Origin of the sequence: Nocardia cyriacigeorgica (assembly GCF_010868145.1) — a bacterium.
Classification (GTDB): domain Bacteria; phylum Actinomycetota; class Actinomycetes; order Mycobacteriales; family Mycobacteriaceae; genus Nocardia; species Nocardia cyriacigeorgica_D.
Genome location: NZ_JAAGUY010000002.1, coordinates 118211 through 175881 on the forward strand (window position 1 = coordinate 118211; position 57671 = coordinate 175881).

The following is a 57671-nucleotide window of genomic DNA, read 5'->3' on the forward strand; positions in this document are numbered from 1 at the left end:
TTGCGCCGGAACGTTCCGGCGCAACGCCCTTCTCGGATATCAGCTCAGCGCTGGGCGACCGCGGTCGGCGGGATGGGCGAAGGGAGAGCGGTCTCACCCTCCAGGAACGTGTCCACTGCCGAAGCGGCGGCGCGGCCCTCGGCGATGGCCCACACGATCAGCGACTGGCCACGGCCCATATCACCAGCAACGAAGACGCCGGGAATGTTGGTGGCCCAGTTCTTGTCACGCTGGACGTTGCCGCGCTGGTCGTAGCCGACGCCAAGGTCGGTCAGCAGGCCCGGCTTCTCGGGTCCGACGAAGCCCATCGCGAGCAGCACCAGATCGGCTTCGAGGGTGAAGTCGGTGCCTTCGACCTTCTCGAAGCGGCCGTTGACCATCGTGACCTCATGCGCGTCGAGGCCGGTGACCTTGCCGTTCTTACCGACGAAGCGTTCGGTGTTCACCGAGAACACGCGCTCGCCGCCCTCTTCGTGTGCCGAGGACACCCGGTACATGAGCGGGTAGGTCGGCCACGGGGTGGAGCTGGCACGCTCCTCCGGCGGACGCGGCATGATCTCGAACTGGTGGATGCTCTCGGCGCCCTGCCGGTGCGAGGTGCCGAGGCAGTCGGCGCCGGTGTCACCGCCACCGATGATGACGACCTTCTTGCCGCGTGCGTGCAGCGGCGGCAGGCCATCGGCGTCGGTGACCGGATCGCCGTGCTGGACCCGGTTGGCCCAGGGCAGGAACTCCATCGCCTGGTGGATGCCGTCCAGCTCACGACCTGGAATCGGCAGGTCGCGGGCCAGCGTGGCACCGCCGGCGAGCACCACCGCGTCGAACCGCTCACGCAGCTCGTCGGCGGTGATGTCGATGCCGACATTCACACCCGTCTTGAAGATGGTGCCTTCGGCCTCCATCTGCGCCAGACGACGGTCGATGAAGCGCTTCTCCATCTTGAATTCCGGGATGCCGTAGCGCAGCAGACCGCCGATGCGGTCGGCGCGCTCGAAGACGGTCACGGTGTGACCGGCACGGGTCAGCTGCTGCGCGGCGGCCAGACCGGCCGGGCCGGAACCGACGACGGCGACCTTCTTACCGGTGAGCCGGGTCGGGTACACCGGGGTGACCCAACCCTCGTCGAAGGCGTTCTCGATGATCTCGACCTCGACCTGCTTGATGGTCACCGGGTCCTGGTTGATCCCGAGCACGCAGGACGCCTCACACGGCGCCGGGCACAACCGCCCGGTGAACTCCGGGAAGTTGTTGGTCGCGTGCAGCCGGTCGATACCGTCGCGCCAGCGGTCCTTGTAGACGAGGTCGTTCCATTCCGGAATCAGGTTGCCCAGCGGACACCCGTTGTGACAGAACGGAATACCGCAGTCCATGCACCGGCTGGCCTGACGCTGGAGGGTCGGGTGGGAGAAGTTCTCCTCGTAGACCTCTTTCCAGTCCATCAAACGCAGCGGCACCGGACGCCGCTTGGGCAGCTCACGCGAGGTGTGCTTCAAAAATCCCTGCGCGTCACCCACGAGCAGCCTCCATAATTGCCTCGTCCACGTCCTTGCCGCTCTTCTCAGCCTCGGAGATAGCGAGCAGCACCTTCTTGTATTCGCGTGGCATAACCTTCACAAAGTGGTTCACCTGCTGCGACCAATCACCCAGGATGCGTTCGGCGACAGCCGAACCGGTCTGGTCGCGGTGCGCGGTGATGATGTCGCGCAGCCAGGTGAAGTCGTCACCGGACAGCGCTTCGATCGCCTCGGCCTGGTCGGGATTGACCTTGGCCTCGAAGGTGCCGTTCGGGTCGTAGACGAACGCCAGACCACCCGACATACCGGCACCGAAGTTGCGGCCGGTCTCACCGAGGATCACGACCTTGCCACCGGTCATGTACTCGCAGGCATGATCGCCGACGCCCTCGACCACCGCGGTGGCGCCCGAGTTACGCACGGCGAACCGCTCACCGACGATGCCGTTGATGAACGCCTGACCGCTGGTCGCACCGAACAGGATCACGTTGCCCGCGATGATGTTCTCCTCGGCGCGGAACTCCGGCGGCGCGGTGGGTGCCGGGCGGACCACCAGGTGGCCGCCGGACAGGCCCTTGCCGACGTAGTCGTTGGCATCGCCCTGCACCCGCAGGGTGATGCCCGCCGGGACGAACGCGCCGAAGCTGTTGCCCGCGGAACCGGTGAAGGTGATGTCGATGGTGTCATCGGGCAGGCCCGCGCCACCGTAGAGCTTGGTCACCTCATGGCCGAGCATGGTGCCGACGGTCCGGTTGACGTTGGTGATCTTGGTGTCGAACTTGACCGGCTTGCCACGCTCGAGCGCATCGGCGGACTGGGCGATCAGCTGCTGGTCCAGCGCCTTGTCGAGGCCGTGGTCCTGGGTCTTGGTGCAGCGACGGTCCTGGTACATGAACGCCGTCTCGACATCGTCGAGGATCGGCGACAGGTCCAGCTTGGCCGCCTTCCAGTGCTGCTTGGCCCTGGCCGTGTCGAGCAGGTCGACCCGGCCGATGGCCTCGTCCAGCGTGCGGAAGCCGAGCGAGGCCAGCAGTTCGCGCACCTCTTCGGCGATGAACATGAAGAAGTTCTCGACGAACTCCGGCTTACCGGTGAAGCGCTGGCGCAGGATCGGGTTCTGCGTGGCGACGCCGACCGGGCAGGTGTCCAGGTGGCAGACCCGCATCATGATGCAGCCCGAGACCACCAGCGGAGCGGTCGCGAAGCCGTACTCCTCGGCGCCGAGGAGCGCGGCGATCATCACATCGCGGCCGGTCTTCATCTGGCCGTCGACCTGGACAACGATGCGATCGCGCAGGCCGTTGAGCAGCAGCGTCTGCTGGGTCTCGGCCAGGCCGAGCTCCCAGGGACCACCCGCGTGCTTGAGCGAGGTCAGCGGCGAAGCACCGGTACCACCGTCGTGACCGGAGATCAGCACCACGTCGGCGTGCGCCTTCGACACACCGGCGGCGACGGTGCCGACACCGGGCTCCGCGACCAGTTTCACGTGAATCCGCGCCTGCGGGTTCGCGTTCTTCAGATCGTGGATGAGCTGGGCCAGGTCCTCGATCGAGTAGATGTCGTGATGCGGCGGCGGCGAGATCAGGCCGACGCCCGGCGTGGAGTGCCGCACCTCGGCGACCCACGGGTACACCTTGTGCGCGGGCAGCTGACCGCCTTCACCGGGCTTGGCGCCCTGGGCCATCTTGATCTGGATGTCGGTGCAGTTGCTCAGGTAGTGCGCGGTCACACCGAACCGGCCGGACGCGACCTGCTTGATCGCGCTGCGGCGCCAGTCGCCGTTCTCCTCGACCTCGAAGCGGGCCGGGTGCTCGCCGCCCTCACCGGAGTTCGAGCGGCCACCGAGCCGGTTCATCGCGATGGCGAGGGTCTCGTGCGATTCGGCGGAGATGGAGCCGTAGCTCATCGCACCGGTGGAGAACCGCTTGACGATCTCGCTGGCGGGCTCGACATCGTCGATCGAGATCGGCGCGCGCTCACCGGACTTGAACTTGAACAGACCACGCAGCGAGGCGAGCCGCTCGGACTGGTCGTCGACCAGCTTGGTGTACTCCTTGAAGATCGAGTACTGCCCGGTGCGGGTGGCGTGCTGCAGCTTGAACACGGTGTCCGGGTTGAACAGGTGGTATTCACCCTCACGCCGCCACTGGTATTCACCACCGACCTCGAGCTCGCGGTGCGCACGCTCGGTGCGGTTCTCCAGGAACCCGATCCGGTGCCGTGCGGCGACCTCGTCGGCGATGTCGTCGAGGCCGATACCGCCCAGGTGCGAACGCAGACCGGTGAAGTACTCGTCGACCAGTTCCTGATCCAGGCCGATGACCTGGAACAGCTGGGCACCGTTGTAGGAAGCCATGGTGGAGATGCCCATCTTGGACATCACCTTCAGCACACCCTTGCTCGCGGCCTTGTTGTAGTTGGCCACGGCCTTGCGGAAGTCGGCGGCATGGTCGCCCGTGCTGCCGGGAACCTCCAGCGCGTTGCGCTCGAGCATGTCCTCGATGGACTCGAAGGCCATGTACGGGTTGATGGCCGCCGCGCCGAAGCCGACGAGCATCGCCATGTGGTGCACCTCGCGGGCGTCACCGGCCTCGACGACCAGTCCGACCATGGTGCGGGTGCGTTCGCGAACCAGGTGGTGGTGCACCGAGGAGGTGAGCAGCAGCGACGGGATCGGCGCCAGCTTCTCGTTGGACTCGCGGTCCGACAGCACGACGATGCGCGCGCCGCCGTCGATCGCGGCCGAGACCTGGGTGTTGATGGCCGCCAATGCGTTGCGCAGACCCTTGCCGCCCTCGGCGACCGGGTACAGACCGCGCACGACCACCGAACGCAGGCCCGGGTGCGAGCCGTCGTCGTTGATGTGGACGAGCTTGGCCAGCTCGTCGTTGTCGAGGATCGGCTGCTCGATGGCGATCTGCTTACAGGAATCCGGACCCGGATGCAGCAGATCGGCCTCGGGACCGATATTGCGCTTGAGGCTGGTGACGACCTCTTCCCGAATCGCGTCCAGCGGCGGGTTGGTGACCTGCGCGAACAGCTGGGAGAAGTAGTCGAACAGCAGCCGCGACCGGCTCGACAGCACCGCGATCGGGGTGTCGGTGCCCATCGAACCGAGCGCCTCACCACCGGTCTTGGCCATCGGCGCGATCAGCAGGTTCAGTTCCTCGTTGGTGTAGCCGAAGATCTGCTGCCGGATCAGCACGCGGTCGTGCGACATGTGCACGTGCGGGCGATCGGGCAGATCGGCCAGCCGGAACACGCCGGCGTCCAGCCACTCCTGGTACGGGTGCTCGGCGGCGAGCTGACCCTTGAGCTCGTCGTCGCCGACGATGCGGCCCTGCGCGGTGTCGACAAGGAACATACGGCCGGGCTGCAGGCGGACCTTCTTGATCACCCGGGCCGGGTCGATGTCGAGCACGCCGACCTCGGAGGCCATGACGACGAGGCCGTCGTCGGTGACCCAGATGCGGCTCGGGCGCAGACCGTTGCGGTCGAGCACCGCACCGATGACCGTGCCGTCGGAGAAGCACACCGATGCCGGGCCGTCCCACGGCTCCATCAGCATCGAGTGGTACTCGTAGAACGCGCGGCGCTGCGCGTCCATGGTCTCGTTACGCTCCCAGGCCTCGGGAATCATCATCAGCACCGCGTGCGGCAGGCTGCGCCCGCCCAGGTGCAGCAGTTCCAGCACCTCGTCGAAACGAGCGGTGTCGCTGGCGCCGGGGGTGCAGACCGGGAAGATCTTCTCCAGCCGGTTCTTGCCCGCGGTATCGGTGCCGAACACGTCGGAGCGCAGCAGCGCCTCACGCGCGCGCATCCAGTTCTCGTTACCGCTGACGGTGTTGATCTCACCGTTGTGCGCGACCCGGCGGAACGGGTGGGCCAGCGGCCAGGACGGGAAGGTGTTCGTGGAGAAGCGCGAGTGGACGATGCCGAGGGCCGATTCCACCCGGTCGTCCTGCAGGTCGAGGTAGAAGGCACGCAGCTGCGGCGTGGTGAACATGCCCTTGTAGACGAAGGTCTGTCCGGACAGGCTCGGGAAGTACACCGACTCACGGCCGACCGCACCCTCACCGGCGCCCGCCTTGCCGAGCTCACGCTCGACCCGCTTACGCACGACGTAGGCGCGACGCTCCAGGTCCATGCCCGACAGCTGCTCGCCGCCGGCCGGGGAACCGATGAAGATCTGCCGGAAGGTCGGCATCGCGTCGCGCGAGAGCGCGCCGAGGGAGGACTCGTCGATCGGGACCTCACGCCAGCCGAGGACCGCGAGGCCCTCTTCCTTGACGATCTTGTCGACGCCGTAGGCGGCGACGGCGGCCTCGCGGCGGGCCTGCGGCAAGAAGGCGATACCGGTGGCGTAGGAGCCCTCTGGCGGCAGCTCGAAGTCGACCACGGCACGGAAGAACCGGTCCGGCACCTGGATCAGGATGCCCGCGCCGTCACCGCTGTTGGGCTCGGCGCCCGCGGCACCACGGTGCTCCAGATTCAACAAGGCGGTAATGGCCTTGTCGACGATGTCACGGCTGCGGCGGCCGTGCATGTCAACGACGAATGCGACGCCACACGCGTCGTGCTCGTTCGCCGGGTCGTAGAGACCGATGGGTCCAGGTGACCTGTGGCCAGGAAGTTGCGTCATGCCTCTGCCTTCAAGAAAGTCGGCCCTCGATTCGGGCGGCCATCGAAAAACGCCCTGTCGAACGCCTCCGTCAAGACTGCGTCCGTACGTTCGGAAAACCAGCCGCGCTGATGGTTCTCTGTACCGATATGCGGCGCTCGCAGGCTCTACGCGGTTGCGCAGGCTTTCACCTTTCGAGCCCGATGCTCACGCCACTGTGGTGCAGTCATGTCTCTAGTTGTCCACCCGCTCCTGTTATGAAGTAGGGGTGCTCGGCAGTAACGGAACGCTTACGTGTTCCTTACCGCCGCGCGGGGTTCGCCCGCTACGGTTGGCACCTGTTTCGGATGCCCGTGCGTGCGTTGGGCACCGAACATTCTGTGTTCGGCGTAAGAGCAAACGATAAGTCAGGACTTGAGCCCAACCAACTTAGGTTTCACTAATAACCAGGCCTAGCTGGGCTTCTTCATTCAGGCCCTCCACGTGTGCGCGTCGTCCAGTGTAAAGCAGCATCCGGGCACTGATCGATCCCGTTCCGCGCAGGTCGGAGGGGTTCTCAGGGGGCTTCCCGGTAGATGAGCGAACGCGCCGTTGCGCTCACACACCCGCTTTCACCTGCATCGAAGCAGATTTCCCCTCGTCGGAGCCGGGCAAACCAATCGTGGTGCGGCTAACTGTTGCGCGGGCCGGTGAGATATTTCCGACAGGGTTGTGACGAGCACAGAACATGATCCGACCGTTCGGCCTGTTTTGCCCGAAGTGCGCTTCAGCACACTTGCAGCAAATGAGACGAGAGTGGTCTTCGCCACACTTCCTGTGCCCGGGCACACGCATGGGTCGATCCGGATGTCGTTGCGCCACCGAGGTCTTCGGCGCGTAGGGCGCTACCTGCGCGATCGGCTCCGGCCGGCGCCGTGCACCGGTCACCGCGTCGATCCGGCGACGAGGATCCGGCCCGTTGTGAAGCTGACCACATCCCCGGCTCCACGCTCGGTGGATCGGCAGCTCGCCTGTCACGCTGTGACAACGAATCCGTGACACTTTCGCCAAGCGCGGGCACCTCGCCATCGCAGGCGGCGGACCGGCCCGGCGCGCGAGATGGGGCCGAGCGCGACAAGGACTCGGACGTAGAGGATGTGGGAATCCCATGACCGTCATCGGCATGCTCACCTGGCTCGGCGGTGCTCACTTCGACGCCCGCCCAGACGACGACAACACTGACAAGCGCCATGAGCGCGGTGGATACGCACTCACCGGTGCGGTGGTCGCGCTGTTCGCGATGGCCGCGGGAGCCGTCACCGCGGTGGCCGGTGCGGCAGCGCACTGGTCGCCGGTCGGTGTGGTGGCCGCAGCCTTGGTCGTAGCGCTCATCGCCGGGGCGGTCGGTAAGGCGCTCGCGACAATCGCCCCCGACTTCGTCCCGTATCGGGAAGGCGAGGCTGCCGACCGGCGTGGCTCGATCGGCCGCGTGGCCGTCGCCGTGCTCACCGGTGTCCTTGTCGCCGAACTCGCCTCGACTGTGTTGTTCGGCGGCACCGTCGACCGGATGCTCGACGAGCGCGCCGCAACGTCGACGGCATCGGTACCGGCAGTGCGTGATGCCCGTGCCGATCTGGACAGCGCCCGCGCCGACCGGACGAACCTGAGTCAGACGCTCACCCAGGCCCAGGCCGATATCGACAAGGCACTGGTCACCGCCCGCTGCGAGTACAACCCCACGCCCGACTGCCCGCAGACCAGGATCACCGGCGTGCCCGGCCGTGGGCCGGAATCACAGACCGCAAACGACATGCTCGACGACGCCCGCGCCCAGCTCACCGCCGCGCAGGCCCGGATCGCACCGCTGGACCAGCGCATCGCCGACGCGCAGACGCGAGTCGACGCCGCCGAGGCCGACGCCCGCGCCGACGCCGACCGTGGGCTCGGCGCGCGCTGGGTGGCCATGCACGACTACACCATCGCCCACGTCGGCGCACTGCTGCTGCGTCTGCTGTTGGTGATCGCGTTCTGCCTGCTCGCGCTGCTGCCGCTGATCCTGCGGCGCTGGCGCGGGGAGACCGCGCAGGACCGGCGACTGGCCGCCGACACCATCCGTGACCGGGCCGAAAGAACCGCCGACGCCGCGATCGCGGTGAAGCGGGCCGAGGTGCGTACCGAGGCCGAACTACTGCGCGCCGATCAGCAGCTCACCGCCGCCCGGCTGGCCGTCGAGGCCGATACCGCGATCGACCGGGAACGCCAGCGCACCCGCGTCATCGCGGCCATCGGCGGTCTCGAGATCGGGATCACCGAACCCTCGCGCCGGGCCCTCGGCGCGGATGCGACCGCCGAACTACCGGCCGGGACCCCGGCCGCCGACCGAAAGGACCCTTCCGTGTCGTACGACGGGATCGCCACGCCGAACCTGCCCGCCCCGGTCGGCGCGAATGCCATCACCCCGGCGCCGAATGCACTCGCACCTGCGGTGCCCGCCGCGGTTCCGGCCAAGGCCGAGCAGGCAGGCGATCGCGGCGGATTGGAGCTGCCGCTGATCGGCCAGGTGCCGTTCACCGATACCGCCGCCCGCTGGATCCGTCCGCTGGTCCCCTCTTTCGTCGCCAACGCCATCGACACCGCGACCCATCCGCTGCGCACCGCGCGTCAGGCGTTCGAAGAGGTAGAAGAGATCACCTTCACGCTGCGCCGCACCCGCAAGGTGACCGTCGATTCCGAGGATTCGGCCGCGCGGCCCACTCCGCAGGTCGGCTACCAGGTGCCCACCGGTTACCAGCTGACGCCCGGCTCGCCCGAGTACTGGCATGCCCAGCGCATTGCCGCCGCGACCGTCGACCCGAATGTGCCGCACTACTACCCCACCACCGACCCGCGCTACTCGACCGACCCGCGCTACTCGGCGCTGCCGCAGGCCTCGGCCACCGGCTACGGGCTGCCGTCGGGATCGCACGATGAACTGCCCGGCCGCCACACACCGGAGCTGCCCGGACCTTCGGGGCCGCGCGAACTTCCGCCTGGTCGCTGAGCGGCTACGCGAACCCCTATGTCCACGCCTGCTCGATCCATGCCCGACAGTCAGCTCACGCCCGCCGCCTTCGGCTCCAAACCGTGGGGTTCGCGGCTGCTCGGGCCGGCGGACGAGAAGTCGGGGATTCGCCGGGTCCGGATCCAGCTGCTGCTGACCATTCCGCTGCTCGGGGCCAACCTGATCGGGATCGCGGTGGCGATCGTGCTGATCGGGTTCGTGCTGCCGGGGCCGACGATCTTCACGCTGCGGCTGCTGCCGCTCAATGCGATCGCCGCCCCGTTGTATGCGGCGCTGGCATTGGTGATCGGCACGTTGTGGGGGACGGTGTCGGGGCTGCGCACGTTGCGCTGGGCAACCGATCCCAACCATGTGCCGACCGAGAGCGAACAGCGCGCGGCCGTGCGGGTGCCGCGGCGGCTGGTGCGGCAGCAGGCGTGGCTGTGGTTCGGCGGGGCGGCGGTGCTCAGCCTGCTGTACGGCCTCGCCGATCCGGCAATGATCCCGAAGATCGTGCTCGGCATCGGGTTCAGTGCGATCGTGGTGTGCGCCAACAGCTACCTGATCGCGGAGTTCGCGCTGCGGGCGGTGACGGCACGGGTGCTCGACGCCGCTCCGGGACGCGCTATCCACAGCATCGGGGTTTTCGGACGCACCATGCTGATGTGGCTCCTCGGTTCGGCGGTGCCGGTAGCGCTGTCGATGGTGGTCGCGCTGCTGTCACTGACCGGTTTCGAGGTCAGCACCGAGCGTATGGCCGTGTGCGTGCTGACCCTCGGCGGCGCCACCCTGGTGTTCGGAATGCTGTTGATGATGCAGGCCTCGGCCGCCACCGTGGCGCCGATTCGGGGAGTGCGCCGGGCGTTGCGTCAGGTGGAGGGTGGCGATCTGAATGTCGCGGTCACCGTCTACGACGGCACCGAATTGGGTGAGCTGCAAAGCGGTTTCAACCGAATGGTGCACGGATTACGCGAACGCGAACAGATACGTGACCTGTTCGGCAGACACGTCGGCCATGACGTCGCGGTCGCGGCGATCGGCAGCAACCCGCGGCTGGGTGGACAGGAATGCGAAGCGGCGGCACTGTTCATCGACATCATCGGCTCGACCACGATGACCGCGACTCGCGCGGCCACCGAGATCGTCGCCATCCTCAACGAGTTCTTCACCATTGTGGTGGACGAGGTCGAACGACAGGGCGGGCTCGTCAACAAGTTCGAAGGCGATGCGGCACTTGCGATATTCGGTGCCCCTGCACCGCTTGCCGACGCCGCGGGCGCTGCGCTGGCCTGCGCCCGCGCGATTCGCAGCAGGCTGGACGCGCACACCTCCGACTTCTCCGCCGCCATCGGTGTCGCCGCGGGACGGGTGGTCGCGGGCAATGTCGGTGCGCATCAGCGGTATGAGTTCACCGTCATCGGTGACGCCGTCAACGAGGCCGCACGACTGTGTGAACTGGCCAAACAGGATCCGGGACTGCTGCTGAGCTCGGCGAGCACCGTCGCCGCGGCCGACGCCGACGAGGCGACCCGATGGAAGCTCGGCGAGTCGGTGGCGCTGCGCGGCCGCACCCAGCGCACCGAACTCGCCCGTCCACGGACGAGTTGAGCGCACCGGGCCGACCGATCACTCAGCTCCGCGCAGCCCGCGAACGGAAGGCCACCACCGCCGCCACCAACAGAATGCCTGCGATACCGACCGAGGCCAGATGGATTCCAGTGACGAAGGATTCGTGCGCCGAGCCAAGCAACGACGCACCCGCCGCCGCCGGTAGCTGCCCGGCCAGATCCGCAACACCGCCCAGCGACTCGACGGCCGTACCGGCGGCATCGGCGGGAAGCGCGGAGACGTCGATGCCATTGCGGAATACCGCCATCACGATGCTGCCGAGCACGGCCACACCCAAGGCGATACCGGTCTCATAGGCGGTCTCCGAGATGGCCGCGGCCGCACCTGCCCGTTCGGCGGGGGCCGAGCTCACCACCAGATCGGACGACACCGTCAGCGCGATGCCGACGCCGGTGCCGATCAGCCCGAAGCCGAGCACGAATGGCGCCATGCCGGTCGCGGCGTCGGCTGTCAGCCACAGGAACAGCGCGGAGCCGAGCGCGGCCAGGGCCAGTGAACCACCGAGGACCGAGGTCGGACGCCACCACCGCACCAGCACGGCGGCCAACAGTGAGCCGACGACGCTGGCGACCATGCCCGGCAGCAGCAGCATGCCGGCCTGCAACGGCGAATGGCCGAGGACCAGCTGCAAGTACTGCGAACCGAAGAACAGCACCCCGGCGAGCGCGAAGACCGCGAGCAGGTTGGTCACCACGGCGGTGCGGAATTGCGGGACCGCGAACAGCCGCAGATCCAGCATCGGCCGCTCCAGTGTCCGCTGCCTGCGCACGAAGAGCACACCTGCGGACACGCCGACCACTGCCGCGACCAGGGTCGCCGGGCTCAGGCCGTGCGCTGCGATTTCCTTGACCGCGTACACGAACGGTACGAGAGCGAGCATCGATAGCACGGCGCTCGGAATATCGAAACGACCCGGATTCGGGTCCTTCGATTCCGGAATGAGCAGCGGCCCGAGCGCGATCAGCGCCAGCATGATCGGCATGTTCACCAGAAATACCGAGCCCCACCAGTAGTGCTCGAGCAGCCAGCCACCCAGCAGCGGACCCGCCGCCGCCCCGCCTCCCGCCATAGCGCCCCAGACTCCGATGGCGAAGGTGCGCTGGCGCGGATCGTGAAACATCGACCGGATCAAACCGAGGGTCGCGGGCATCAGGGTCGCGCCGGTAATGCCTTGCAGCACGCGGGCCGCGATCAGCATCTCCGGGCTGACGGCCCAGGCCGCGAGCAGGGAAGCGAGACCGAATCCGGCGGCGCCGATCAGCAGCAGTGTGCGCCTGCCGATTCGGTCGCCGAGGTTGCCCATGACCACGAGCAGACCGGCGAGCACGAACGAGTAGACGTCGATGATCCAGAGCAGCTGGGTGGTGCTCGGCGCCAGATCGGCGCTGATGGCGGGCACCGCGATATCGAGAACGGTGGCGTCGACCGCGAGTAGCAGCAGCGCCAGCGCCAGTACGGCCAGGCCGATCCAGTCCCGTGTGGTGGCGCGGGGTGGGGTGTCGCGCAGGTCGGGGCTGATCCCCGTGGTGATGTCCATGATCCTTCTCGACTTTCGTCGCGAGTCGTTAACCGTCCAGACGGTATAGTACTAAACATTACCGTCCAGCCGGTACAGTTATTCCCGTGACTGCCACCACCCGCGATCGCATCCTGGACGCCCTCGAGACCCTGCTGCTGGACAAAGGCATGTCCCAGGTGACGCTCGGGAACGTGGCCGCCGCTGCGGGCGTGTCCAAGGGCGGCCTGCTCTATCACTTCAAGAGCAAGGACGCGCTGCTCGCCGGTCTGGTCCGGCGGCTCACCGACCGCGCCCGCACCCAGCTCGACGATTCGGTCGCCGCGGGCGGTTCGGTGGCCGAGTGGTACCTGCAGATTCCGAATACCGACTCCGCGGACGAAGCGCTCGAACTCGAGCTGTATCGATCCATGCTTGCCACCATGCGCACCGTCGACGCCACAGCGGGCCCGGAGACAGACGCCGTCCAGCAAGCCCTTGCCGAGATGATGAACTCCTGGTCGGACGGCCTCGACGCCGAGATCGACGATCCGGTGCGCGCGGATCTGGTCCGGCTGGTCGGTGACGGGGTCTACCTGCGCGCATTGCTCGGCCTGCCCCCGATCGACCCCGAGCGGTACCGCCGGCTCGTCGAGCACCTGCTGCGCTGAGCACGTCATCACCCAGCTCCGAACTCACCGACCGGTTAGACTCGGCCGCGTGCCACCAGCCGAAACGGCCGGTGCCGTCGGGGCGGGGAACGATCCGGTGCCGGGGTCTCTCGGAACGACGGTGCCGATCCGTCCGATGACGTTCCGCGAACTGCTCGATACGCCGTTCGCGCTCATCCAATCGTCGATCCGCCCCCTTGCCGGGTTCGGCGCGACCCTGTTGCTCGCAGGCGAGCTCGTCATCGCCGGGGTGACGGCCGGAGTCTCGCAGCTCACCGGCAATGCCGACGCCGCAGTCGCCTGGGCGGTGGTGCTCAGCACCCTGGTCTGTGCCTGGCTCATTCGCTTCACGCTGCGCGGGATCACCACCGCGATCGGAACAGCCACGGTGGCGGGCGCACCGATCGGCTGGCGCACCGCATTACGACGATTCGGAGCGCGGCTTGGCCCGCAACTGCTGTTCGGATCGCTGTTCACCCTGGTCGGCGTCACGCTGCTCGGTGTCGGCGCCCTACTGATCATCACGTTCCCGTTCGCGGTGCTCTGGCTGGCCTGGCTGCGCGGCAAACGTTTCGTCGCCATGCCGGTGATATTCGCCGAGGGCGCGCGGCACCGGGATGCCGTGGCGCGATCGAAACTGCTGGTGGACGGGGCGAATTGGCCCACGGCCCTCCTGTGGCTCAGCGTCCGGGCGCTGCTGGTCCTGATGGCGCTGCCGCTGCTCGGCATCCCGTGGCTCATCTCGGATTTCTCCGGAACCCATCGTTGGGCGGTGATCATTCTGACGACCTCGGCGGTGCTGCTGATCGTCGCGTTCGGCGAGATCGTCGAATCCGCCACCCGCGTTGTCACGTATGTGGATCGCCGCTGCCGCCGCGAAGGTATGGACATCCGGCTCCCCGCCCCCACCCGGCAACCCGTGGTCGAGGGGGCATCGTGGCCGACATGAACAAGCCCGAGGACGGGCAGGCACCACAGCCGCCATTGCTCGGCTCTGCCGCAGATCACCGGGCCGCCGCCGAATCCGCGCTGCAACGCCGCGATTACGACCTGGCTCTGCGTGAGCGTTTCCGGGCCACACTCCGCGGGCTCGAACAGCGCGGCATGCTCGAGATCCGCCGATCCCGAACCGCGGCGGAGACCGCTGACGATGTGACCATCGCAGCCGTGCCGGTGGAGCACGCGGACGAGTTCCGGCCTGCCGCACACAGTTTCGACGAGGTCGTCTACGGCGGCAGGCGCGCGACCGAGGACGAGTACCGCAGGCTCGAATTCGTCGACCAGTTCTCTGCGGCCGCGCCACCACCGGTGGCCGGACCGCGCGAGGTCGAAGCCGCCGAGCGGAAAGTACGCACTCGCCGCACGCTGCCGCCGCTGCCGGATCTGCTGCGTGACCCGAAGTTCTGGGCCACGCTCGCCGCCATCGCGGCGCTCGTCCTGCTGCTGTGGGCGGTGCTGCAGTCGTGCGGTGCACCGGATGCTCCCCCGCCACCGGAGCTACCGCCGCCGGTTCGGCCCGAACCCGATCTTCCCGACGATGTCGACCCCGACTTCGGCACGGGCTCGGATTCGATCTTCGAACGTCTGCCCGCTCCGGTCGCGTTCGGCGGGCTGCAGTTCCTGATCGCCGGCGCCCTGCTGGTGTGGTGGCGAGCCCGCCGACGCGGTGCGCTGGTCGGCGAGCCGCGCCCGGTCGAGGTCACCGCCAATGAGCTGCTCGCCGGGCAGGCCGCACTGTACCGGCGCTCGGGCGACCACGAATACGTCGCGGCGAAGCTGCGCGCGGCCACGCTGCGCCGCGTCAGATCGGCGCTCGGGGTCACCGCCGACACCGCACCGGAACAGGTGGTTGCGGCGGTCACCGCACGGACCGGGGCGGACTCGAACTGGGTGCATGCCGCGCTGTACGGTCCGGTGCCCGATGAACCCACCTTGGAAATGGTTGCCGCGCAACTCGAATGGATCGAAGCGGAGGTCTCGTGACCAGCATTGACACCAGCAAAGCCCCGAGCGCCGAGCAGGCGGCGGCCGCGTTCGCGGCGCTGCGCACCGAGATCGGCAAGGCGGTGGTCGGCAACGACAACGCCATCATGTATCTCGTCCTCGCGCTGCTGTGCCGCGGGCATGTGCTGCTCGAAGGCGTGCCAGGCGTGGCGAAGACGCTGCTGGTGCGCGCGCTGGCCACCGCGCTGGACCTCGAACACTCGCGGGTGCAGTTCACCCCGGATCTCATGCCGGGTGATGTCACCGGATCGCAGATCTACGACCCGCATACCACCGAATTCACCTTCCGGTCCGGCCCAGTGTTCACCAATCTGCTGCTGGCCGACGAGATCAACCGCACCCCACCGAAAACCCAGTCCGCGCTACTGGAGTCGATGGAAGAACGCCAGGTCTCCGTCGACGGCACACCACGCCCGCTGCCCGACCCGTTCGTCGTGGTCGCGACCCAGAACCCGATCGAACAGGAGGGCACTTATCCGCTGCCCGAGGCGCAGCTGGACCGCTTCCTGTTCAAGGTCGATATCCATCTGCCCGAGCGCGAGGACGAGTTCCGCGTCCTGCAACGGCATGCGGGCGGTTTCGATCCACGCGACCTGGCAGCGGCGGGTCTGCGACCGGTCGCCGGTCCCGCGCATATCGCCGCGGCCAGAGCCGCGATCGGCACTGTCACGATCAGTCCGGAGGTGCTGGCCTACATCGTCGACCTTTGCCGGGCCACTCGCTCCGCACCGGCCGTGCAGCACGGCGCGTCCACCCGTGGTGCGACCGCGTTGATGGCGGCCGCGCGGGCGTTCGCTTGGTTGAACGGGCGCGGATTCACGACACCCGACGATGTGAAAACCGTTGCGGTGGCGGTGTTGCGGCATCGGCTGCATTTGCGTCCGGAGGCCGAGCTGGACGGCGTGACCGCCGAAGGGGTCATGCGGTCGCTGCTGCTCGCGGTCCCGGTTCCGGTGTAGGCCGTGGTCGTCACCGGCCGGTTGGCCGCCGCCGCCGCGGTGGCGGCGCTGTTGGTCACCTTCGTGCTGCCGTCCTGGCTCGGCGTCGCGGTGGTGAGCGCGCTGCTGCTGGTCGCGGTACTCGTCGACCTCGGTGCCGCGGGCAGCGCCGGATCGCTGACGATGACCAGGGACCCGTTGACGGTCGTGCGGCTCGGGCGCAGCACCGAGGTGGAACTCGTCGTGACCAACACCGGCGCGCGCACTGTGCGCGGTGTGCTGTGGGACGACTGGCCCGGCAGCGCGCACGCGGTCGGCCGCACCCACCGCATTGCACTCGACCCCGGCACGCTCTCTCGCTACCGCACCACCCTGACGCCCATCCATCGCGGTGACCGAGTCGCCGGTCCGATCACCGTCCGCGCGATCGGACCGCTCGGGCTGGCCGGGCGCCAGACCCGGCACACCGTATCCGCACGGGTACGCGCTTTGCCACCGTTCCGCAGCGAACGGCTGCTGAGCTCGAAAGTGAAACGGCTGCAACATCTCGAGGGCCGCAATGTGGCGAATATGCGGGGCCAGGGCACCGAATTCGATTCGTTCCGCGAGTACGTCGCCGGTGACGATGTCCGCACCATCGACTGGCGAGCCACCGCCCGTGCCACCGACGTCCTGGTGCGCACCTGGCGCCCCGAACGCAACCGGCACATGCTCATGCTGCTCGATACCGGCCGGGTCAGCGCCGGACGGGTCGGTACCGGCGGCGCCGACGGCACCCGCCTGGACGCGAGTATCGAGGCCGCGCTGCTCCTCGGCGGGCTCGCCGCCGCGGCAGGCGATTCGGTCGATCTGCTCGCCTTCGACCGTCAGGTACGCGCCGAGGTGCGCGGCATCGGCGGCAAACGTCTGCAACTGAAACTGATGCACGCGTTGGCCGGTGTGACCCCAGCCCTCGTCGATACCGATACCGCCGCTCTGGTGCGCGCGGCCATCGACCGCACCCGCCGACGCGGCCTGATCGTCTGGTTCACCACCCTCGACGGTGCCGCGGTCGAAGAGAACCTGCTTCCGGTATTGCCGGTGCTCGCCCACCGTCATCGCGTACTGATCGTCTCGGTCACCGACCCGGAGGTCGCCGCGGCCGCCACCCGCCGCGAGGCCCCCGGCGACCTCTACGGCGCGGCCGCCGCGGAATCGCTGCTCGCCGAGCGCGCGCTGGTCAAGGAGTCGCTGCGACGCAAAGGTATCGATGTGGTGGCCGCACCGCCGGATCGCTTGCCCGAGGCACTTGCGGATGAGTATCTGGAGCTGAAGCAGTCCGGCGGCATGTAGGTGCCGGTCCCTGGCGATGGGCGCCCAGTGGGACCGCGGCGGATGACACCGACCGCGCCGGCACGCGGACGGCTAGCGAACGGCCACCGAATTCGCCGCCCAGCCGATGGCGGGCGGTGCGGTGATCGGCGCCGTCAGCGCGCGACGCTGGCGTTCGGCCATGATGCTGCCGAGGATCTGCGGCGGCGGATAGTTCCCCGGTCGCGCGATGCCGAGGCGGGTGCAGACGGCGTCGGCGAGCGCATTCCCGAGTTCGACCTGGGCGGCCGGGGTGAGGGTGCGGATCCGGGTCAGGTACCGCCGGACCGCCAGTGCCAGATCATCGGGCAGGGCAGTCGGGTCCTGCCGGGTGGCCCAGTCGGCCAGCCAGGGTGGCGGTACGGCGAGCGCGGGTATCGGCAGCCGCTGCTGGCTGTAGACGACGACGGTGCCTGCCAGCACATCGCCGACGCGGCGCGCGTTGGGTGAGCACAGTGAGGTGATCATGGCGATGGCGCCGAATCCGCCGAGCATCCAGAAATCGACGATGGCGCCCGCAAGGCCACGGGTGAGCGCGTGCCGGAAGTCGGTGGGGCCGCCGTCGGCGCGTACCACCCGCAGCCCGAACATCAGTTTGCCGAGAGTACGGCCGCGGCCGATGGTCTCACTGGCGACGGGATAGCCGACGAGCACGATGATGACGGTGGACAGCACCGCGGTGGCCAGCCATGCCGAGTCCAGATCGCTGGGCAGCAGGACCGCGACGATGCCGAACATCAACATCCAGCCGATGATCAGCTGTAGCACCACATCGACGAGAAACGCCGCCGCCCTGGTGGGTATGCGCGCGATGGGCAGCTCCAGGGCCACTGCTTCGCCGGTGGTGAACTCAGCCATGTCGCCTAGCATTCTTCCCAGAGCGGGAGTGGGAGGCAACCGAATGGACGTGGACGCATACAGCTACGCGCATCGCGGGTCCTGGAACCGGCTGGATTTCTTGGCCCGTAAGGGCAAACTCACCGGTGCCGAAGCCGACGAGCTCGTCGCGCTATATCGGCGCACCTCCCAGCAGCTGGCCCGTTTGCAGACCCACAGCCCCGACCCGGAATTGGTCGCGGGCCTGAGCGCGGTGCTGGCCAGGGCCAGGGCGAAGGTGCTCGGCACCAGGGCCGACACCTGGTCGGAGATCGGGCGCTTCTTCACCCACCGCTTCCCGGTCGCGGTGTATCGCGCCTGGCCGTGGTGGGCGGCGGTGGCGGCGGTATTCATCGTGGTCTCCGCGGGTATCGGCGGATGGGTGGCCGAGTCCGATTCGGCGCGTTCGGTCCTCGGCATTCCGAAGAACACGGAGGCGGTCACGGCGCCGGGTGGCGCATTCGAGACCTACTACTCCGAACATGCGAACGAGGCGTTCGCGGCGCAGGTGTGGACCAATAACGCCTGGGTATCGGCGATCGCTTTGTTCACCGGTGTGCTGATCCTGCCCGCGGTGTATCTGCTGTTCATGAACGCGCTCAATCTCGGTGTCACCGCGGGCCTGATGGCCGAGGCCGGGCGTCTCGACTCGTTCTTCGGTTTCATCCTGCCGCATGGGACTCTGGAGCTCACCGCGGTTTTCGTCGCGGGTGGTGCGGGGCTGAAGCTCGGCTGGACCCTGGTCGATCCGGGTCGGCTGAGTCGACTGGAGGCGGTGGCGCGGCAGGGCCGGGCGACCGCGACGATTGCGCTCGGACTGGTCGGGGTGCTGCTGGTGGCGGGGCTGCTGGAGGGTTTTGTTACGCCGAGCGGGTTGCCTGCGCCGCTGCGGATCGCGATCGGGTTCGCGGCCGAGGCACTGTTCCTGCTCTACGTGCTCGGCGCGGGGCGGCGGGCGGCGCTGGAACGGGACCGCTATGAAACCGACCAGCCGGTAGTTGACGCGGTTATCTCGTCGCGATAGCCATCGCTGAGCACACGGTGAGCGATCACGGTTCGGGCAACCGGTAGCTACGCCAGGAATCGGATTGGTGAAGAACTCCCCCATTTGAGTTCCGCTGGCCGCAGCGAGTCGTGCTCAGCTGCGGCCAGCGTTGCCGTTGACTCTACACAATCGTTATGCCCGTGCAACCCTCCACGCGGGCGTCGAGCGTATAAAGCAGCTCACTGGCAAACCCATGTGAAGACCTCGTTTTTCACGGTTCCAGCTAACTCACAGCGGTCGATGTGAACCGCGATTTGGTCCTTTCATCTGCAATTGCATTTCGTTTTTCGAGGTCACAGACCCGCCTCTACAGGACACCCTCAGGCGGTTAGCCACGCCGCCTCGTCCACTACCGGTCGGTACTCACAACAGGCCCGTCTACCTGGGGATTTCCTGTGGATAATGGGGATAGCTGAACGAACTATGAACCGAAAGCGACCACAGGTTTGTTTATAACGGAACAAACACGATCAACATCATGCAGTGGTGGTCCTACAAGTACTCACACACAGTTAACCGGCGGGTTATCCGGTCACGAAAACGCCCGCCAAGGACAAGCCGGCCGGCATGGATCAGCAGCGTCAGGGCTACCGAAATCGGTGCTGTGATCTTCGCCTCATTGGCGGGTCACACGGGTGAATCGGACAGATCAGGCGGTGTCCCATCGATTCGAGCAATGCCGATGACAGCCCTCGTAAGAGCTTGCCGCTCTTGGTGATCAAGACAGGAATCCGTGGATGATCAGCGACGGCAGCACACCGTTCGCTCGCACGCCACCGGTTTACCGCGTCGGCCCACCTCGGCCGGGCATTCATATCCGGGGTTAACAGTATTGAGGCATAGGCGATTCCGAGCCGCTCGACGCGATGGCCGCATGAGTGGCGTCCGTGATCGCATCTGGACGGCCGACGTCGGCCGGCTCGGCAATCCGCGCGGCCCGCCGCGTCCTGACCGCGCGGCGACTTACATGAGTGCGCCGCCGTCGACCCGGATCTCGGTGCCCGTCATATAGCGGCCGTCATCGGAGGCGACCATCGCGACCACACCGGCGATGTCTTCGGGGCTGCCGAGCGCGCCGCCGTTGAGCCAACCGGTGAGGCGGGCGAACAGGCTCGGATCGAAGCCCTCGGGCTGCTCCAGGATCGACTTCGTGGTGATACCGCTGGTGATGCCCGCGGGCACGATGTTCACCGCGCGCAGGCCCTGCTTGGCATATTCGAGCGCGATGGCGTGGGTGAAACTGGCGACACCGCCCTTGGACGCGGCATAGGCCGCGAGGTAAGGGGAGCCCTGGAAGGCGGCGGTGGACGACAAGTTGACCACCACGCCGTGCCCGGATTCCAGCAGGGCGGGCAGCGCGGCCTTGGTCATCAAGAAGGTGCCGGTGAGGTTTACCCTGATGACGGTCTCCCACGCATCGATCGGCATCTCGTGGGTGCGGGCGGGGCGAAGAATGCCGGCGGCGTTCACCAGCACGTCGAGCCCGCCGAGGAACTCCAACGCCGAATCGGTGCCGGTACGCACGGATTCCGGATCCGCGATATCCAACCGAACCGTCCGCAGCCGATCGGCGGCGTCACCGGCCTTGTTCGCGGTCGCGGCCAGGCCGGGCTCATCGATGTCGACGGCGACCAGTTGGGCCCCCTCATCGAGCAGTCGCAATGCGATGCCCTGTCCGATACCCGATCCGGCACCTGTCACCACCACCCGGCGGCCGTCATATCTGCGCATACCAAGAATTAGAACAGGTTCCGATCGGGGGTCAACCCGCTTCAGCGATTTCAACCGCGCAAAACTGGAACGCGTTCTACTGCGATCAGTAGGACCCGTTCAGCGCCTGCGCCGCCAGGCGAAGAAAACTCATCACCGCCAGCTGCTCAGTCCGGGACAGACCCGTGAACGCGGGCGCGAGTCGAGCGCCGAGATCCCGATATGCCTCGGTGATGAGTGTGCGTCCGGTATCGGTCAGGCTCACCAGGATGCGCCGGCGGTCATGAGGATGCGGTGCGCGGCTGATCCACCCGCGGTGTTCGAGCCGGTCCACCAGTTCGGTGACCGATGCGGTGGTGACACGCAGTCGTCCGGAGAGCTCAGTGGGCGATTGTGGGCCATCGACGAACAGGTGGCCGAGCGCGACGATATCGGTCACCGCGACGCCGCCGATCGCGGCAGCGCGCTCGCCTCGATAGACGTCGACCCGGCGGACCAGCTCTCGTATGGCCAACGCCAGTTCCATTTCGTCGCCCGCCATAGTCACTAGATTACCTTGCCACTAGGGAACCTAGTGAAATAGGATGTGCTGCGTACCACATTCTCAGCGTCGAGCGTGTGCGGGAGCCAAGCGCACCGCCAAGGAAGTCGGTGACGCGGCGGGGAGTCGGTGGCGGTGCCACGGCTCGAATACCAGTGGGTCGGGGCCACGTGGCTGGAGAAAGCTATGACGCAAACAGTGCGCTCCGATCTGGGAGCTCTGCGATCGACGATCAGCGGACCGGTATTCGGTCCCGACGACGCGGGCTATGACACCGCGCGCGGACTCTGGAACGGTGACATCGACCGGCACCCTGCCGCGATCGCCGGATGCCTGACTGCCGAAGACGTGGCAACGGCCCTGTCCTTCGGCAAACAACACGACCTCGAGATCGCCGTACGCGGTGGGGGCCACGCCTTCAGCGGATCCTCGGTCGTCGACGACGGGCTGATGGTGAATCTCAGCGGGATGAACCGCGTGGTGGTCGATCCCGAGGCCGAACGCGCCACCGTCGGCGGCGGGGCGACGATGGCGGATATGGATGCGGCCACCCAGGCCAACGGCATGGCGGTACCCGGCGGTGTCATCAGCCACACCGGCGTCGGCGGCCTGACCCTCGGCGGCGGCATGGGTTGGTTGACGCACAGCTTCGGCCTGACCATCGACAATCTGGTCGGCGCACAGGTCGTACTCCCGGACGGCAGCATCGTGCATGCCTCCGAGAGCGAGAACGCCGACCTGCTCTGGGCGCTGCGCGGTGGCGGCGGCAATTTCGGGGTGGTGACGGAGTTCGAGTATCGGCTGCACCGCCTCGGACCCGAGATCCATTTCGGGCTGTTCTTCTGGGACCACTCCGCTGGCGCCGACATGCTTCGGATGTGCCGTGAGTTCATCCCCACGTTGCCCGAGCGAGCCGGCGTACTGATGGCACTCGGCCTGTCCGCGCCACCGGAGCCGTTCGTGCCCGAGCAATTCCACATGATGCCCGGCTATGCCCTCCTCGTCGCCGGTTTCGGTACCGCCGAGGAGCATGCGCGGATGGTGGCGCCGATCCGCGACGCACTCACTCCGTTGTTCGAATTCATCACCCCCATGCCCTACACGGGTTTGCAGAGCCTGCTCGACAACTCCGCCCCCTGGGGCATCCTCGCGTATGAGAAGGCCTTGGATATCGACGAGCTATCCGACGAGGCGATCGCGATCCTCACCGAATACATCCCGAAGACGTCCTCACCGCTGTCGTTCATGCCGTGCTTCTCTCTCGACGGCGCGTTTACCACGGCAGGCGGCGACGACACCGCGTTCGGTGGCGCACGTACCCCACATTTCGTCTGCAATTTCGCGGCGGTGGCCCCGGATCCCGAGCTGTTGGCCAAAGATCGGGAGTGGGCGCGGGCCGGCTACGACGCGCTACGACCGCTGTCGTCCAACGCGGGCTCGTACATCAATTTCATGGCCGAACCCCGTGAGGATCTGGTGCGTACGTCCTACGGTGACAAGTACGCGAAGCTGGCCGGGCTCAAGGCTCAGTACGATCCCGGCAATCTGCTCCATCGCAATGCCAACATCAAACCCGCCTGACCCGGGAACGAGAAAGCCGCAGATCAGATACACAATCTGATCTGCGGCTTTCCCGCATTTGTGGGCGAAGGGGGACTTGAACCCCCACGTCCCGAAGGACACTGGCACCTGAAGCCAGCGCGTCTGCCATTCCGCCACTCGCCCGAGCGACTGGGTGACAGTATCACGGAGGCGGCACCGAAACGAAATCGTGGTTCCCACCCAAGGACGACCCGCGGGAACCCGGTACGGCTTCCATCAGTTACAGGTGTGGACGATCGTGGATATCATGCAGTGAACGTGCTCGTTGAACGACACGCCACGTCCGCGTGTCGTCATTGCGAATGAGGAGACATCTCACCGAAGGGAGGCCGAGATGGGCATCGTTTCGAGATTCGAGCGTCGCCTGCAAGGCGCCGTCGGTGACGTGTTCGCCAGGGTCTTCGGTGGGAGCGTCGTGCCACAGGAGGTGGAGGCAGCCTTGCAGCGCGAGGCCACCGATCACGTCCAGGAACTCGGCGGCGGGCATCGGCTCGCACCCAACAGTTATGTGATCACGATCAACTCGTCGGACCATCAACAACTCGACGCCGATCACGACCTCACGACGCGCGCGTTCGCCAAGCATCTGCAGGACTTCATCCGCGATCAAGGGTGGCAGACCTACGGCGAAGTACACGTGGCGTTCGAGGCATCCCCTACGCTGCACACCGGACAGTTCAGGGCGAGCGGCCGGGTCGATCCCGACGTCGGCCGTGCGGCTCCCGCAGCTCGCAGCCCGGAACCCCCGCCACAACGACCCGCACACCCGCAACCAGGAGCTGGCCCCATGACGCAGAACTCTGGCTACGACCCGAGCCGTGAGCCCGCGGAGTCCGATCCACGCAACCGCGGGTACGCACCCCCGCCCGCGGGACGCGGGCCGCAGAACGGCGCGTACCCCGAGGACTACGGCTCGGGCGCGCCCTACGGTGGCGGCGCCGACTACCGCGCTCCCGATTCACAGGGCTACGGCGACTACCAGCAGGGTGGCGACTACCAGAACGGCTACGACTACCAGCAGGGTGGTCAGCAGGGCTACGGCCAGCAGGGCGGCTACCCAGAGCAGGGCTACGGTCAGGCCGAGCAGGGCTACGGCCAGCAGGCCTACGCCGATCAGGGCTACCAGCAGCAGGGCTACGCCGACCAGGGCTACGGCCAGCAAGGTGGCGGCTACCCCGAGCAGGGCTATGGCCAGCAGGGTTACGCCGACCAGGGCTATGCGCAGCCCGCAGGTGGCCAGCAAAGCCAGGGCCAACCCGGCTACGGCGAACAGGGCTACGCGGACCAGGGCTATGGCGGCCAGCAGGGCTACGGCGCGCAGGGCGGTCAGCAGGGTTACGGCCAGCAGGGCTATGCCGACCAGGGTTACGCCGATCAGGGATACGGCGACCAGGCCGGCTACGGCGACGACCAGAACTACGGCCAGGCGTACTCCCAGCAGCCGGGCTACGGCGCACAGGGCGGTTACGGCGGTGGCGGCTACGCGGCAGGCGCAGCGGCAGGCTCGGGCTACTCGGCAACCCTTCAGCTCGACGACGGTAGCGGCCGCACATACCAGTTGCGCGAGGGCAGCAACATCATCGGTCGTGGTCAGGACGCCCACTTCCGCCTGCCCGATACCGGTGTCTCGCGCAGGCATATCGAGGTGCGCTGGGACGGCCAGACCGCGATGCTGTCGGACCTCGGGTCCACCAACGGCACCCTGGTCAACGGCTCCCCGGTTCAGGACTGGCAGCTCGCCGACGGTGATGTGATCCGCGCCGGGCATTCCGAGATCCTGATCCGCATCGTCTGATCCCGTAAGCTCGCGATGCAGGTCACGACATGACTGGCCGGAAATGGGCGGTCATGGCGTGTCCGTATCGGCTGACGGCCCTATGATGTGCCAACACACGCGAGGCACCGCATACGGAGCCGGCAAGACCAGCACAGCGGTGGGGGTGGGTCGAACCACACCTACGGCACCGACACACGGTCGAACAGGAGGTGGAGCGCCGTGCAGGGACTGATTCTGCAGTTGACCCGTGCGGGCTTCCTGCTGCTGTTGTGGCTGTTCGTCTGGGCAGTGTTGCGAACCTTGCGCAGCGACATCTACGCGGCCTCCGGCATCCGGGTCCAGCCAAAGGCCGCTCGCGGTCCCGCGGTACTGCCGTCCCTGCGCCGAGGCCAGAAGGGCGCCAAATATCTTGTGGTGACTCAAGGTTCACTAGCCGGCACCCGCATCACGCTCGGCACCCAACCGGTGCTGATCGGCCGTGCGGACGATTCCACGCTGGTACTCACCGACGACTACGCTTCGACCAGACATGCGCGACTGTCACAGCGTGGTGACGACTGGTACGTCGAGGATCTCGGCTCGACGAACGGCACTTATCTCGACCGCGCGAAGGTCACCACCGCTGTCCGCGTTCCGCTCGGCGCTCCCGTCCGGGTCGGCAAAACTGTGATCGAGCTCCGATCGTGACACTTGTTCTCCGCTACGCAGCGCGCAGCGACCGCGGTCTGGTCCGGGCCAACAACGAAGATTCCGTCTACGCGGGCGCCCGCCTGCTCGCCCTGGCCGATGGCATGGGCGGACATGCGGCGGGTGAGGTGGCATCGCAGCTGATGATCGCCGCCCTCGCCCACCTGGACGACGACGAACCGGGCGATGATCTCCTCGGCAAGCTCGACCGCGCCACCCATGAGGGCAATGCGGCCATCGCCGATCAGGTCGAGGAGGAACCCGAACTCGACGGCATGGGCACCACGCTCACCGCCATCCTGTTCGCGGGTAAGAAACTCGGCCTCGTCCATATCGGCGACTCCCGTGCGTACATGCTGCGCGAGGGCGAGCTGGCCCAGATCACCAGGGACGACACCTTCGTCCAGTCACTGGTCGACGAGGGCAGGATCACCCCGGAACAGGCGCATACGCATCCGCAGCGGTCGCTGATCATGCGGGCGCTCACCGGAAACGAGATCGAGCCGACCCTCATCATGCGTGAGGCGCGTGCGGGCGACCGGTATCTGCTGTGTTCGGACGGCCTCTCGGACGTGGTCAGCGATGAGACCATCGCCAACACCATGCGCGAGGGCAGCACCGACGAATGTGCCGATCGGCTCATCGAGCTGGCGTTGCGCAGCGGCGGACCCGATAACGTCACCGTCGTCGTCGCCGACGTCATCGATCTCGATTACGGGCAGAGCCATCCGATCGTCGCGGGCGCCGCTTCCGGTCAGGACGAGGACACCCCGCCGCCGAATACCGCCGCGGGCCGGGCCGCCGCCATGCGTCCGCCCCGTGCGGCGCCGCGTCGAGCCGCCTCCGCTCCGGAACCGCCACCTGCGGCGAAATCGCATAGGTTGCGCTGGATCCTGCTTGCCGTCGCCCTTGTGGTCGCGGTCGGTGTCGGCCTGCTGGTCGGCTACAAGATGATCCGGTCCAACTACTATGTGGGCGCCGATAGCGACCGCGTCGTGGTCATGCGTGGACTTCCCGGCTCGATTCTCGGCTACTCGATCCACGAGGTCGATCTGGTCGGCTGTGTCGATCCCGACGGCGCGCTCACGCTGGTCGGGGCCGACGCCGAGATGCCGTCGGACTGCAGCGAACTGAAGGTCGACGACCTGAAGCAGACCGGACGCGATCAGGTGGACAAGGGTCTGCCGCCCGGGTCGTTGGACAAGGCCAAGGACCAGATGAAGGTGCTGGCTGATCGAGAGCTGTTGCCGCCGTGCGACACCAAGAGCTCGATTCCGCAGCCGGGAGTCGTCGTTCCGCCGGTCGCGCCGCCGCCCGGCCCCGCGCCGACGACCACCGCGCCTGCGCCACCACCGACTCCGGCACCCAACGGTGAAGGCGCGCCGCTGCCGGCCACGCCGACGCCCGCGGCGCCGACCACAACGGCTCCGCCGACCCAGCCCCAGACCGCGGGGGAGAACTGCCGGGTGACGGACTGATGTCCGCACCGGCACCACCGTCCGCCGGGGCCTATCCAAGTCCCCCGGGCGGTTTCGCTCCCGCGCCTGCGCCGAGCACAAGACGCAACACCGAATTGTTGTTGCTCGGCTTCGCGGCAGTGGTCACCACCGCATCGCTGTTCCTGGTCGAGGCCAGCCAGGAGCAGTCGATCACCTGGGATATCGCCAAGTACGGTCTGGCCTACCTCGCTCTCTTCGCCATCGCGCATCTGGCCATCCGCCGGTTCGCACCCTTCGCCGACCCCCTGCTGCTCCCCATCGTCGCGCTGCTCAACGGGATAGGCCTTGTGCTGATCCATCGCCTCGACCTGGCCGATCAACAGACTGCCGCCTATAACGACTGGGCGATCCCCTCCCCCGACGCCACCCAGCAGATCCTGTGGACCGCCCTCGGCACCATCGTGTTCATCACGTTGCTGATCGTGCTGCGCGACTACCGGACACTGGCCCGCTACAGCTACACCCTCGGTCTGATCGGGCTGGTCGCGCTCGCCATCCCCGCCATCCTGCCGAGCCGGTTCTCCGAAACCAACGGCGCCAAGATCTGGATCCGGCTGCCGGGTTTCAGCATGCAGCCGGGCGAATTCGCCAAGATCCTGCTGATCATCTTCTTCGCCTCGGTGCTGGTCGCCAAGCGCGATCTGTTCACTGCCGCGGGCAGGCATTTCCTCGGGATGGAGTTCCCCCGAGCCCGCGACCTCGGTCCGATTCTCGCGGTGTGGATCGTCTGCATCGGCGTCCTGGTGTTCGAGAAGGATCTCGGCACCTCGCTGCTGATCTTCAGCACCGTGCTCGTGATGCTCTATATCGCCACCGAACGAGTCGGCTGGTTGGTCATCGGCGGCGGACTGCTCGCGCTCGGATTCGTCTTCGCCTATCAGATGTTCGGGCACGTACGGGTGCGTGTGGAGACCTGGCTGCATCCGTTCGACGACTACAACAACACCGGCTACCAGATCTCGCAGTCGCTGTTCGGCCTGGCCACGGGTGGACTCGCGGGCACCGGCCTCGGCAGTGGGCGCCCCTCGCAGGTGCCTTTCGCCAAAACCGACTTCATCGTCACCACCATCGGTGAGGAACTCGGCCTGATCGGCCTGACCGCGGTCCTGATCCTGTTCCTGATGTTCGTCATGCGCGGTATGCGCACGGCTCTGGCGGTGCGCGACAGTTTCGGCAAGCTGTTGGCCGCGGGTCTGTCATTCACCATCGCGGTGCAGTTGTTCGTCGTCGTCGGGGGTGTCACCAAGCTCATCCCGCTGACGGGTCTGACCACACCGTTCATGTCCTACGGTGGTTCGTCGCTGCTGGCCAACTACGCGCTGCTCGCGCTGCTGATCAAGATTTCCGACGCTGCCCGCGCGCCAGCGCCGATCCGTAAGCGCGAAGCCGCGCCACCACCGATCGCCGAGGCACCGACCGAAATGATGCGGCGTGACCAGAACCGCCAGGAAGGGGAGCCGAGACAGTGAATACTCCCCTGCGCCGGGTCGCGGTCGCGGTGATGGTCATGGTCGTCGCGCTCTTGGCCAACGTCACCTACGTCCAGGTCATCAAGGCCGACGATCTGCGGGCCGATCCACGCAATTCCCGGGTGTTGCTCGACGAGTACTCACGCCAGCGCGGCCAGATCTCGGCAGGCGGCACCGTGCTCGCCAGCTCGGTCGCCACCGATGATCGCTACAAGTACCTGCGCACCTATCCGACTGCGCCGTCGGCGTTCGCGCCGGTCACCGGCTTCTACTCGATGCAGTACGGCAGCACCGGACTCGAGCGTGCGGCGGACCCGGTGCTCAACGGCTCGGACAACCAGCTGTTCGGCAGCCGCATCGTCGACCTGTTCTCCGGTCGCGATCCGCGCGGCGGCAATGTGGTGACCACCATCGACCCGGTCATGCAGCAGGTCGCCTACGACGAGCTGACCAGCAAGGGCTACACCGGTTCGGTGGTCGCGATCGAGCCGAGCACGGGCAAGATCCTGACGATGGTGTCCACCCCGAGCTACGACCCGAACCTGCTGTCGGGCCACGACGGCGCCCAGGGCACGCAGGCGTGGGAGCAGCTCAGCTCGGACCCGGATCAGCCGATGCTCAATCGCGCCGTCTCCCAGACCTACCCGCCAGGCTCCACCTTCAAGGTCGTCGTGACCGCGGCGGCGCTGTCGAATGGCGTGGCAACGCCGGAGACCCAGTTCACCGCGGCGCCGAACATCGAGCTGCCCGGAACCACCACCAGGCTGGAGAACTACAACGGCATGAACTGCGGCTCCGGCCCGACCGCCTCGTTGTACGACGCCTTCCGGATGTCGTGCAATACCGCGTTCGTCGAGCTCGGCGTCGACGTTGGGGCGTCGAATCTGAAGGACGAAGCCGCCGCGTTCGGTATCGGGCCGCATCGTGGAGTGCCCATCCCGGTTGCCGAGAGCACCGTCGGGCCGATCCCCGACGACGCCGCGCTCGGCGTGACCAGCATCGGTCAGCGTGATGTCGCGGTCACCCCGCTCGACAACGCGGTCATCGCGGCGACCATCGCCAACGGCGGCGTGCGGATGGAGCCGTACCTGGTCGACCAGCTGCAGGGCCCGGATCTGAGCGTGCTGTCGGAAACCACACCGGTGTCGGTCGGGCAGGCTGTCAGCGCCCAGGTAGCGTCAACCATGACCAACCTGATGGTCGCCTCCGAACAGAACACCAAGGGCGGTGGCGGGACGCCATACCAGATCGCGTCCAAGACCGGAACGGCCGAACACGGCTCGGACCCGCGCAACACGCCACCACACGCCTGGTATATCGCCTTCGCGCCCGCACAGAACCCGAAGATCGCCATCGCGGTCATCGTGGAGAACGGCGGTGACCGCGGGGAGGCGGCAACCGGTGGGTCGGTCGCCGCGCCGGTAGCCCGTGCGGTACTGGACGCGGGCCTGCAAGGGCGCTGAACGAGATGGATGTGCGAGTGAATCTGCGGGGAAACCGATGCTGAACAACGGTGCGATGATCGCGGACCGGTACCGGCTGCAGCGGCTGATCGCCACCGGCGGGATGGGCCAGGTCTGGGAGGCCCTCGACACCCGTCTCGACCGGCGTGTCGCGGTCAAGGTGCTCAAGGCCGAGTTCTCCGCCGACCCCACCTTCCGGCATCGGTTCCGCACCGAAGCCAAGACCACCGCGCAGCTCAACCACTCGGGCATCGCGGGCATCTACGACTACGGCGAGACCGTCGACCCGCAGGGCGGGGAGGTGGCCTACCTGGTCATGGAGCTGGTCCAGGGTGAACCGCTCAATACTGTGCTGAACCGGCTCGGCAGGCTGTCAGTGGCCCAGGGTCTCGACATGCTCGAACAGACCGGTCGCGCGCTGCAGGTGGCGCATGCCGCCGGCGTCGTCCACCGCGATGTGAAGCCGGGCAATATCCTGGTTACCCCCGCTGGGCAGGTCAAGATCACCGATTTCGGCATCGCGAAGGCCGTGGACGCTTCGCCGGTGACCAAGACCGGCATGGTGATGGGCACCGCCCAGTACATCGCGCCCGAGCAGGCGGTCGGCGAGGACGCCACCGCGGCCAGCGACGTCTACTCCCTCGGCATCGTCGGCTACGAGGCGTTGGCCGGTCAGCGGCCGTTCAGTGGTGACGGCGCGATCACTGTCGCGATGAAGCATGTCCGCGAGACGCCGCCGCCGATGCCCGGCGATCTGCCCCCGAACGTGCGGGAATTGATCGACATCACGATCGGCAAGGACCCCGCCCAGCGATACGCCGACGGCGGCGAGTTCGCCGATGCGGTCGCTGCGGTGCGCGCGGGCCGCAGGCCACCACCGCCGCGCGGCCTCGGTACCGGCCCCGCGCCCACCGGTGCCACCAGGGTGCTGCCACCGGGACCGACGGTCGTGCTGCCCTCAGCGCAGCCCGCCTACGACAACAGCGCGACTGTGCGCTATCCGACCGCGCCGTCGACCGGTGCGGCCACCCCGACCACTGTCGGCGCGACCCCGACCTCCGGCCACGCCCCACCGCCGCCCGAGGATCACAAGCGCGGCCTGACCTCCACCCAGAAGTGGATGGCCGGGCTCGGCGTCGGTGCCGTACTGCTCGGCGGTCTGGTGATCTGGCTGCTGTTCGGCGGCGATACCAATCCGGATCCGACCAGGTCGCCCGACTCGACGACTGTCGCGCCGCACACCACCAGGCCGCTCCCCCCGCCGGTCACCACGACCGTCCGGCCGGTGCCGCCCCCGGTGGAGACCACTGAGGAGCCGACAACCACCACCGAGGCTCCGACCACGACCACCGAAGCGCCCACGTCGACGACGACCACCACGGAACCGACGACGACCGAACCGACCACCACCGAATCCACCACGACACGGACGACTACCACGCGTGGGCGAGTGCCGACCATCGACATACCATTGCCCGAGATTCCCGGCGCCCGACGTCCTGTCGTCACCGAAACCAGTACGCCGGCTACTTCTGAGCAAGGAACGCCATGACGACCCCGAAGAATCTCTCCTCCCGGTATGAGCTGGGTGAGATCATCGGGTTCGGCGGGATGTCGGAGGTCCACAAGGCACGCGACGTTCGACTGAGCCGAGATGTGGCGATCAAGGTGCTGCGGGCCGATCTGGCCCGCGACCCCACGTTCTACCTGCGCTTCAAGCGCGAGGCGCAGAACGCCGCCGCGCTGAACCATCCGGCCATCGTCGCGGTGTACGACACCGGTGAGGCCGAGATCGACGGCGGGCCGCTGCCCTACATCGTGATGGAGTACGTCGAGGGCGATACCCTGCGCGATATCGTGCGCGGTAAGGGCCCACTGCCGCCGCGCCGGGCGATGGAGATCATCGCCGATGTCTGCGCCGCACTGGATTTCAGCCATAAGGCCGGGATCGTGCACCGCGATATGAAGCCGGCCAACATCATGATCAACCGGGCCGGTGCGGTGAAGGTGATGGACTTCGGCATCGCCCGCGCTATCGCCGATGCTGCCAACCCGATGACGCAGACCGCCGCCGTGATCGGTACCGCCCAATACCTGTCTCCCGAGCAGGCGCGCGGCGAAACGGTCGACGCCCGTTCGGATGTGTACTCGGTAGGCTGCGTACTCTTCGAGATCCTCACCGGTGAACCACCTTTCACCGGTGATTCGCCGGTTGCGGTGGCCTACCAGCATGTGCGCGAGGATCCCCGGTTGCCCTCACATGTGCACAACGGCGTACCGCGCGAACTGGATTCCGTGGTGCTCAAGGCGATGAGCAAGAACCCGGCCAACCGCTATCAGACCGCTGCTGAGATGCGCGCGGACCTGATCCGGGTACTCGGCGGGCAGAAGCCGAGCGCGCCGATGGTCATGACCGACGAGGATCGCACCACCATCCTCGGTTCCGAGGAGCCCGCGCCGCGCTCGTTCCACACCGTCGATGATTACGATCGCGCCGGAAACGACCCTGATGACACTGGCGAGCAGGAACCCGTCGAACCATCGAATCCACGCCGCACGGCCTATTTGGTCCTCGGCGCGGTGGCGGCGGTAATCGTCACCATTGCGCTGTTCTGGGTGCTGATCGGGCCGGGCAGCAAACCCGATCAGGTGGCGGTGCCGGATCTGTCGAACAGTTCGGTGCGCGACGCCGAGCAGAAGCTGGAGAACCTCGGCTTCCACGTCGCCATACAGGAGAAACCCGACGCAAAGGTCGGTACGGGCAACGTCATCGCCACCCAGCCGCTCGGCGGTTCTCGGGTCGACGAGGGCAGCACCATCACCCTGCAGGTATCCACCGGACCCGCGCAGGTTCAGGTGCCGAGGTTGACGGGTCTGACCCAGCAGCAGGCCGAACAGAAGCTCAACGCCATCGGGCTTCGCCTCGATCCCCAGGTCGACAAGGACGCCTCGAGCGAGGCCGAGGTGGACAAGGTCATCGGACAGAATCCGGCCGAGGGCGCGAGCGTCGAGGTCGACCGGGCCGTCAAGATCACCATCGGCAGCGGTCCCGAGCAGGTCCGGGTGCCCAACGTGGTCGGCCAGGACATCGACGTCGCCGAGCCGAATCTGGTGGACGGCGCCAAGTTCAAGGTCGTCGTGCAGGAGGTCGCCTCCTCCAGGCCGAAGGGCGAGGTCATCGCGACCAGCCCGGCGGGCGGCTCGAATGCGGAGAAGGGGTCCACCGTGACGGTGCAGGTCTCTCTCGGCGCCGAGTTCACCATGCCGAGCCTGGTCGGGCTCAACGCTTCGCAGGCCATCGACCGGCTGCGGCAGGCGGGCTGGTCCGGCTCGACCACGCAGATCGTGCAGAACACGCAGGTCACGCTTGATTCGGCGAGCGTGGGAAAGGTGCTCAATCAGCAACCGGCCGCGGGTAGCTCGGTCGGGCGCAACAGTTCCGTCGTCATCTACACCGGAGTACTGCCGCTCGGTCCGCCGTGATCCGGTGACGGACCAGCAGGTCGCCGAATTCGAGCGAACCGGATGCCGATTCGGCGAACCGGCCGGTCCGTACGGTGCGACAATTGATGGGCTCCATCCCGATCAGCACAGCTGAGCAATGAGGAGGTAGCCCAGATGACCACTGCCAGGGACATCATGAAGCCCGGCGCTCAGTGGATTTCCAGAGATCAATCGGTCGCGCAGGCGGCCCGCGTCATGGCCGAACTCGGTGTCGGCTCGCTCGTCATCGCCGACGAGAACGAACGGATGTGCGGCATCATCACCGACCGCGACATCGTGGTGAAATGCATCGCCCAGGGGTTGTCCCCGTCCGGCACCCGCGCCGCCGAACTCTGCGAGGCCACCCCTCGCTGGGTCTCCGCCGACGCCGATATCGGCGAGGTGCTCGACGAAATGGAGACCCGCCAGATCAAACGCATGCCGGTCATCGAGAACAAGCGACTGGTCGGCATGATCAGCGAAGCCGATCTGGCCAGGCATCTCGATGACAATCAGCTCGGCGAGTTCGTCACCGCGGTCTACGGCAGGCCCTGAGGCATAACTCGTCAGGACAGGTCGAGGTGGCGGTTCATCGACATCGCCGCCTCGGCCAGTTCCGATAGCTCGACCACCTCGACGTCGCGCTGCCGTAGCAGTTCCACACCGACACAGTTGGTGACGAATGTCGAGGGTTCGCGCCAGGCGATGACAACTCTGGGAATCCCGGCACGAAGGATCCGCTCGGTGCACGGCAGCCGCGTCGCCGTGGCGCGCTGTGAACACGGTTCGAGGGTGCTGTAGATGGTGGCACCCGCCAACCGGGGGTCGTCTGCGGCTAGTTTGTCCAGCGCGGATTCCTCGGCGTGGATCTTCGGGTCGGTTTCCCTGGAGTAGCCGGTGGCGATCTCGGCGCCGCCGCCGACAATAACCGCGCCGACGGAGAAGGCGGTCTCGCTGCGCGGACACATCCGGGCCAATTCGATGGCCCGCATCATCCATACGCGATCATCCGGTGATGCATCACTCACCGTGGTCTCCTTCTCTGGTCGCCACCGGCAGATGGGGGATCACCCGGCAACCGCCGACCCACCGGCCCGGCCGCCGGCCTTCGGCAAATAGCGCAGGACGGCGACATCGTCGACGCGCTCGACACTCATCAGCGTCATTCGTCGCTGCGCGCCCCCTGGATAGGCGGCAGGCCCCAACACGCGCGGCGCCGACGTGTCCCCGACGATCAACGGCGCGATGGCCACGCACAATTCATCGGCGAGATCCGCGGCAAGGAATCCGGTGAGGATTCTCGTACCGCCCTCGACCATGAGGCGGCCGATACCGCGCGCGCCCAGATCATCGAGCAGCAGGCCGAGGTCGATCTCGGCGCCGAGGGCAACGACCTCTGCGGTATCGCCCAGCCGATCACCGAGCCGCGCCGCACCGGCGGCGGTGGTGTAGACGAGCTTCTCCCCGCCGTGATGCCAGAACCGCAGCCCCGGATCGAGGTCACCGCTCGCACTCACCGTGACCTTGAGCGGGTATTCGGGCTTCCCTGCGGCGACCCGATCGGCGCGGCGGACCGCATCGTTCACCAGCAGTCGCGGATTGTCATGGCGCAGCGTCTGCGCACCGACCAGCAGGGCGTCGGATTCGGCCCGTACCTGATCGACTCGGTCGAGATCGGCGACGCCGGACAGCAGCAGACGATCCGGGCTCGCATCGTCGATGTAGCCGTCGACGCTCGTCGCGACCGACAGCAGCACATAGGGCCGGGTCACGAGACCGCCAGCGCCGCGACCTCCGCCTCGAGCATCTCCACCAGCCCCTCGGCCGGCCGTTCCCCGCACACTTCGAGCCAGTTCGCCAGCATGCGATGTCCGCCCTGGGTGAGTACCGATTCCGGATGGAACTGCACCCCGTGGATGGGCAACTCGTGATGGCGCATGGCCATGACGATGCCGCTCTCGGTGCGGCCGAGGACCTCGATCTCGTCGGGCAGGGTGTCTTCGAGGACGGTGAGCGAATGATAGCGAGTGGCGGTGAATGGGTCGGGCAGCCCGGCCAGCACGCCCGCGCCGATGTGGAAGACCGAACTTGTCTTGCCGTGCAGCAGCTCCGGCGCCCGGGTGACGGTCGCGCCGAAGGCCGCGCCGATGGACTGATGGCCGAGGCAGACACCCAGCAGCGGGGTGCGGTGGCGGGCCGCGGCGTGGACCAGATCGATGCTGGCGCCCGCGCGGTCGGGGGTGCCAGGCCCTGGGCTGATGAGAATGCCGTCGTATTCGGTGGCGACTGCGTCCAGATCGGCCAGTCTCCGGTCGTCGTTGCGCCAGACTTCGGCCTCCGCGCCCAGCTGGCCCAGATACTGGACCAGGTTGTAGACGAAGCTGTCGTAGTTGTCGACGACCAGAACACGCATGGTTCGAGATTACGTGGCCGACCCACAGGCCGTCGCATCCATTACCAGTTGGGATAGCCTAGAGGGAACCGGAGGGACGCCGGTATTGCCCTGTTCGCCGAATTCGAGGACGTCATGCCCAAGTCCAAGGTCCGTAAGAAGACCGACTACTCCAGCTCCCCCGCCAGCCGGACCCCGGTGAAGGTGAAGGCCGTCGGCCCCTCGCCGGTCTGGTACGTCACCATCATGCTCGGGTTCATGCTCGCGGGCCTGGTGTGGCTGCTTGTGTATTACCTCGCGGGCGATCAGCTCAGTTGGATGAGCGACCTCAACGCCTGGAACTTCCTCATCGGCTTCGGTCTGATGGTGATCGGCCTGATCATGACCATGCGGTGGCGCTGAGCCCGGTTTCTGCCGACCGCATTACAGACGTGTCATTCATACACACCTGTGGATGAACCTGTGGACAACTCGAGGAAACCGTGAATCCTGAGCCGCGCCTCTCGTGGACCACCCCGCTGTCTGCGCTGGTCGCCGCGACCGGAGGCGGGGTCGTTCTGGCCGTCGTCGCCATACTCAACAGCGATCCGCCCGGACGTCTGCTCATCGGGCTGGCCGCCGTGCTGCTGCTCGGGCTGGCCGGGCTCGGGTTCCGGCAAAGGCCACGGTTGTCGGTGATTCCCGGCGACGACCCGCGGCTGGTCGTCCGGTCCTTGACCGGCCCCACCGAATACCATCCCGAGCAGATCCTGCGGGCCCGCATCGTCTACTACCGTCGCCTCGGCCGCCGGATGCCGATGCTGGAGATCGAACTCCTGCACCACGACGCCGAACGGCTGTTGATCTTCGGGCGCTGGGACGTGGGCACCCACCCCGAAGATGTCTATGACGTGCTGGTCGAGCAGCTGCGGCTGAGCGGGGATATCACTCGGTCCTGAGCCGCATCGCCACATTTCCCTGCGGCGGCGTGCGCCGGCAGCGGCGCGGTGCGGTGGTCGTTGTTTCGCGTGAAACATTCAGGGCAGCAGCGACGCCGCTGCTCCGCCGATCACCGCCAACGAGATTACGGTGATCGCGGCGAGTGCCGACCAACCGATGATCTGCGCGTTTCGTGTCGAACCGGCCCGCAACCAGGTCGGCAGGAACAGGATGCCGAGAGCGCCCAAGGTGCCCGCCGCGAGACCGCCGAGATGCCCGAACAGCGAGATCCCTGGCAGCGAGAAGCTGATGAACACGTTGATGCCGATGAGAATCAACATGCTGTTGGCGTTCTGCCGCAGCCGAATCAAGATCACCGTGATCGCGCCGAACAGACCGTAGACCGCGCCCGACGCACCTGCGGTGAGGCTGTCCTGCGCGAACACCATGACCGCGGCCGAACCGCCGAGCAGCGAGACGAGATAGACCGCGAGGTAGCGCAGCCTGCCCAACACCAGCTCGATATCGCGCCCGACCACGTACAGCGCGAACATATTGAGCAGCAGATGGAGCGGACCGTAGTGCAGGAAGCCGGACCCGATCACTCGGACCCAGTCACCATCGGCGACCGCGGGCGGGAACATCACCCAGCGAAGAAACAGCGACGAACCGTTGTAGTTGTCGATCAGGCTGCGCGACTGCGCGGCGGTCACCGCGAACACCGCGACGTTCACCGCGATCAGCGCATAGGTGACATACGGAATCGTGACTCGCGGCGCCGCGGCCGTCGACACCGTGCGCACCTGCGGCGTGCTGCGCTGATCCGAGCGCAAGCAGTCCACGCAATGCTGGCCGACCGAGGCCGGGCGCAGGCATTCCGGGCAGGCGGGGCGGCCGCATCGGGTGCAGGACAGACCGGTCGCTCGGTCCGGATGCCGGACACACGTCGTCGCAGGGGGTTGGGGATTCATCGGCTCATTCGAATCGTGCCGGGGTCGCCGACGCGGTCATGGTTACCCGACCATCGTGCCATGACCAAGCCAGCAGCGCGCTGACCTGGGGTTCGGTGCACGAACCCGGGGTCTGTGTCAGAGTTGACCCATGAGCTCGAGGTCCATGCACCTGTCTTCGCGTTCCCGTAATCGGCTTCTGACCGCCGCCGCTGTCGCGGCCGCGGGCGGTGCCGCGTGGCTGGCTCGCGCCAAGCGTCCGTCGCCGCCTGCGCCTGCCCCGGCGCCGCCGCGGATCGGCTACTCCCGAAACGGCTCCGCGCCGGCCCCCGAGGCGGGAACCGGCGCGGAATCGCAGGGCTGAGGTTCAGCGGCTGACGCTGCGCTTGTACCTCCAGAGCGTGAGCGGTACGAAGATCGCCAGGATCACCACCACCCAGATGAGGGTCGTCGCGACCGGATGCTCCATCGGCCAGGTGTCGGGCGGCGGCTGAACCGGCGAGGTGTTGCCGAACAACTCGCGGATCGCCTGCGTCACCGCCGATACCGGGTTCCATTCGGCGAATACTCGCAACACGGTGGGTAGTTCTTCGATCGGCACGAACGTGTTGGCGAGGAACGTCAGCGGGAAGATCACCATGAAGCTGGCGTTGTTGAACACCTCCGGCGCCCGGACGATGAGCCCGACGAACGCCATGATCCAGGAGATCGCGTAGGCGAACAGCAGCAACAGCACGTACGCGAGCACCGCGTCGAGGAACGAGCCGCGGATCCGCCAGCCGACGATCAGGCCGGTCAGCGACATGACGACCAGGCTGACCACATTGATGACGACGTCACTGATGGTGCGCCCGATCAGCACGGCGACCGGCTCCATCGGCAGCGACCGGAACCGGTCGATAATGCCCTTCTGCATGTCCTCCACCAGGCTGAGCCCGGTGAAAGTCGAGCCGAACACGCAGGTCTGCGCGAAGATGCCCGCGATGAGGAACTCACGGTATCCGCCCTCGAGGCCGGGCACCTTGATCGCCGTACCGAAGATGTAGGCGAACAGCAGCACGAACATGATCGGCGACAACGTACTGAAGATCAGCACATCGGGTACGCGCTTGATCTTGATGACATTGCGCTTGGTGATGGTGATGGTGTCGGAAAGGATGGTGGTGAGCCGTTCCCCGACACCGGGGCCGTGATCGGGCACGACCGTCGTGGTGGTGACCGCGGTCATCGGGTCTTTCCTTCCGTTGCTTCGAGCTCGGCCAGGCCCTCGCCCGCATCGTCGGCGCCGACCATTTCCTCGGCCTCGTGTCCGGTGAGGGTGAGGAAGACATCGTCGAGCGAGGGCCGCCGCAGCCCGACGTCATGAATCTTCACGCTGTGATCGTTCAGTTTGCCGACCGCCTCGACCAGTGCCTGCGAGCCGTTGCTGACCGGAACGATGATGCGCCGCAGACCCGGCTCCAGGTGGATCTCGCCGTCGGCGAGACCGGCCAGCGCCTGCTGCGCGACCACGAGGTTGTCCACATGGTCGACGGTCAGCTCGATTCGGTCGCCGCCCACCATGGTCTTCAACTCGTCGGCGGTCCCCTTGGCGATCACCGTGCCGCGATCGATCACCGCGATGGAATCGGCGAGCCGGTCGGCCTCCTCCATGTACTGGGTGGTCAGCAGCAGCGTGGTGCCCCCGGCGACGAGTTCTTCGATCACATCCCATAGATCCAGGCGAGCCCTCGGGTCCAGGCCGGTGGTCGGTTCGTCGAGGAACAGCACCGGTGGTTGCGCGACCAGCGCACCCGCCAGGTCAAGCCGCCTGCGCATTCCACCGGAGTAACCCTTGACCGGTCGGTCGGCGGCGTCGCTGAGCCGGAAACGTTCGAGCAGTTCGCGGGCACGTTGCTTACTTCGCTGCACGCCCATGTGGTACAGGCGCCCCACCATTTCGAGGTTCTCGAAACCAGTGAGGTACTCGTCGACCGCGGCGTACTGGCCTGACGCCCCGATATGGCGGCGCAGGGCCCGCGGATCCCGCAGCACGTCGATGCCCGCGACCGTGGCGCGGCCGCCATCGGGGATCAGCAGCGTGGTCAGCACGCGAACGGTGGTGGTCTTGCCCGCCCCGTTCGGGCCGAGCAGTGCCGTGACGGTGCCTTCGGGCACGGTCAGGTCGAGTCCATCGAGGGCGACCAGCGGGCCATAGCGCTTGACCAGGCCCTCGGCGACTATTGCGTCACCCATGATTCTCCTGAAGTTCGTATAGCTCGATGACATGCGGTATCGGGCGGCCGGCTTCCTCGGCGACCTGCAGATATGACGCCGAGCGCGGCCGAAACTAATCGCCGCGACCGGCAACCGCAAGGGTCGGATCCACCGGGCGATCGACCCGATCTGATGTGAGTATTGCGCCTGACGCGTCCGATTTCACCCGATTTGTCCGGCTGTCCGGTTACCCGCGGGCAACAGAGAAAGGTCGCACCTCGATCCGGGCGGTGCTCGGGGGTTCCGGATCGAGGTGCGACCGATTCGATGATGCCGGGCGCAGCGGCCTCCGGTCGTGCGTATCCCACTACTCGATTCGCCGCGTGCTGGTACTCGTTCGAGCACGCGAGCTAATCACGTCCGCGTAACCCGGTAGGGGAATACACGAACGACGACATGTTTTCCGGACCGAAGTCGTCCACGCGCGGAATGCTGCCACGGGGGTACGACACATTTGAGATTCCACGGTGGTCTCCCGCACGCCCTGGTTCCCGGTGCAGCGACACGCGGACTGTCCGCCCTCCAGCACCGCCACACGCGTCGCTACAGCGACCGATCGGCATGTTTTACAGACTATCCAGGACACCCTGGCCAACCGCGTATACAGCCCCGTAAGACGGTGCGTGCCAGGGATTTTGGCAACCACGGAGCCATCTTCGTGATCGTCCGGGCACCCAGCGAGTGTCAGTTTCGCCAAAGGCTGGGCCGTAACTCTGTGAATTACCCCGAAAAAACTTCGAAACCGCCTGTCCTCGAGCACACAAAAACGCGGATCTTCGCGTAGGATCGTTCACGTCGGCCCCTCCCCCCCGGGCCGACCTTACGCGGGCCTCGGCTAACTCCCCCCCTTCGCCGAGGCCCGCTCTCATGTCCGGACCCGGTTTCCGGAACGAGTTGGCGGAACCTCGTTTCCGGCACTAATCAGCTGAGCCGCGCACCGTTTGCCACGCTGCCTCCAAGCGCAAGCCGCGCACCTTCCCGGCAACCCGCAGCAGTGGCAGATCTCGTTCCCAGCGCTCACGATCGACCGGTTCGGCCCGCTCCCAGATCGACACCGTCGACTGCGGCAGTTCGTCGAACCGCGCCAGCACACCGCCGAGCGCGATATGTGCGCCGGGCGAACTCGCCGACGTCCGGCCGAGATCACGCAGGGTCGCGGCCGTGGCCAGCAACTGCTCCAGCAACGGTCGCGCCACCTCGCCACGGCGGCCCATCCGGATCAGCCAGCCGAGCGCGGCCGCGAGCACATGGATGTCCTCGATGGTGCGAAAGGGTTTCAGATATCCGGAGTAGCCGTCGCCGGGCAGCGCCCGGGCCCGCGCACCGGTGAATGTCACCACGGCGTGCGGTATTTCCGGAATGAACGGGGTCTCGGGCAACGCGGTGCGCGCGACCGATGGTTGATCGGAATCCACCAACACCGCACGCAACCGGTTACGGCCGTCTGCGTCCGCACCCACGCTGCCGATCACCACAAGCCGGTCAGCGGGCGCGCCGAGTGTTGCGAAGGTCTTCGTCCCGTCGACGAACGATTCGCCGTCCCGCTCGATCACCTCGGTCCGGATGGCCGCCGGATGCCCGCCGCCCTGCTCGGTCGCACACAACGACACCAGCTCCCCCGGTGCGAGGTCCGGCACCATCGCCCGCAGTGCCGCTTGATAGCCGGACAGGAACGCATAGCCGAGCCGGTCCGCGCCGAACCCGCAGGCCAATGCCGCATCCACCGGGGCATCGAACAGCTCGGCGGTCTGCTGATGCCGCTGCCAGGCCTGGGGCACGCTCGTGAGCGGCCCTACCTCCGAAGACGCGGTGAGCAGGTAGTCGAGTACAGAATCCACCCCTGCACGCTAATCGGCGCCCACCGCATTCGGCTCGACTCGACTCGCCCGCCCTGCAATCATGAGAGAGTTAGAGTATTATTTTCTCACACTCGCTCAATCGTCGATCAAGGGAGATCGCCATGACAGCGTCCGTCGAGGTCGAGTCCAGGCCCCCAACGCTTCCCGAACGCCGCGCCTTCGGCCCAGGAACCCGAATGTGGGAGGAAACAGGACTTGTCACCTTCTCGCTGACCGCCGGATCCGCGTTCCTGCTGCAGACCATGGAGCCGACGATCTCCGCAGTGGTCGACGCCCACTCCACCTTCCGCACCGATCCGGTCGGACGCGCGGTGCGCAGCCTGTCCGCGGTGATGACCTGGACCTACGGCGGCCCCGAGGCCCTGGCCGAGACCGAACGACTGCGCGCCATGCACGCCTCGCTCAACACCACCGACGCCGCGGGCGTCAAACACCGCGCACTGTCGAGCGGCCCTTGGGCATGGGTGCTGCACACGGGGACCTTCGCCTTCAGTGAGAACGCCAGATACTTCGCCAAGCGCCCGCTGACAGCACAGGAGAAGGAGGAGTACTACCACGAGACGCTGCAGCTGATGCGCAACTTCTCGGTGCCGCCCAAGGAACTTCCCGCAACCTACGCCGATTTCGAGAAGTTCTTCGCCGACCGGGTGGAAAACCACCTCGTCGCCACCCAGACCGCACACGACTACCTGCGCGTCATCCGCTCGGTCGGCGCGCCACATCAGCTGCCCGGCTTCCTGCGGCCGGTGTGGCGGCGGGTCGTGGCGCCGGTGGGTGCGCTGCAGTACTTCGTCACCGTCGGCACCACACCCGAGGCCGCCCGCCGCAAACTGGGACTGACCTGGTCGGAATCCGACGAACGCAAGTTGCGGGCGATCGGCTGGGTGATCGCCCGCGTCGTGCCAATGCTGCCGGAACGGGTGCGCTACTTCCCCATCGCCTACGAGGCACGCAAGCTCGAACGCGACCGCGACCGGTTGAACAGGGTGATCGCCAAACGTCCGATCTGAGCGTTCATCGGGCGATCGGGGTGGGCCCGGCCGTGACCTCGGCCGGCGCCTGCCAGATCCGGCTGCGCAGGTCCCTGCCCCGGATGACCTGGATCCGCCACGGCTCCAGTCGCATGATGTGCAGCTTCGGGTCGTCGGGTGAATTCCAGAACTGCCCGAGGTGATATCCCGCCCCGCGGGGGCTGGTGCGCGCGTACATCCGCCAGATCCGTTGTCTGGTCTGCGGATCGTGCACACCCTTCGCCGGATCGTCGATCCATTCGGCGGTCGCGTCGACGGCGACGGAGTTATTGCTGCCCTGGGCCCAATACGAGAAGTTCACATGCGGATTGCGGGCGATATGCGCCGATTTGATCGGCGTCCGGTACGTCGCGAGCCAACCGACCGGTGTGCCGTCGACGTTCTCCCACACCGGAATCAGCACCCGGGTGCGCGGCCGGTTCTTACTGTCCACCGTCACCATCGTCGCGTACACGATGCGCCCCACATAGGCGTCGAATTCCGATTCGATCTCCGCGAACGACCTCACCTTGCCGGTCATTACGCCACCTCCACCCTGGTTCCCGAAACAACTGTCGGTTACTTCTTGTAACTGAGAGCATCATCGGTCACTATCGGTATTCATGGAAGACGGCACTTCTGAGTCACTCGGTTACTGCGCGGATACCGACCGCTACACGGCCAAACAGTGGGACCCCCGCGAGGATTGCGATGTGCGCCAGATCCTCGACCGCATCGCCGACAAATGGTCGCTGCTCACCATCGCGCTCCTTGCCGGGCGGACCATGCGATTCACCGAATTGCGGCGCGAGATCGACGGTGTCAGCCAGCGCATGCTCACCCGCACATTGCGTCACCTGGAACGTGACGGGCTGGTACATCGCACGGTGTATCCAGTGGTTCCGCCCCGGGTGGATTACGCACTGACCCCGCTCGGCGCGAGCCTGCACGAAACGATCCAGGCCCTGGTCACCTGGACCGAAACGCATCAGCGGGAGATCGCGCAGGCGCACGCCGACTACGACTCCCGTGTCGAAATCGCTTGATAACCGGCGGTTGTCGCCACCACCAGGAAACGTCGCAGCGGGCCGCTACGGTGTCGCCGTGACCGACTTCGAGGTTCCCAACAACTGGACCGATGCTCGTCCGCTACTGCGGCCGGTACTGCGCCCCGTGACCTACCGCTCTACCGTGCCCGCGGCCGATCAGCCGCTCGGGCGCACGGTGTTCCCGTTCGTGGACGAGCTGGTGGCCATCGACCTGCCCGACCGTCGTGTTCTGGTCCAGGGCGACCATCGCGCGGCATGGGGTGTGTCCGACGCCGAGGTCTTCGCCGCGTCGCAGGCGAATCTGGCCGAGATGGTGCAGCCGCCGGACGTGGACGACGAATCCATCCTTCGCTTCGTCGACGACGGTGACAGCTACTTCGCTTCCTGGATTCTGGTGCCGGGCTGGCTCGACAGCTTCCGCGCGGGTTACGGCCGCCGCGCTGTCGCGTTCCTGCCCGATGCCGACACCTTGTTGGTCGCGCCCGACGATCCGGAACTGATCGGCGACCTGTTCGAGATGATCGAAGAGCAGTACGGCGAGTCCGAGCGTCCGCTGTCCCCGCAGGCCTACACCGTGGACGACGACGGGCAGGTGGTGCCGTTCGATCAGGCAGGCGCGCATGAGCAGCTGCCCGCCGCACATCGCGCCCGCTGCGGTCTCGCCGTCACCGAGTACGCGGCCCAGTCGGAGTGGCTGAACGAAATCCTCGACATAGACCTGGATTTCGAATCGCTCGACGCCGATCTCGCTGATCCGTCCACAGCCTTCGTCGCCACGTTGATGTACTACGACTCGGATGACGGTCCGCGCACCATCACCGCCTGGGGCGAGGGTGTGGACTATCTACTGCCGGAGGCGGATCTGGTCGTCTTCTGCGATACCGACGACGACGGCAACGAGCGCACCCTGTTCGACGCGCCTTTCGCCCGCGTGGTCGAAATACTCGGGCTGACTCCGGTGCCGGGCCTCGCACCGCCCCGCTATGAGATCAGGAGCTGGCCCGAACCCGAGGTGCTTGCCAGAATCGAGCAGGCCGCAGTCACCGGCTGAGTGCAGGTCAGCGGTCCCGGCGCCGCCTGAATCGGATGTTCAGCGGCGCCGGGTCGCGCACCTGCGTGCGTTCGGCCGGCGCGACCAGGATCACCGCGAGCCCGAGGATCGGCAGCAGTGCGGCCGCGACAACGCTCAGGGTGAAGCTCAGCCCACCCATCTCGGCCGGTTTGTGGAAGGCGTGGTAGATCAGGTGCGGCACACCGAAAACCAGCCACCCCAGCCCAGCGACCCGAGACAACAGACTGTCGCCGTAGTACAGCGCCGCACCGGTGACGGCCGCGAGGGCGAGAAAGAATGCCCCCACATCCCCGGCCAGATGATGGTTGTAGGGCCCATCCACCCCCACCCACTGCATCCCGAGCCCGGGAAAGCTGGTGTACCAGGAATGCGGCGCAAGGGTCGCCCACACTCCGACGATCAGCCCTTGGATCGCGAGTATCCACAAGATGATTCGCGTAGCCAGCCACCGCCGCCGATTGACGTCGAGTCGCATCCGCACCCGAATCCCGTCCCCATCCCCATGCAGCGAAATCCGCATCGGCCCCTCCATTCCACACCCGCCCCATGATCGAGTGCAGTAACGGTAAGCCCGCAGAAGCGCCGAGGCAATAGTGCTCGGCGGCCGGGAGACCTGAGAGAGGGCTGCGGTCACAGCGCGCGAGCTGGCGGGTCGTAGACCTGTGAGGGGGTCCGGGGGCGCAGCCCTCCGGTGGGGTTTGGGGGCTTCGCCCCAAAAACACGCGGAAACAAAAAACCGGCGAGCGCTCTCCGCGAGCACAGGCCGGTAATTGTGGTGGAGCCTAGGGGAATCGAACCCCTATCGGACCCCAGCTGAGCGGCCATCCGCCGCGCCAACCTGCGCGTTCGTGAATCTCAGTGAAATTTGGTGCGTCTGACTGCGCCAGATTACGGCCCGGATGTGGACCGCGTCCACACCCTGGTCCACACCGGCGCCCCCTGCGCGAGCTAGGCCCGCACCAGCTCGATGTCGCTGTCGAGAGCGAGGTCGCCTTCGTGCTTGGCCTTCCAGCCCCGGTCGGCGAGTACCTTGGCCGCGCGGTCGAACCAGGCCGCGTCGTCCTCGATGTACCCGAATCGGCCCTTCTCGGTCGGCTCCAGGGTGTCAAGGATGATGCCCTCCTCGCCATGCTGGGCGACCGTGCCGATGACCCAGCGGGTTCCACCGGCCGGGGTCTCGGTGAACAGGGCCATGGCGATCTCGATGCACTCGGCGGCGGCGATGTTCTCGGGGAGGTTTTCGGCGGTGGCGATCATGTCCATTTCCTTCGGTCAACGCGTTGTGTATGACACTACATTAGACCGCACCCCCAGGAGGTCGCAACCCCTCATTCTCTAATCAGATTCGAGACTCGCAATACTCGACCGATCCGTCAATTCCCCCGGGGCACTCTGGCGCTTAGAAATGTAGCCCTACCTGCGCAAACAATAGGGGTTGCGTAGTGTCATACACTACGCTATAGTTATTCATGTGAGGGCAGCCAGCCCCCACAGAACACAACACAAGAGAGTGGGTCCGCATGGACAAGGGAGATGTTTACTTCATCATCGGCCTGGTTTGGACAACGGTATTCGGGATTTACCCGGTAGCCGCTCCAAAGTTCTCGGAATGGCGCGCTAAGCGACGCTACAAAGGGAAGCACCGAAGGAAGTAACACCCGCTAGGAAGGCGGCCCGGGTAGCCACTAACTACCCGGGTCACCGACCACCAAGTAGACCCCTCTCTCTGTGTTGAGTCAACCAACCACCACCACCTGAAAGGCACCCCATGAGAATCTTCGCCCTGCTGGCCGGCCTCGCCGCCCTCGGCGCCGTCCTGCTTGTCGACAACTGGCACCCCGTGCGCGCCGCGGCCTACGCGGTAGCGTGGCTCGTCGTCGCATTCCTGCTGATCAAGTTCGCTCGGAGGTAGACCCCCATGCCCAGATCCGGCCCCCGCCGACCAGCGATGTCGCTGCGGATGAGTGACGAGATGATCGACGCCCTGGATGACCAGGCTGTCGCGGAGGAGCTGCTTACGAGGGCCGGCGAACCGAACCGGTCCGAGCTGATCCGGATCATGGTCGCCTACGCTCGCGAGACCATGCCGGCGGGCTGGCGGCCGGAAGGCTGGGTCTACCGCGGCTGACTGCAGCACCAACACAGAACCGCCCCGGCCACTCGGCCGGGGCGGTTCGTTGTGCGGGCTACCGTCCTGGGTGCCAGTCGATCTCGTCCGGCACCAACGGAACGCCGTCCCGGGTCGCTCGGCCGAAGACTTCGAGCCCGTTGTCCAGCCGGATGCGCGCGTTTGTGCCGACCAGCTGGATGCCCGCCAGAGTCGTCTCAACGGTCGAGCGAATCACGCCCGCCGCGCGCAGGACGGCGAGGATCTTGGTGGCCTCGGCCTCGCTGTAGCCAGCCTCGGTGAGCGCGGCGATGGTGGCCCTGTCGAATTCGACGGGCGACTGAGGGGGTGGCATGTCGGCGGCCATCAGTCGGCGATCCCGGCGGCGTTGGCCAGCGAGCGCAGCGACGACGTCGTCCGGCGCTGCTGGTCGGCCGTCGCGCGAACGGCGGCCTTCACGGTGCCGGACGCTCGGAAGTGCTCCGGTGCCGCCTCGCGCGATTCCATGAGTGCTTCGATCGCGGCGTCCGGATCGCCCGCCAGAAGATGGGCACGCGCGGTGTCGACCCAGTAGTAGGTCTTGCGCTCGCTGGCGAATCCCTTGGGCATCCGCACCTTCCTGGCGATGTCGAGCGCTCGGCCCGCTTCCCCCAGGTCGACCTCGGCCGCGATGCGGTGCAGTGCGACGTTCGTCGAGCCGACCACGGTGTCGAGCACCGTGATGCCGTCCGGGATCCCAGCCACCAGCCGCTCGGCTTCGTCGAGGTGGGCGCGCGAGATGTCGCCCTGGCCGATGGTCGCCGAGATTGTGCCCGCCCGCATGTGCAGGGTGGACAGCACCGCGAGCGCGGCGCGGTCTTGGCCAGCGCGCGCAAGCGGCTCGATGTCGCTGACAGCACGGTCGAGCAGCTTCATCGCCTGCCGCTGTGCACCGATGCGGGCCAGCGTCGCGGCCTTGAGGTATTCGACGCTGGCGATGCGCAGCGGGTCGCTGGACTTTCCTGCAGACCACAGCATCCGCTCGACTGCGGTCATCGACAAATCGGGATGTCCGTACTTGTGCGCCAGCGTGTTTGCCGCACGATAGGCGTCGGTGAGTAGGCCGTATACCGGTTCGCCGTACTCGTCAGCAGAGACCAGCAGCTGGTCAACCAGGCCGGGCAGGGCCTCGCCAATGCGCCGGTAGCGGGCACCGCGGCGCCAGTTGCCGATCTCGGCTACGCGTGGCGCAAGTTCGGCGACCGCCAGCGGTTCCAGGTCCTCGTCCATCAGGTCGACTGCGGCCAATGTACGACGTATGACCGGCACGATGTCCAGAGTCTGGGTATCCTCCGAATCCTCGGCATAGAGCCTGCTCATGTCGACACCGAGCGCCTCGGCGACCCGTCCGACCCAGAATGTGCTCGGCGAGGTCCGACCGGCTTCCACCTTGCGCAGGGGGTCGTGTCCGACACCGGCGCGTTCGGCGAGCTCCTTGGCCGTCCAGCCTTTGATTTTTCGGTGCTGGGCGATGCGTGCGCCAACCGAATCAGCTTCTCTCACCCCCAAACCGTAGCACCCGAATTTGGCACACAGATGGCACATTCGGACCCTTCACCCAGGCTTAACGTGATGTTGCGTCCGGTGTTGGGGCCCCGATCCATTGCCCAATGGCGGCACCGGCACCGGGCGCCCGTAGCCAAACCACGCACCCGGGGGTCCGCCATGACCAGAACCGAGGCAGCCGTTCTCGACGCAGTCCGCAGTCGAGGCCAGCTCTCCACCACGATGCTCATTCGTCATCTCGGTCGGCCGAGGTGGCGCATCATGCGCGCCACTCGCTCGCTGCACCGTCAGGGCCTGATTGTCCAGGGCTCGAATCTTCGGTGGCGGATGTACTGCACCGCGAGCGTCCGATGACGGGCGAGGCCGCGCCCCGGCGGCTGTCCGTTGAAATCTGGACCCTGCAGCATCTCGTCGCCTACGCCACTATCGACGCCACCTCGCCTGAGATCGCCAGCGCCATGGGCGTAGGTGACCGCCAGGTCGAGAACACGATGCGCAGCCTCGCCGAGAAGGGCCTGGTCACCGGCCGAAAGACGATCTACGGGATCGCGTGGGAACCAACCCCGCGAGGACTCGTCGCAGCGTGGCCGCGCGGCAGCACGCCGAACCTAGCGGCGACAGCGTGACGGCGCGCCCGGTCGGGCGGCTGCTACGGATCCGGTTCCGCGCGCTCTTCGGGCGGCTGCTGAGGATCCGGCGGCGCGCACCGGCGATCGGGTACATCGTCACCGAGGCGTCCGGGCCTCGCTGCCGGTGGGACGAACAGCTGCTGCGGTCAACCGCTGACCGGCTGGGCTACACGCTCATGAAGACCATGGTGATCAGCGGCGGCACGTCCGACCCCGTCGATCTGCTGGTCGACCCGATCGACCAGCTCGTGACGATGGTCCGCGCGAACGGCGCCCACGCGGTGCTCGTGCCGAACTTCCGCCACTTCTTCGGCGGGATCGTCCCGGACCGCCTGGTCCTCGCCGCCGACGTCATCCCGGCCTACGACCCCGCGAAAGCTCGCGCACGGTGGGAAGTCCCCGCCGTGCTCCCTGACGACCTCGAGAGGAGGTGACATAGGAATGCAGATCCTCGTGACTGCTGGCCCCGACGGCAACGCAGGCGGCTCCGCAGACGGCAACGGCAGCGCCTCTGATCAGGCCCTGTTGGAGATCAGCTACGGCCCGGGCGGCTGGTCGACCCCGCGTAAGTCGGGCGGCCCCAGCTCGATCGACCAGCGCAACGAGTGACCCGCGCAGTACCGTAGTTTCGCGCCCCGCCGGTCCCCTTCCGGCGGGGCGCACCTGTATCACCAGGTCGGTTGCGAGCGATCACCCTGCGACACATCCGCATCCGCAAGGGGGACCGCGTGACACAGCCGCCGCCGACCATCAAGCCTGCGAAGTCGCAGCGAGGACTATGGATCGCGCTCGCAGTACTAGCGGTCGCCGCGCTCGTCGGCGGCGGCATCCTGGTCGCGATGACGGTCACCGACGATCCGCCGGCCACGACAGCGGCCGCGCCGAAGACCACCGCTCTCGGCATCGGCACGCCTGTCGCGTTCGCCCGCGCGGACACCGGCGCCGCGATCGGCACGATCACATTCACCGACGCGACCGTGGTGCCCGCCGAATGCGTGATCGACCCGGTGCCCGGGACGCAGGCCTTGGCGCTGCATGTCGAGATCGACAACACCGGCACGGTGGCGCTGTCCACTCCGGACATGTACTCGATGACCACACTCGACGGAGCTGGAGTGACCCAGCCGACCGAGAACGGCACCCTGACGAGTGCGTGCCTGCCACGCTGGCCCGAAGGCGCAGACGCGGGCGTCGGGCGCAAGACCGTCGAGTGGGTCGTCCTCCAGGTCCAGCCGAACCCGGTTGTGCTGCAGTACACGCCGCTCGTCGCCAGCGAGAACGCGAGCCTGGAGAACTGGGAATTCGTCAAGGCGTCGCCGCTGACGGCGAAGATCGCCCTGCCCGCGCCCCTGGCAATCGCGGCGCCAGCACCAGCGCCGACCACCACGGTGCAAGTCGAGACGACCGACCCGACGGTAGCGCCGACCACCCGCGCGGCCGCGCCCACGAAGGCGGCCCCGGCTGCCGGAGTCGGCTGCGACCCGTCGGTCGATAACTGGGCGCTCGACGCCGCCGGTGGCCAGCTGAAATGCGCGTACGCCGGTGGGCCGACACCGAAGTGGGTGAACTCGGCGCCGTTCATCGGGATCCGTCAGCCGGGGTCGCGGTGCTCATACGACGACGGGGTCGCCGAATCACCGTCCGGGCAGACGCTGATGTGCACCGGTGACCGCGACAGCGCGGTGTGGACCCCCGGGCCCTGACACGACGAAGCGCGCCCCCACTGGACGAATCCAGCGGGGGCGCGTTCGTGTTCGGATCGGTCAGGATTGGGTGACGCGCACCCAGCTGGTCGCGCCGGTGACGATGCTGGCGCTGGCGCCCGAAGATGCGAGCGCTTCCAGCGTGACGATGTCGCCTGCGGCCACGTCGACGGTCGCGTCGAGAGCGATCGTGTTGGTCCCACCGAACCCCGGAATGCTGACCGGCGACCCAGTGACGACGACAGTGGCGCCGACCTTGAGCCGCGCGGTGATCGTCCCGCCACCGGCGGATGCTGCCGTGCCGATCACCGAGCACGCAACCTTCGCCGCCACCCGGTTGTTCTGCACCACCAGCCCATTGCCCGACACCGACGACCCCGGGTAGCCCGTCGTGTCCGCGGTCCACGTGGTGACCGTCGCGTAGGACGTCGACAGCCCGAAGTTCGACCCGGACTTGGTCATCCCGGACGGCGCGAACGGCGCACCGCGGCCGCCGGTGACGATCGCTCCCATCAGGCCAGCCCGGTGATGTCGGCGACCAGGCCCTTGCCGGGCGTGGTGCCGATGCCGGTCACCTGCACGGTGAGAATGTCGCCCGCGGCGAACGACCAGCTGCCAGTGGCCGTGCCACCCGCGACCTGGTTCGCCGCGGCGATCGTGGCCGAGCTCCCCGACACGGCGCTGCCGTTCTTGCGGAGCTCGACGACCAGGTTGCCGGACGCGTCTGGTGTCGACACCCGGTAGGTGACGCTGGTGAACACTGCCGCGCGCTGCAGCTTGATTCCCATCGGGAAGTCGCCGGTGCCGGTGGCGCGGGTGGTGTCCTTGCCGAACGCGCAGATGTACGGGTCGTACGGGCTCGTGCCCACCGTCGGTGTGCGAGTGTCGGACAGCCGGGTGTCGTTGCCCGCGCACGCAGTGGTGCCAGTGGTCCCGAGCGCCGCAGCGCTGAGGGTGGGTGCGGCCGCGGTGCCCGCGAGGTGCCCGGCCAGCTGCACGATGCCCTTGGTGCTGGTGCTCGCGTCCGGCGCGGCCGGACCGGTGGCACCGGTGTCGCCGCGTGGGATCGTCATCGACAGCACCTGGTTCGGCGGGGTGCCGGTGACTGACGCTGACGCCGAGCTGCCCGCGGCGCCGGTGGTGACGGTGCCGATGGTGAGCTCGTTGGCCGGTCCGGTGGCCCCGGTCGCGCCGGTGGTGCCTTGTGGTCCGCGGATGACCACTCCCTGGCCGTCGGCCATCCATCCGTCGCCGGTGCGGTACACGTACAGCAGCCCGTCGGCGGCGACGACGTACTGTGCGCCGTCGCCCTCGGGCGGGGTGGCAGGCAGGTCGCCGTATGTGGCGACCCGGCGGTCGACCTGGATGCCCTCGCCCTGCGGGCCACGCACGACCGCGTCGCCAGCGGATGCGGGGACGGGCGATACGACGGTGAGGTCGACCAGCCCGGTCGATCCGGTGTCGGGATCCTCGGGGTCCGGACCGGGCAGGTACTCCGGCACGGTGAAGCTGAACGGCTCGATGACGACGGGGTCGCCGTCGTACTCCAGGTCGAAGGTGACCCGCCAGGTCCAGTCGGCCGGGTTGGTGTCGGCGGACGGCGCCACCAGGAAGACACCGCGCTCGCCGCGCCAGGTCAGGTAACCGAATTCGTCGAGGGATACGACGTAGTGCTTCGGCAGCTGGACGTACGTGGCCGGCGCCGGGCTGCCGTCGACGACAAGGATCTTCGGCGCCTCGGCGGTGAACGTGACGGTGCCGGTGAGCGGGTAGAACTCGGGGGTCCGGTCGATGTCGGGGCCGTCGCTGGTGTTCGCGAGGAACCGCCCGACGACCTTGCCGTACACGAGCGGGGGCAGATCGGCCATCTCAGATCTCCTCTTTCAGCAGCTCGGGTAGTTCGGGCTGCGGCGGCGGCTGGGTGCCGCGCTCGTGCGCGACGTCGCGCTGATCGGACCATCGCCACAGCTTGCGGATGTACTTCATGGCCGCGCGGCCGATTGCGTGCGCGGCCTCCAGCTCGTCCTCGAGCTTTTCGATGCGGCCCTGCAGCTCGGCGACCTTCTTGCCCTGGGCGGCAGTCCAGGCACCGAGGACAGCGGCGATGATGCCGCCGATCGCTGCGATCTGCTCAGGGCTCACGCGGCACCCCGGTAGTGCTGGTCTTCGACCGGAGGTAGCTTGCGAGTCGTGGGCAGGCCGATGCCGAGCTCGTGCAGACGGGCCATCGACGCGACCTTCGGCCGGATCAGCAGGCCCGTGATCAGCGGAGCCGCCAGGACGTAGGCGTTGGTGATGGTGTCGATCCAGCCGGGATCGACCTCGCGACCGACGACCGCGGCGATGATGGCGGTGATCGCGACCAGCAGGCCGCGCACCACAGCAGGCTCCAGGCGGAGCAGGCGCACGATCATCGCGCACCACCCGCACGCAGCAGCTCGAGAATGGCGTCGGTGTTGCGCCGAGCCAACGTGGCCTCGCGGTACGTGGCGAGCACGTAGCCGATCAGCGAGGACCGGCGCGCGGCGTTCGGCGCGGTCGGCTCCTTGTCGGGGTCGGGGCGGCCGTCGATGAGGTCGATCGGGTTGACGTAGCCGTCCCAGACCACCTCATTCCAGATGTCGGCGAGACCTGCGCGGGTCCAGAATTCGCCGTTCTTCACGTTGTAGAAGGCCTTCTGGAAGACCGTGCGCACCGGGTGCGGTTTGCCGATCTGGTTGTGGATCTCGGCGATCGGGTCGCTCATGCTGCCTCCTGGCGTCGGCCCGGTCACCGGGCGGTCGATGAGTTCTTGGACGTCGCGACGGAAGTCGTCCATGTCGATGCCAGCGGGGTCGATCTTGCCCTCGCTGCTGTACTCGCGGTGCGCCACACACGAATCGGCGCCGCGGCCGATCCGGCGCAGGATCGCTGCGCAGCCGCGCCGGTAGGCGTCGAGCTGTGCGGGGGTCCAGTCGGTGCCGTCGCCGCGGGAAACGGCTTCGATTCCGATGACGTGATAGTTGGCGTTGTCGGTGGGCCAGCCGGGCCAGCTGCCGCGCCCGGCGTGCCAGCACACGCCGACCGCGATCAAGCGGTACGTGCCGTCGCGCTCCAGGACCAGCTGGGCGAGCGGGCCGTCGAGGCCGGGGCGGCCGTTCTGGACGATGCGCCAGTCGTTGGCGCCGCCGCCAGCGGTGTGGTGGCAGAGCACGCCGCGGATGTCGCGGAAGTCGCCGTGGCCGCGGTCGCGCCAGCCGTCGTGCTCGATGACGCGCAGGCCTGCCGCGCGCAGCACATCGGCCAGCCAGACGGGATCTCCTGTCCATCCCATGGGCTTGCCTCCTTCGGGTCGGTCGGGCTCGCGCGCATCGGCGAGCCAGGTCACGGGGTCGAGCCGGTCGGGGCCGGGTGGCGCCCACAGGCTTCGGTGGATTTCCAGATGCAGATGCGGGTCGACGCCGCCATTGGTGTCCGGGTCGGGGTTGATGTGGCCGATGCGCTGCCCGGCCTCCACCCGCTGGTGGAGGGTGACTTCGGGGACGATGTGGCCGTAGACGCTGTATCCGGCGCCGTCGGCTTCGGGGTGGTCGAGGCAGACCCACCAACCGAATCCGCTGGCTGGGCCGACGCGGTCGACCCAGCCGCCCTGCACCGCGTAGACGGGCATGCCCGCCGATCCACCGGTGCGACCGAAGTCGGTACCCCAATGGAATTCCCCGGCGCGCGGGCCGAATCGGCTGGTGATGTCGCGGCCTGCGCCGAGCGGCCAGCACCGCGCCGCGGTCACTCGGCCTGCTTCTTCGCGGCCGCGATGCGCTCGCGGATGGTGTCGACGATCCCGGCCAGGGCTTCGGATTTCGTCGCAGCCTGGAAGGCGACGCCGCGCGGGTGCTCGGCCTTCCACGTGCCGTCCGGCAGCTGCTCGGTCGTCACGTCGTCGACGTCCCAGTAGGCCTCGGGATCCGGGATCGGCCACTCGCCGTTCTCATCGCGGCCGTAGTGCAGGCCGGTGTCGTACGGGCCGGGCAATCCGCCGGGTGTCGGTGCCCAACGCACCACCTCGAGCGCGGGGTCTCGCCGCCAGCCGCGCTGGATCAGGTAGTCAGCGATCCGTGGAGCCTGCGCCACCTGGATCACCGTCGGGTCGGCCAGTTTCCGGCCTGCCGGGTTGTGCCACTCGGGCAGGTGGACGACGGCGAGCTCTTCGGCGAGCTCGCGGACCTCGGGCGCAACCTCGGGCACGTCGAGGGTGGGCAGGGTCCCCTCGACGACGTGGCGCAGGAACTCCTGCATCTGCGCGGTGACCCGCACACCGTCCTTGCCGGTGGCGTGGTACTTGAGCGCTTCCTGGTCACGCCCCGCCTCGGTGATGACTTCCTCGATGGTCTCGTCGCTCACGGCTGGCCTTCCAGTGGCTGAGCACCGACGATCAGCTGCGCGCCGGTGGTGATGATCGAGTAATTCCGGTCGCCGAATTTGCGGACAACCACATAGATCTGGGCGGTCTGATTCGCCGCCACCGTGGCGTGCGTCGACCCGGGGCTGATCGCCTGCAGCCAGCGCGGCCAGAACTGGGCCTGGCTCTGGTTCGCGCTGCCGCCGCCCGCGCCGTAGCCGATCAGGTCGCCGTCGGCCGCGCCCAATCGGATCTCGACGTCCGGCCTGGTTTCGTTGATGGCGTTGACGTGGGACTGGAGGTTGAGGCAGCCGCCGAGCACGATCGGCCGCCACGGGATCGGCTGCGCCGGAATCGTCATCGTGGCGATCGTCTTCGGCGAGGCCGACAGATTCGAGCCGCCGGTGAACTGCGACCCGGCGATCGCCCACGGACCCCCGAGCCGCGGTGCGGGGATCGGCCGCCATTCGCTGGCGGCGGTGTCCCACGCGAGCACCGCGCCCTGGCGCGCGGTGGTGAGGTCGCCGACGTCCTCGGCGTCGACGATCGCGCCGGGCTCGCCGGGGTCGCCCTGCGGGCCGGTCGCGCCGCGCGGGAACTGCACGTGCAGTACCTGGTTGGGTGCGGTGCCGGTCAGCGATGCGGTCGCGGAGCTGCCGGTCGCGCCGATCGTCGCGACGCCGGTGAGTACGTTCGGCGGGCCCTGGTGGCCGGGCGCCTGGAATGCAGCGGTGAAGCGCACGAATTCCATTCCGGTCCACAGGATGATGCTGTTCTCGGCGACCACGCGCCACGCTCGCCGGGCCTCGGCCTCCCCCAGCCCGAGGGCCTGCAGCGCGGCGAGATCCGCGATGTCGCCCATCCACTGCCAGGGCCAGGCCGGATCACCCTGCGGTCCGGGCCCACCGACCGCGCCTTCGCGGATCTCCAGCAGCGCCTCGCGGCCCGCCAGCTCGAGCGGGTTGACGGTGTAGGGCAGGCCGACCGGGTCGGAGACGCCGCGCAGCACCAGGGTGATGTCGCTGTCGTAGACGATGGTCATGGCGCTCCCGTCACGGGCACCGCCCACACGGTGACGTGCGCGGTGCCGCGGTTGTAGGTGTAGCTGCCGGTGCCGAGGTTGCGGCGCAGCACGATCGCGATGGTCGCGGGCACGCCTGCGGCGATGACACCGACGGTCGATGCCGGGGTCATCGCGGCCGTGCTGAACTGGGGGCTGAGCTGGTTGAACCAATCCATGCCGAAAGGCAAACCTGCGCCGTAGGCGACGATCTGGCCAGCGTCGTTGGTGAGGTGCGCCTGGATGTCGACCCTGTTGCTGTTGTCGGTGGCGGTGGTGCGCACGAACGCGCCGCCGGTGACAAACGGCCTCCACGCGACATCCTGCGCGGGGATGGCGATGGTGCAGATCGTGTTCGGCGTGGTCGACACCGCTGATTGGGTGGCCGCGAACCCGGCGGACCCGTCCCACGCGTGGTTCTCGTGCACCGTCCACGGTCCGCGCCAGCCGGGATAGGGGGTCGGCACCCACTTGCTGGCCGTCGGATTCCACAGCGGCACGGCCTTGTTCACCGGTGCCGAGGTGTCGTCGTAGTCGGTGGCGTCGCGCAGCGGTCCCGGGGACCCGATCGGGCCCTCGCGGCCCTGCACACCGCGCGGGATCACGATGTCGAGGGTCTGGGTCGGCGGGGTGCCGGAGATGGTGATCTCCAGGTCCGATCCGGCGGCGCCGGTGGTGACAGATCCGATGGTCAGCGTGTTCGGTTCGCCGGTCGGTCCGTGCCCGCCGAAGGCCTCCGGGAAGGTGTCGAACGACGCCCCGTTCCAGTACATCAGGGTGTTGGTGCTCTCGACGCGCCACGCACGCCCGGCCTGTGCGGGGCCGAGCGTTTCGGCGAGGGCGGCCAGGGCGATCGGGTCGGTGATGTCGCCTTCCCAGCGGAATCGGTACGCGGGCGGTCCTGCTGGACCGGTCGCGCCCGGTGAGCCGGTGGGCAGCTCCAGCGTGCCGTCGACCGGGGTGCCGTTGAAGCTCTGCACCACACCGGGGTCGCCGATGCCTTCGTTGATGCCGCGGATCTGGGTCTGTGCGAAGTACTCGCCGACGGTGGTCACGTGGTCGCCTCCGGGACTGGCTGCGCCCACACGGTGAGCGCGGCCGCGGTTTGGACATGGCCGATCTTGTAGCCCGCACCCGAGCCAATCCGCTCCACACAGACCTGGAGCACACCGGCCTGGCCAGCGGGAACGGTGGCGTAGGTGCTCGACGGCGAGAGTGGTTTGGTGCCCTCGTCGCCGAATGCGGGGGTGAATCCCACCGGCAGGTACTGCGGGCCGCTGATGCGGTGGCCGGCGCCCGAGGCGACCATCACCCCGGTCGCTGTGCCGATCCGGACGCGGATCTCCGCGC

The 57671-nt window shown here is 67.4% G+C and carries 56 protein-coding genes and 1 tRNA gene (1 of these 57 cut by a window edge); 29 read left to right on the forward strand and 28 right to left on the reverse strand.

Going from position 1 to position 57671, the window contains the following annotated elements:
• Positions 1-44 precede the first annotated feature (44 nt).
• The gene (locus GV792_RS04350) at positions 45-1514 is read right to left on the reverse strand and encodes a glutamate synthase subunit beta (RefSeq protein WP_163822322.1); all 1470 of its coding nucleotides are present in this window, start codon (positions 1512-1514) and stop codon (positions 45-47) included.
• Positions 1507-6156 carry a glutamate synthase large subunit gene (gene gltB / locus GV792_RS04355; protein ID WP_163822323.1) on the reverse strand — a complete coding sequence of 1550 codons (4650 nt, stop codon included), beginning with the start codon at positions 6154-6156 and terminating at the stop codon, positions 1507-1509. The genes GV792_RS04350 and gltB overlap by 8 nt, the downstream gene beginning before the upstream one ends.
• A 1126-nt stretch (positions 6157-7282) precedes the next feature.
• On the opposite strand from gltB, the gene GV792_RS04360 reads away from it, so the two are divergent.
• Both GV792_RS04360 and GV792_RS04365 read left to right on the forward strand, forming a co-directional pair.
• Positions 7283-9154 carry a DUF4407 domain-containing protein gene (locus GV792_RS04360; protein WP_163822324.1) on the forward strand — a complete coding sequence of 624 codons (1872 nt, stop codon included), beginning with the start codon at positions 7283-7285 and terminating at the stop codon, positions 9152-9154.
• 39 nt (positions 9155-9193) lie between these two features.
• Entirely contained in the window at positions 9194-10762 is a 1569-nt protein-coding gene (locus tag GV792_RS04365; RefSeq protein WP_163822325.1) for an adenylate/guanylate cyclase domain-containing protein, read from the forward strand.
• A 22-nt stretch (positions 10763-10784) separates the two neighbouring features.
• Here GV792_RS04365 and GV792_RS04370 read toward each other — a convergent pair whose 3' ends face one another.
• Positions 10785-12320: an MFS transporter gene (locus tag GV792_RS04370; protein WP_163822326.1), complete on the reverse strand. Its 1536-nt coding sequence runs from the start codon at positions 12318-12320 to the stop codon at positions 10785-10787.
• An 86-nt stretch (positions 12321-12406) separates the two neighbouring features.
• Between GV792_RS04370 and GV792_RS04375 the strand changes: the two genes are divergently transcribed.
• The 5 genes from GV792_RS04375 to GV792_RS04395 are packed head-to-tail and all read left to right on the forward strand — an operon-like array spanning position 12407 to position 17223.
• Positions 12407-12949, forward strand: a complete 543-nt coding sequence (locus GV792_RS04375; RefSeq protein WP_163822327.1) for a TetR/AcrR family transcriptional regulator — start codon at positions 12407-12409, stop codon at positions 12947-12949.
• Between the two features lie 49 nt (positions 12950-12998).
• Positions 12999-13898: a hypothetical protein gene (locus GV792_RS04380; RefSeq protein ID WP_309138459.1), complete on the forward strand. Its 900-nt coding sequence runs from the start codon at positions 12999-13001 to the stop codon at positions 13896-13898.
• Positions 13895-14932, forward strand: coding sequence for a DUF4129 domain-containing protein (locus GV792_RS04385; RefSeq protein WP_175582928.1), 1038 nt, complete (start codon positions 13895-13897; stop codon positions 14930-14932). The genes GV792_RS04380 and GV792_RS04385 overlap by 4 nt, the downstream gene beginning before the upstream one ends.
• Positions 14908-15912, forward strand: a complete 1005-nt coding sequence (locus tag GV792_RS04390; protein ID WP_175583305.1) for an AAA family ATPase — start codon at positions 14908-14910, stop codon at positions 15910-15912. The genes GV792_RS04385 and GV792_RS04390 overlap by 25 nt, the downstream gene beginning before the upstream one ends.
• Positions 15913-15915: 3 nt before the next feature.
• Positions 15916-17223, forward strand: coding sequence for a DUF58 domain-containing protein (locus tag GV792_RS04395; protein WP_163822330.1), 1308 nt, complete (start codon positions 15916-15918; stop codon positions 17221-17223).
• A gap of 72 nt (positions 17224-17295) precedes the next feature.
• Here the strand turns inward: GV792_RS04395 and GV792_RS04400 are convergent, their stop codons facing one another.
• The gene (locus tag GV792_RS04400; protein WP_163822331.1) at positions 17296-18099 is read right to left on the reverse strand and encodes an RDD family protein; all 804 of its coding nucleotides are present in this window, start codon (positions 18097-18099) and stop codon (positions 17296-17298) included.
• A 43-nt stretch (positions 18100-18142) separates the two neighbouring features.
• On the opposite strand from GV792_RS04400, the gene GV792_RS04405 reads away from it, so the two are divergent.
• Positions 18143-19141: a stage II sporulation protein M gene (locus GV792_RS04405; RefSeq protein ID WP_163822332.1), complete on the forward strand. Its 999-nt coding sequence runs from the start codon at positions 18143-18145 to the stop codon at positions 19139-19141.
• A 984-nt stretch (positions 19142-20125) separates the two neighbouring features.
• Here GV792_RS04405 and GV792_RS04410 read toward each other — a convergent pair.
• Positions 20126-20893, reverse strand: a complete 768-nt coding sequence (locus tag GV792_RS04410) for an SDR family NAD(P)-dependent oxidoreductase (RefSeq protein ID WP_163822333.1) — start codon at positions 20891-20893, stop codon at positions 20126-20128.
• 85 nt (positions 20894-20978) lie between these two features.
• The gene (locus tag GV792_RS04415) at positions 20979-21413 is read right to left on the reverse strand and encodes a MarR family winged helix-turn-helix transcriptional regulator (RefSeq protein ID WP_163822334.1); all 435 of its coding nucleotides are present in this window, start codon (positions 21411-21413) and stop codon (positions 20979-20981) included.
• A 186-nt stretch (positions 21414-21599) separates the two neighbouring features.
• Between GV792_RS04415 and GV792_RS04420 the strand changes: the two genes are divergently transcribed.
• On the forward strand, positions 21600-22994 hold the full coding sequence (locus GV792_RS04420) for an FAD-binding oxidoreductase (RefSeq protein WP_163822335.1): 1395 nt from the start codon (positions 21600-21602) through the stop codon (positions 22992-22994).
• Between the two features lie 61 nt (positions 22995-23055).
• Here GV792_RS04420 and GV792_RS04425 read toward each other — a convergent pair.
• Positions 23056-23138, reverse strand: a tRNA-Leu gene (locus tag GV792_RS04425).
• Between the two features lie 211 nt (positions 23139-23349).
• Here GV792_RS04425 and GV792_RS04430 point away from each other — a divergent pair.
• The 8 genes from GV792_RS04430 (at position 23350) to GV792_RS04465 (ending at position 33948) form a co-directional block, all read left to right on the forward strand.
• A complete protein-coding gene (locus GV792_RS04430; RefSeq protein ID WP_163822336.1) occupies positions 23350-24810 on the forward strand; it encodes a DUF3662 and FHA domain-containing protein in 1461 nt (486 codons plus the stop codon).
• Positions 24811-25011: 201 nt separating this feature from the next.
• Positions 25012-25479 carry an FHA domain-containing protein FhaB/FipA gene (locus tag GV792_RS04435; RefSeq protein ID WP_163822337.1) on the forward strand — a complete coding sequence of 156 codons (468 nt, stop codon included), beginning with the start codon at positions 25012-25014 and terminating at the stop codon, positions 25477-25479.
• Positions 25476-26957: a PP2C family protein-serine/threonine phosphatase gene (locus tag GV792_RS04440; RefSeq protein WP_163822338.1), complete on the forward strand. Its 1482-nt coding sequence runs from the start codon at positions 25476-25478 to the stop codon at positions 26955-26957. The genes GV792_RS04435 and GV792_RS04440 overlap by 4 nt, the downstream gene beginning before the upstream one ends.
• Complete coding sequence (locus tag GV792_RS04445) at positions 26957-28447, forward strand: FtsW/RodA/SpoVE family cell cycle protein (protein WP_163822339.1); 1491 nt, start codon at positions 26957-26959, stop codon at positions 28445-28447. Before GV792_RS04440 ends, GV792_RS04445 begins: the two co-directional genes overlap by 1 nt.
• Entirely contained in the window at positions 28444-29910 is a 1467-nt protein-coding gene (locus GV792_RS04450) for a peptidoglycan D,D-transpeptidase FtsI family protein (protein ID WP_163822340.1), read from the forward strand. The genes GV792_RS04445 and GV792_RS04450 overlap by 4 nt, the downstream gene beginning before the upstream one ends.
• 37 nt (positions 29911-29947) lie before the next feature.
• Positions 29948-31462, forward strand: a complete 1515-nt coding sequence (locus GV792_RS04455) for a protein kinase domain-containing protein (protein WP_163822341.1) — start codon at positions 29948-29950, stop codon at positions 31460-31462.
• A complete protein-coding gene (pknB, locus tag GV792_RS04460) occupies positions 31459-33393 on the forward strand; it encodes a Stk1 family PASTA domain-containing Ser/Thr kinase (protein WP_163822342.1) in 1935 nt (644 codons plus the stop codon). Before GV792_RS04455 ends, pknB begins: the two co-directional genes overlap by 4 nt.
• 135 nt (positions 33394-33528) lie before the next feature.
• Positions 33529-33948, forward strand: coding sequence for a CBS domain-containing protein (locus GV792_RS04465; protein WP_163822343.1), 420 nt, complete (start codon positions 33529-33531; stop codon positions 33946-33948).
• An 11-nt stretch (positions 33949-33959) separates the two neighbouring features.
• Here the strand turns inward: GV792_RS04465 and GV792_RS29220 are convergent, their stop codons facing one another.
• From GV792_RS29220 to GV792_RS04475, 3 genes are read right to left on the reverse strand one after another with little or no spacing between them, the layout of a single operon-like run.
• Positions 33960-34421 (reverse strand): deaminase, encoded by a 462-nt coding sequence (locus GV792_RS29220; RefSeq protein WP_309138458.1) that lies wholly within the window; start codon positions 34419-34421, stop codon positions 33960-33962.
• 39 nt (positions 34422-34460) lie between these two features.
• Complete coding sequence (locus GV792_RS29225; protein WP_163955497.1) at positions 34461-35165, reverse strand: RibD family protein; 705 nt, start codon at positions 35163-35165, stop codon at positions 34461-34463.
• On the reverse strand, positions 35162-35806 hold the full coding sequence (locus GV792_RS04475; protein WP_163822344.1) for an aminodeoxychorismate/anthranilate synthase component II: 645 nt from the start codon (positions 35804-35806) through the stop codon (positions 35162-35164). Before GV792_RS04475 ends, GV792_RS29225 begins: the two co-directional genes overlap by 4 nt.
• 114 nt (positions 35807-35920) lie before the next feature.
• On the opposite strand from GV792_RS04475, the gene crgA reads away from it, so the two are divergent.
• The gene (crgA, locus tag GV792_RS04480) at positions 35921-36187 is read left to right on the forward strand and encodes a cell division protein CrgA (protein WP_163822345.1); all 267 of its coding nucleotides are present in this window, start codon (positions 35921-35923) and stop codon (positions 36185-36187) included.
• Positions 36188-36267: 80 nt separating this feature from the next.
• A complete protein-coding gene (locus GV792_RS04485; protein ID WP_163822346.1) occupies positions 36268-36723 on the forward strand; it encodes a PH domain-containing protein in 456 nt (151 codons plus the stop codon).
• A 78-nt stretch (positions 36724-36801) separates the two neighbouring features.
• Here the strand turns inward: GV792_RS04485 and GV792_RS04490 are convergent, their stop codons facing one another.
• Positions 36802-37674 (reverse strand): rhomboid family intramembrane serine protease, encoded by an 873-nt coding sequence (locus tag GV792_RS04490; RefSeq protein WP_163822347.1) that lies wholly within the window; start codon positions 37672-37674, stop codon positions 36802-36804.
• Between the two features lie 130 nt (positions 37675-37804).
• Between GV792_RS04490 and GV792_RS04495 the strand changes: the two genes are divergently transcribed.
• Positions 37805-38017 carry a hypothetical protein gene (locus tag GV792_RS04495; RefSeq protein WP_163822348.1) on the forward strand — a complete coding sequence of 71 codons (213 nt, stop codon included), beginning with the start codon at positions 37805-37807 and terminating at the stop codon, positions 38015-38017.
• A gap of 3 nt (positions 38018-38020) precedes the next feature.
• Here GV792_RS04495 and GV792_RS04500 read toward each other — a convergent pair whose 3' ends face one another.
• The 3 genes from GV792_RS04500 to GV792_RS04510 all read right to left on the reverse strand — a co-directional run bounded on the left by GV792_RS04500 (position 38021) and on the right by GV792_RS04510 (position 41747).
• Complete coding sequence (locus tag GV792_RS04500; protein ID WP_175583951.1) at positions 38021-38881, reverse strand: ABC transporter permease; 861 nt, start codon at positions 38879-38881, stop codon at positions 38021-38023.
• On the reverse strand, positions 38878-39888 hold the full coding sequence (locus GV792_RS04505; protein WP_163822349.1) for an ATP-binding cassette domain-containing protein: 1011 nt from the start codon (positions 39886-39888) through the stop codon (positions 38878-38880). Before GV792_RS04505 ends, GV792_RS04500 begins: the two co-directional genes overlap by 4 nt.
• A gap of 938 nt (positions 39889-40826) precedes the next feature.
• Positions 40827-41747 carry an acyl-CoA dehydrogenase family protein gene (locus tag GV792_RS04510; RefSeq protein WP_163822350.1) on the reverse strand — a complete coding sequence of 307 codons (921 nt, stop codon included), beginning with the start codon at positions 41745-41747 and terminating at the stop codon, positions 40827-40829.
• 122 nt (positions 41748-41869) lie between these two features.
• On the opposite strand from GV792_RS04510, the gene GV792_RS04515 reads away from it, so the two are divergent.
• Positions 41870-42778: an oxygenase MpaB family protein gene (locus tag GV792_RS04515; protein WP_163822351.1), complete on the forward strand. Its 909-nt coding sequence runs from the start codon at positions 41870-41872 to the stop codon at positions 42776-42778.
• Between the two features lie 4 nt (positions 42779-42782).
• Here the strand turns inward: GV792_RS04515 and GV792_RS04520 are convergent, their stop codons facing one another.
• Positions 42783-43319, reverse strand: a complete 537-nt coding sequence (locus tag GV792_RS04520; RefSeq protein WP_163822352.1) for a pyridoxamine 5'-phosphate oxidase family protein — start codon at positions 43317-43319, stop codon at positions 42783-42785.
• 82 nt (positions 43320-43401) lie between these two features.
• Between GV792_RS04520 and GV792_RS04525 the strand changes: the two genes are divergently transcribed.
• Together GV792_RS04525 and GV792_RS04530 are read left to right on the forward strand one after the other, a co-directional pair.
• A complete protein-coding gene (locus tag GV792_RS04525) occupies positions 43402-43824 on the forward strand; it encodes a winged helix-turn-helix transcriptional regulator (RefSeq protein WP_163822353.1) in 423 nt (140 codons plus the stop codon).
• Positions 43825-43882: 58 nt separating this feature from the next.
• On the forward strand, positions 43883-44878 hold the full coding sequence (locus GV792_RS04530; RefSeq protein WP_163822354.1) for a hypothetical protein: 996 nt from the start codon (positions 43883-43885) through the stop codon (positions 44876-44878).
• 7 nt (positions 44879-44885) lie between these two features.
• Here GV792_RS04530 and GV792_RS04535 read toward each other — a convergent pair whose 3' ends face one another.
• Positions 44886-45419 (reverse strand): hypothetical protein, encoded by a 534-nt coding sequence (locus tag GV792_RS04535; RefSeq protein ID WP_256670403.1) that lies wholly within the window; start codon positions 45417-45419, stop codon positions 44886-44888.
• A 428-nt stretch (positions 45420-45847) separates the two neighbouring features.
• Positions 45848-46156: a hypothetical protein gene (locus GV792_RS04540; protein ID WP_163822355.1), complete on the reverse strand. Its 309-nt coding sequence runs from the start codon at positions 46154-46156 to the stop codon at positions 45848-45850.
• A 511-nt stretch (positions 46157-46667) separates the two neighbouring features.
• Here GV792_RS04540 and GV792_RS04545 point away from each other — a divergent pair.
• Both GV792_RS04545 and GV792_RS04550 read left to right on the forward strand, forming a co-directional pair.
• The gene (locus GV792_RS04545) at positions 46668-46811 is read left to right on the forward strand and encodes a hypothetical protein (RefSeq protein WP_163822356.1); all 144 of its coding nucleotides are present in this window, start codon (positions 46668-46670) and stop codon (positions 46809-46811) included.
• Positions 46812-46871: 60 nt separating this feature from the next.
• Positions 46872-47027: a hypothetical protein gene (locus GV792_RS04550; protein WP_163822357.1), complete on the forward strand. Its 156-nt coding sequence runs from the start codon at positions 46872-46874 to the stop codon at positions 47025-47027.
• A gap of 58 nt (positions 47028-47085) precedes the next feature.
• Here the strand turns inward: GV792_RS04550 and GV792_RS04555 are convergent, their stop codons facing one another.
• Both GV792_RS04555 and GV792_RS04560 read right to left on the reverse strand, forming a co-directional pair.
• Entirely contained in the window at positions 47086-47373 is a 288-nt protein-coding gene (locus GV792_RS04555) for a hypothetical protein (protein ID WP_163822358.1), read from the reverse strand.
• Positions 47373-48548, reverse strand: coding sequence for a helix-turn-helix domain-containing protein (locus GV792_RS04560; protein WP_163822359.1), 1176 nt, complete (start codon positions 48546-48548; stop codon positions 47373-47375). The genes GV792_RS04555 and GV792_RS04560 overlap by 1 nt, the downstream gene beginning before the upstream one ends.
• A gap of 353 nt (positions 48549-48901) precedes the next feature.
• Between GV792_RS04560 and GV792_RS04565 the strand changes: the two genes are divergently transcribed.
• The 4 genes from GV792_RS04565 to GV792_RS04580 all read left to right on the forward strand — a co-directional run bounded on the left by GV792_RS04565 (position 48902) and on the right by GV792_RS04580 (position 50883).
• Positions 48902-49177, forward strand: a complete 276-nt coding sequence (locus tag GV792_RS04565) for a hypothetical protein (RefSeq protein ID WP_163822360.1) — start codon at positions 48902-48904, stop codon at positions 49175-49177.
• Positions 49174-49614: a hypothetical protein gene (locus GV792_RS04570; protein ID WP_163822361.1), complete on the forward strand. Its 441-nt coding sequence runs from the start codon at positions 49174-49176 to the stop codon at positions 49612-49614. Before GV792_RS04565 ends, GV792_RS04570 begins: the two co-directional genes overlap by 4 nt.
• 7 nt (positions 49615-49621) lie before the next feature.
• A complete protein-coding gene (locus GV792_RS04575; protein WP_163822362.1) occupies positions 49622-49789 on the forward strand; it encodes a hypothetical protein in 168 nt (55 codons plus the stop codon).
• A gap of 119 nt (positions 49790-49908) precedes the next feature.
• Positions 49909-50883, forward strand: coding sequence for a hypothetical protein (locus GV792_RS04580; protein ID WP_163822363.1), 975 nt, complete (start codon positions 49909-49911; stop codon positions 50881-50883).
• Positions 50884-50943: 60 nt separating this feature from the next.
• On the opposite strand, the gene GV792_RS04585 is transcribed toward GV792_RS04580, so the two are convergent.
• The 9 genes in view from GV792_RS04585 to GV792_RS04630 are tightly spaced (at most 1 nt apart) and all read right to left on the reverse strand, a layout consistent with a single transcriptional unit that may run on beyond the window.
• Positions 50944-51396, reverse strand: coding sequence for a hypothetical protein (locus GV792_RS04585; RefSeq protein WP_163822364.1), 453 nt, complete (start codon positions 51394-51396; stop codon positions 50944-50946).
• Positions 51396-52751, reverse strand: coding sequence for a hypothetical protein (locus GV792_RS04590; RefSeq protein WP_163822365.1), 1356 nt, complete (start codon positions 52749-52751; stop codon positions 51396-51398). The genes GV792_RS04585 and GV792_RS04590 overlap by 1 nt, the downstream gene beginning before the upstream one ends.
• A gap of 1 nt (position 52752) precedes the next feature.
• A complete protein-coding gene (locus GV792_RS04595; RefSeq protein WP_163822366.1) occupies positions 52753-53025 on the reverse strand; it encodes a hypothetical protein in 273 nt (90 codons plus the stop codon).
• Complete coding sequence (locus tag GV792_RS04600) at positions 53022-53297, reverse strand: hypothetical protein (RefSeq protein WP_163822367.1); 276 nt, start codon at positions 53295-53297, stop codon at positions 53022-53024. Before GV792_RS04600 ends, GV792_RS04595 begins: the two co-directional genes overlap by 4 nt.
• The gene (locus GV792_RS29495) at positions 53294-54652 is read right to left on the reverse strand and encodes an N-acetylmuramoyl-L-alanine amidase (protein ID WP_309139074.1); all 1359 of its coding nucleotides are present in this window, start codon (positions 54650-54652) and stop codon (positions 53294-53296) included. Before GV792_RS29495 ends, GV792_RS04600 begins: the two co-directional genes overlap by 4 nt.
• Positions 54649-55263, reverse strand: a complete 615-nt coding sequence (locus tag GV792_RS30205; RefSeq protein ID WP_163822368.1) for a hypothetical protein — start codon at positions 55261-55263, stop codon at positions 54649-54651. The genes GV792_RS29495 and GV792_RS30205 overlap by 4 nt, the downstream gene beginning before the upstream one ends.
• Complete coding sequence (locus GV792_RS04620) at positions 55260-56303, reverse strand: hypothetical protein (protein WP_163822369.1); 1044 nt, start codon at positions 56301-56303, stop codon at positions 55260-55262. Before GV792_RS04620 ends, GV792_RS30205 begins: the two co-directional genes overlap by 4 nt.
• Positions 56300-57376, reverse strand: coding sequence for a hypothetical protein (locus GV792_RS04625; protein ID WP_163822370.1), 1077 nt, complete (start codon positions 57374-57376; stop codon positions 56300-56302). Before GV792_RS04625 ends, GV792_RS04620 begins: the two co-directional genes overlap by 4 nt.
• Positions 57373-57671, reverse strand: the final stretch of a protein-coding gene (locus tag GV792_RS04630; RefSeq protein ID WP_163822371.1) for a hypothetical protein. Its footprint extends 760 nt past the window's final position; only the last 299 of its 1059 coding nucleotides appear in the window; the start codon falls outside the window, past its right edge; its stop codon occupies positions 57373-57375. Before GV792_RS04630 ends, GV792_RS04625 begins: the two co-directional genes overlap by 4 nt.

Coding starts and splice junctions, on each gene's coding strand:
- gltB (WP_163822323.1), bottom strand. CDS start 6,156: ATGACGCAACTTCCTGGCCACAGGTCACCTGGACCCATCGGTCTCTAC.
- GV792_RS04360 (WP_163822324.1), top strand. CDS start 7,283: ATGACCGTCATCGGCATGCTCACCTGGCTCGGCGGTGCTCACTTCGAC.
- GV792_RS04365 (WP_163822325.1), top strand. CDS start 9,194: ATGCCCGACAGTCAGCTCACGCCCGCCGCCTTCGGCTCCAAACCGTGG.
- GV792_RS04370 (WP_163822326.1), bottom strand. CDS start 12,320: ATGGACATCACCACGGGGATCAGCCCCGACCTGCGCGACACCCCACCC.
- GV792_RS04385 (WP_175582928.1), top strand. CDS start 13,895: ATGAACAAGCCCGAGGACGGGCAGGCACCACAGCCGCCATTGCTCGGC.
- GV792_RS04390 (WP_175583305.1), top strand. CDS start 14,908: ATGGATCGAAGCGGAGGTCTCGTGACCAGCATTGACACCAGCAAAGCC.
- GV792_RS04400 (WP_163822331.1), bottom strand. CDS start 18,099: ATGGCTGAGTTCACCACCGGCGAAGCAGTGGCCCTGGAGCTGCCCATC.
- GV792_RS04405 (WP_163822332.1), top strand. CDS start 18,143: ATGGACGTGGACGCATACAGCTACGCGCATCGCGGGTCCTGGAACCGG.
- GV792_RS04410 (WP_163822333.1), bottom strand. CDS start 20,893: ATGCGCAGATATGACGGCCGCCGGGTGGTGGTGACAGGTGCCGGATCG.
- GV792_RS04415 (WP_163822334.1), bottom strand. CDS start 21,413: ATGGCGGGCGACGAAATGGAACTGGCGTTGGCCATACGAGAGCTGGTC.
- GV792_RS04420 (WP_163822335.1), top strand. CDS start 21,600: ATGACGCAAACAGTGCGCTCCGATCTGGGAGCTCTGCGATCGACGATC.
- GV792_RS04430 (WP_163822336.1), top strand. CDS start 23,350: ATGGGCATCGTTTCGAGATTCGAGCGTCGCCTGCAAGGCGCCGTCGGT.
- GV792_RS04445 (WP_163822339.1), top strand. CDS start 26,957: ATGTCCGCACCGGCACCACCGTCCGCCGGGGCCTATCCAAGTCCCCCG.
- GV792_RS04455 (WP_163822341.1), top strand. CDS start 29,948: ATGCTGAACAACGGTGCGATGATCGCGGACCGGTACCGGCTGCAGCGG.
- pknB (WP_163822342.1), top strand. CDS start 31,459: ATGACGACCCCGAAGAATCTCTCCTCCCGGTATGAGCTGGGTGAGATC.
- GV792_RS04465 (WP_163822343.1), top strand. CDS start 33,529: ATGACCACTGCCAGGGACATCATGAAGCCCGGCGCTCAGTGGATTTCC.
- GV792_RS04475 (WP_163822344.1), bottom strand. CDS start 35,806: ATGCGTGTTCTGGTCGTCGACAACTACGACAGCTTCGTCTACAACCTG.
- crgA (WP_163822345.1), top strand. CDS start 35,921: ATGCCCAAGTCCAAGGTCCGTAAGAAGACCGACTACTCCAGCTCCCCC.
- GV792_RS04490 (WP_163822347.1), bottom strand. CDS start 37,674: ATGAATCCCCAACCCCCTGCGACGACGTGTGTCCGGCATCCGGACCGA.
- GV792_RS04495 (WP_163822348.1), top strand. CDS start 37,805: ATGAGCTCGAGGTCCATGCACCTGTCTTCGCGTTCCCGTAATCGGCTT.
- GV792_RS04500 (WP_175583951.1), bottom strand. CDS start 38,881: ATGACCGCGGTCACCACCACGACGGTCGTGCCCGATCACGGCCCCGGT.
- GV792_RS04505 (WP_163822349.1), bottom strand. CDS start 39,888: ATGGGTGACGCAATAGTCGCCGAGGGCCTGGTCAAGCGCTATGGCCCG.
- GV792_RS04515 (WP_163822351.1), top strand. CDS start 41,870: ATGACAGCGTCCGTCGAGGTCGAGTCCAGGCCCCCAACGCTTCCCGAA.
- GV792_RS04520 (WP_163822352.1), bottom strand. CDS start 43,319: ATGACCGGCAAGGTGAGGTCGTTCGCGGAGATCGAATCGGAATTCGAC.
- GV792_RS04525 (WP_163822353.1), top strand. CDS start 43,402: ATGGAAGACGGCACTTCTGAGTCACTCGGTTACTGCGCGGATACCGAC.
- GV792_RS04535 (WP_256670403.1), bottom strand. CDS start 45,419: ATGCGGATTTCGCTGCATGGGGATGGGGACGGGATTCGGGTGCGGATG.
- GV792_RS04540 (WP_163822355.1), bottom strand. CDS start 46,156: ATGATCGCCACCGCCGAAAACCTCCCCGAGAACATCGCCGCCGCCGAG.
- GV792_RS04545 (WP_163822356.1), top strand. CDS start 46,668: ATGAGAATCTTCGCCCTGCTGGCCGGCCTCGCCGCCCTCGGCGCCGTC.
- GV792_RS04550 (WP_163822357.1), top strand. CDS start 46,872: ATGATCGACGCCCTGGATGACCAGGCTGTCGCGGAGGAGCTGCTTACG.
- GV792_RS04555 (WP_163822358.1), bottom strand. CDS start 47,373: ATGGCCGCCGACATGCCACCCCCTCAGTCGCCCGTCGAATTCGACAGG.
- GV792_RS04565 (WP_163822360.1), top strand. CDS start 48,902: ATGACGGGCGAGGCCGCGCCCCGGCGGCTGTCCGTTGAAATCTGGACC.
- GV792_RS04575 (WP_163822362.1), top strand. CDS start 49,622: ATGCAGATCCTCGTGACTGCTGGCCCCGACGGCAACGCAGGCGGCTCC.
- GV792_RS04585 (WP_163822364.1), bottom strand. CDS start 51,396: ATGGGAGCGATCGTCACCGGCGGCCGCGGTGCGCCGTTCGCGCCGTCC.
- GV792_RS04590 (WP_163822365.1), bottom strand. CDS start 52,751: ATGGCCGATCTGCCCCCGCTCGTGTACGGCAAGGTCGTCGGGCGGTTC.
- GV792_RS04600 (WP_163822367.1), bottom strand. CDS start 53,297: ATGATCGTGCGCCTGCTCCGCCTGGAGCCTGCTGTGGTGCGCGGCCTG.
- GV792_RS04620 (WP_163822369.1), bottom strand. CDS start 56,303: ATGACCATCGTCTACGACAGCGACATCACCCTGGTGCTGCGCGGCGTC.